Below are 55047 nucleotides of genomic sequence, written 5' to 3' on the forward strand. Positions count from 1 at the left end.
TGGATCGGCAGCAAGCAGCGTAGATCTGCCCGCAGATCACCCATGAAGAAGCTGTCCGGAAAACGCGTGGCCCCTCAGAGCCTCCTCCACCGCGGCCCGGGCCAGTTGCGGGTCGTCGCCGATGCGCCGCCACAGGTCGGGGCGGTCGAACAGGGCGAGCATCGCGTTGGAGATCAGGTTGGTGGTGGTCTCGTTGCCCGCGACGAGCAGCAGGACGCAAAAGTTGATCAGTTCGGGGAGGGTGAGGCCGTCGCCGTCCTCGTCTCGGGTGATCAGGAGACTGATCAGGTCGTCGCCCGGACGGTGCCGTCTGGCCCGCACGGTCCGCAGGAAGAACCAGGAGATCTCGGTCGCGCTCCGGGCCATCTTGATCCTGCTGCCGCCGGTGAGGAGCCCGTTGACCAGATCGTCCGACCAGCGCTTGAAGTCGTCGTGCCGGTCGGCGGGGACGGCCATCATCTCGGCGATGACGATGGTCGGCATCGGTGAGGCCAGATCGCGTACGAGGTCACCGCCGAGGTCGTCCACAAGCCGTTCGGTGATCGCCCTGACACGCGGTTCCAAAGCGGCGATCCGGCGCGGGGTGAATGCTTTTGCCACCTTGCGGCGTAGCCGCGTGTGCTGCGGCGGGTCGCTGGACAGCAGCGTCCGTCCCGGCGGAGCGACTTCAGCAGCCGCGTCAGCGGACCCGATGCCTTCATCGCCGGGTTGAACGGGTTGTTGTCGAAGCTCGCGGAGTCGCCGAGGTCGGAGGAGAAGCGTTCGGTGTCGCGCAGCACCGCCACGACGTCGTCGTGCCGGCTGACCAGCCACAGATCGGGAGCGGGCAGGTGGTGAACCGGCGCCACGTCGCGGAGCCAGGCGTAGGCGGGGTAGGGCTCGGTGATGAAGTCCCGGCCGTTCAGGTCCAGGGGCGTCATGGCGATGCTCCGATCGCGGTCATCGGCGTGGAAACCCATTGCCGTATGAAGCGGTCGTCGCCGCCTTGGCCGTGGTTCGGTGACGGCCAAATCGACCGGGCGGCGTGCTCAGCGGGCATGGGGCGGTCCTTTCTGGTCGAAGGCCCGCCTTGCGACAGGGAAGTAGCGCAGGCTCGCGGGGAGGGCCGGCCAGCTCAGTTGCACGGTGCGGGCGAAGCGGCGAAACCTGCGTTCGTCGGCGGATGAGACCGCCAGGCCCGCCAGGTGCCGGACGGGCTGTGGCAGCAGGACCGGGACCAGGCCCGCGGGCAGCAGGCGCGGCAGCCAGGCGTCCGGCCGCAGGATTTGCTCGAAGTAGTCGTCGAAGACGGAGTTCGATTCGAGGACCTGCTCGCAGACGGCGTCGAAGTAGTCGGCGAACGAGCCGTAGTCGGGTGGGACGACGCGGTCGCTGACCCCGTATCTCCGGTACCAGATACAGGTTTCTTGGTAGAGGCGTTCGCGCTCGTCGCCGGAGAGGGGCCTGTCGAAGAGGTCGATCGACGTCATCAGGGCGTCGACGAACGTGGCGTGCTCCCAGAAGAAGACGTCCGGGGTGAGCGAGTGGTAGCGCCTGCCTCGGCCGTCGTGCCCCTTGATGTCCGCGTGCAGCCGGCGGACTCGCGCCCCGGACGCGGCGTCCTGATAGACGACTGCGATCGCTCGCGGCACGGCGCGGGCCTGCTCTGCCCACAACGAGCCTGGAGAACGGGAGTGCTGCTCGGCGGCGGCCGCGATCGCGGGATGCAGCATCTGCAGCGCCGCCGCCCGCGGCATGACCAGTCCGTAACGCCTGTCCCCGGCGTAGCGCCAAAGGAGCGATTCCGGGCCGAGGCGGGACGACGCCCGCGCGAGCGATCCCGCGGTCACACGGCCCCCTCGACACGGCCGTGTCCCCGTTTGGCCGTCGGCGCGGAGTACTTCTTCCAGCGTGTACGGCGTGCCAAGGCCACCAGGCCCCTGGTGGGCAGTCGGCGGATCGGCGCGGGCGTCATGCGCAGCCCCAGGGACGTCGATGCGATGAGCGCACGGAAGAGACGCTCTCGGAACGGTGTCCATGGCAAGTCGTACTGGCGTCGGATCTGTTCGGGCAGGAGACCGGCGGTGACGAGCCGGTTGAGCGGGGCCGCGAGCCGTAGCACCAGGGGGCGTGGATAGAGGATCGCTTGAGCTTCCTGGCGGGCCACCGCGCTGACGCGCAGGGTGGTGATCTGCTCATGCCAGTACACGCGGAAGGCGGCCGGGTCTTCGGGGACCGCCTCCCGCGGCGCGCCGAGCAGCGTGGCCAGCGAGACGGTCTGCCGGTAGTACCGCTCGGCCAGGTCCGGGTCCAGGGGGCCGTGCAGCCGCTCCTGAAGGTCGCGGGCCCCTTCCGAAAGAGTGGCGAAGACCCAGGTCAGCAGGTCGGCGTCATGGGCCGAGTACCCCGGTCCCTTCACCCGATCGTGGGCGCGCATCGCGTGCCAGGCGATCCGGTGCGCCTCCTGCTCGGTGCCGAAGATGACCCTCCCTAGGTAGTCGAGCGTCGAGAAGAGCCGGCGCAGCGGGTCCTGCTTGAACTCGCTGTGCTCGGAGACCATCGACCAGGTGAACGTCGGCGCCGGGGATCCGCGCGAGCGGCTGCACGAGACCTTGACGACGGCGCTCGGCCTGCTGGAGACCGAGCCGCACCTGACCCGGATGCTCGCGATCGACGCGATGGGAGGCGGGCCGACGGTCCTCGCCCGCCGCAACCGGGCGCTCCGCGAACTCGCCGCGCTCGTGGCGGCGGTGCTTCGCCGTGCACCGGACGACATGCTCATCATCGCCTACCTCGGCGGCGTGGCGGAACTCGTCGTCCAGCACGTCACCGGCCGGCTCCCCGATCTGGCCGCCGAGGTCCACAGATTCACCGACGCGCTCTTCTTCCCTGCCTCCCGATGACCGAGCAAGCGCTTCCTTCTCGAGTCGGCTCTGCACCGTCCGCCCCCGCCAGTCGCGCGGGTGGGGCCGCCTGCTCGTGCACTACCGCCCAAGCCGGCGGTCTCGACCCAGGTCAACCGCCTCAAGAGCATCTCGGCGCACTACCTGCGCAAACAGTTCCCCGCTCATGTCCGCAAGTACCTGTGGGACAACCAGTTCTGGTGGCCGTCCTAGTTCGCGGCCTTATGCGGCGGGGCACCGCTGTCGGTCATCGCCGAATACATCGACCAGTAGAAATGTCCGACTGATGGCCGGGCGCGGGCAGGGAAGCGGTTCCTCGCCATAGCGCGTTGAACGGCAGTCGCGGAAGACCGGCCAGCTCAGGAGCGTTTGCCCTTGCCCGTGGGTTTTGGGCGGGAGGCGTAGGGGAGCAGAGCCATCTCACGGGCGTTCTTGATGGCCCGGGCGACTTGTTTCTGCTGTTGCACCGTGACGCCGGTGACGCGGCGGCTGCGGATCTTGCCGCGGTCGGAGATGAACTTGCGGAGCAGGTCGACGTCCTTGTAGTCGATGCGGGTCACGCCGTGCAGCGGGTTGCCTTTGCGGCGGGTCGAGCGGTTGTGGGGCGGGGCCATGCGGCTTCCTTTCCGTGTAGTGGGCGGGGCGTCAGTGGTTCGGGCCGGTGTCGGCGTGCCGGCCGTCCGGGAGGTCGAGGAAGGGAGCGAACGGGTCGTCGCCGTCGGCGGAGTCCTCGGGGGCCAGCAGGCACGAGTCGAGGAGCGCGTGGATCTCCCGCCGGTCCAGCCCGGGGCCGGTGAAGACCAGGTGCTGGACGCGGTCGCCGGTGCCCGGGGCCCAGTCGAGGGCCGCGGCCAGTCTGCGGGCGGGCGGAAGCATCTCCCAGGCGGCCTCGGGGAGGGCGGCCAGCCAGGGGCCGGCGTCCTCGATCGTGACGATGCCGGCGACCGCGTCCCAGGCGATCATCCGGTCGGGACGGTTGGCGAGCCAGAATCGGCCGCGGCTGCGGACCGACTCGGTGGCCAGGACGTCCAGGGTGTCGAAGAACCGTTCGGGGTGGAGCGGGCGGGTCCGCCGCCAGACGACGGTGTCGGCGGCGGGAGTGTGGGAGTCGCCGGGTAGTTGCGCGGTGGCCGGATCGACCCTGGCTGCGAGTTCCCCGGTGCACAGTGCGGGGCCGGTGAGCGCCGGGAGCGGTTCGCCGGGTGAGGTGAGCACGGTCATGGGGACCAGATGGCCGAGGACCTCCCGGCACATGTCGATCGTCTCGGTGTCGGCCTGCGGCAGCGGCGCGGGCATCACCTGCGGCATGACGAGGGCGGTGGCGTACTCCATCTGCCTGGCCAGGACCTCGGCGAAGTGGCGCTCGTCGCCGGCGGCCGCCGGTTTGCCCGCTTCGGCCAGCGTCTCCCCGCGGCAGATGTCGACGGGGGTCAGTTCGGGGTCGATGGCGGTCAGCACGGCGGTGAGGCGTAGCTCGTCGCACAGTTCGGGACGGTCGAGGGCCTCGGCCACCGTCCTCGGCTCGACGGAGTCCCACAGGTCCACGACCAGCAGGCCGGTGTCGGGGGCGTGCAGGAGGAGTTGGGGGATCAGGTCCTCGCGGACGGTGCACGTCGTGCATCCGTGTGCGAGGCGGAACCGTGCTCGTTGTCGAACTCCGGCGGCGTCCCGGACGATCCGCACGACTTCCCCGTCGGTGATGCGACGCAGTTCGTGGTGGATCGCCAGGGACCCGGGGTGCTCGCGCAGCAGCCGGTCGACGACGGCTGTGCGTGCGGGGCCGTGCAGCCCGGCCACCAGCGCCACGGGAACGGACATCGGACCTCCCTGGATAATAATGAAAACCGTTATCGCTATCATGGCACGGGTCGAGAGGAGAACCGATGGCTCGCAACGAACTGCGGCCGGTGATCAAGCTGTGGTCCACCGCCGGCACCGGCCACACCTACGTGACCCGCAAGAACCGCCGCAACGACCCCGACCGGCTGACGCTGCGCAAGTACGACCCGATCGTCCGCCGGCACGTGCTCTACAGAGAGGAACGCTGACCGTGAAGAAGGACGTCCATCCCGACTACCGTCCGGTGGTCTTTCGCGACCGCGGCGCCGACTTCGCCTTCCTGACCCGCTCCACGGCGAGCAGTGAGCAGACCGTCGAGTGGGAGGACGGCCGCGTCTATCCCGTGATCGACGTCGACGTGTCCTCGGCGAGCCACCCCTTCTACACAGGCCGTGCCCGCGCGCTGGACACCACCGGCCGCGTCGAACGTTTCAAGCAGCGCTACGGGGGCCGCTGACCGCCGCGTCGCCGGTACGTGACGCGGAGCCAACGGTGGCGCAGCGACCTGGTTGCTCCCCGGAAGGAGGGAATGCGCCCGGTCCCGTCATCGAGTCCGATTTCATCGGCTCGAGAGGCCTCCCGCCCGGGCGGGAGGCCTCAATCCCGCGTCTCTTTGAGGGCTGCCTCCACCGAGGTGTTAGGCCACCAGGGTGATCGGCTGCCGTCGGCCCGCTCCGCCGCAGGCCGGATGCCTGCCTGCCCTGATGGCCACGGCTTCCTTCGGAATTCCGGGGGACGGTCGACGGAGAACGCCGACGTCCGATCACCGGGGAGCGGCGCGCCTGGGCAGGCCGTCGCATGTCTGGAGAGCGACAGGTCGCCGGATCCGTTGACTTATGTTAGGCGCATAACTTAATCTCCCGGTGAAAATGGTTCTCATGTTCTCCCCTGGTTCGCCCTGGCCTGCCGTGCTCCGGTCGCGGGAGCCCTGCGGCTGTAGAGAGGAACCGTCGTATGCCTTCACCGAGCGAACGGCAGGGCGTCCCCGAACCGATGTCGACGTTGCTGCGCCCGGTGCGCGGCCGTCTGGTGACGGTGATGGCGGTGCAGGCGATCGCGTCCGCGCTCGTGCTGTCTCCGCTGATCACCGGCGGTCTCATCGCGGAGCGCCTGATCGCCGACGACCCGGACGTCTGGCCGATCCTTGCCATCGGGTCGGCGCTGCTGGGGCTGGGGTTGCTGCTGAAAGCGGCCGCGGATCTGATCGCGCATCTGGCCGACAACGATCTGACGCTGATCCTGCGGCGGCGGCTGGCGGCGAGGCTGCGGGAGGCGCCGTTGGGGTGGTTCACCGAGACGAGCGCAGGACAGGTCAAGCAGGGGATGCAGGACGACGTCACCGCCCTGCACCACCTGGTGGCGCATTCCTACGCCGAGCTGGCGGGCGCGATCGCGACTCCGATCGCCGCGTACGCCTACCTGTTCGTGATCGATTGGCGGTTGGCGCTGGTTCTGCTGGTGCCGGTGCCGTTGTTCGTGTCGATCTACGGGCGCATGCTGGTCACGTCGGGCAGGGAAACGGACCGGTACGGTGCGGTGCTCGCCGGGATCAACAGCGCGGTGGTGGAGTTCGTCGACGGGATCCCGGTCGTGAAGACCTACGGTCGGATCGGACGTGCGAGCGCCGCCTACCGGGCGGCGGTAGACCGGTTCACAACGTTCTTCACCGGTTGGGCGAGGCCGCTGATCGCGCCGGAGACGATCGCGAACCAGATCGTCGCCCCCACGGCGCTGCTGCTGCTGACCTTGGTGTTCGGCAGCCTGTTCGTCCACCAGGGATGGATGCGGGCGGCGCAGGTGATCCCGTTCGCTCTCGTGGGGCTGGGGGTTGGGGGTCCCATCTCCGTGCTGACATCGAACGTGATGGCGTTGCAGACGGCTCGGGGAGCGGCGACCCGGCTCCACGGGCTGCTCGAACTCGAACAGATGCCGGAGCCGTCCGCGCCGCGCCCGCCGGAGGGGACCCGGATCGAGTTCGACCGTGTCAGGTACGGCTATGACGCCGACCGTGAGGTGATCCGCGATGTCAGTGTCGCGTTCGAGCCCGGCGCCGTCACCGCGATCGTGGGAGCGTCCGGATCGGGCAAGACGACGCTCGCGCGGCTGATGCTCCGATACGCCGACCCGGGGTCGGGCCGGGTGCTGCTGGGCGGGGTCCCGCTGAACGAGCTCGCCTCCACGACGCTGTTCCGCACGGTCGGGGCGGTGTTCCAGGACGTGCGGCTGCTGCGGGCGACGATCGCGGAGAACATCGCCCTGGCCGAGCCCGACGCGCCACCGGAACGGATCGAGGCGGCGGCCCGGGCCGCGAACGTCCACGACCGCATCCTGGAGCTTCCGCGCGGCTACGACTCCATTGTCGGAGAGGACGCGCTGCTGTCCGGCGGTGAGGCGCAGCGAGTATCCATCGCCCGGGCGTTCCTCCTCGATCCCGACGTCCTCGTCCTCGACGAGGCCACCTCCGCGGCCGACGCCGAGAACGCGCAGGCGATCCAGGCCGGCCTGTCCGCTCTGGCCGCCCAGCGCTCCCGCACCCTCATCGTCATCGCCCACCGGCTCGACTCCGTCGTGGCCGCCGACCGCATCGTCGTCCTCGACGACGGACGAGTCATCGAGGACGGCACGCACCACGAGCTGCTCGGCCACCGCGGGACCTATCACCGGCTGTGGCGAGCGCAGCACCCGGCCGAGGACCCGAGCCCCACGACGACGACCCCGGACGCCACGGAAGGACGGTCGCGGTGATCCACCGACTCGCCCGCTACCTCGGTCCCGAGCACGCGCACCTCATCTACCGGCAACTGCGCTGGGTGATCGCGTCCTGCATCCTGCACGGCATCACACTGGCCTTCACCATCCCGATCCTGCGAACGCTGCTGAGCGGCGATCACGCCGCGCTGGGACGGTGGCTCGCGGGCTTCGCCGTCTCGGCGACGGCCTCCTGGCTCGTGGAGTACCGCGCCACGGTGAAGGGGTTCGACGTCGGCGGGGGCATCCTCGGCCTGCTGCGCTACCGGCTCGGCGACCACGTCGCCGCCCTTCCGCTGGGTTGGTTCACCCCGGAGCACACCAGCACCCTCGGGTCGACGCTGAGCAAGGGCGTCATGGACATCCTCGCGCTGCCGGTCCGGCAGCTCGCCGCGCTGATCCGATCCATCCTCGTCCCGCTCGTGCTCATCGTCGCGCTCACCGTCGCGGACCGGCGGATCGGGGCGGTGGCGCTGGCGGCGGTCCCCGCCGTGCTCCTGGTGTTCTGGTGGGCCGGACGGCTCGGCCGGCGCGCGGACGCCGCCGTCAACCGGGCCACGGCCGCGGCGAGCGAGCGGATGGTGGAGTTCGCCCAAGCCCAACCCGTACTGCGCAGTTTCGGGCAGGCCGGATCGGCCGCCGAGCAGTTCGACCGGTCGCTACGCGAGCAGGCCCGCGCCGAGCGGCGGCAGCTCTGGCTCGTCCTCCCGCCGCTCATCGTGAACGGCGTCATCGCCCGGCTCGTCCTCCTCGTACTGCTCGCTCTGGTCATCGCCATCGCCGCCGGGGTGACCGAACCGGTGGCACTGGCCACCCTGCTGGCGACCCTCCCGGTGATCAACCAGGTCGTCGCACCACTGGGGGACGTCGCGGCGAACGCCACCGTCGTCCGCATCGTCACGGCGCAGATGGACGCCGCCGACGCCGTCCTCGACGCCCCGCCGCTGCCCGAACCGGCCGTACCCGTCCCGCCCCGGGACGCGACGATCGAGTTCGACCACGTCACGTTCGCCTACGACACCGTCCCCGCGCTGCGCGATGTGTCCTTCACCGTGCCGCAGGGCACGAGGACCGCGATCGTCGGCCCCTCCGGATCAGGCAAGACCACCATCGCCAGACTGGCGACCCGGTTCTTCGATCCGCAGCACGGCGAGGTCCGCCTCGGCGGCGTCCCCCTCACCGAACTCGGCGCCGAGAACCTGCACCACGCGATCGCGCCGGTGTTCCAGGACAGCTACCTGTTCTCCGGCACCCTGGCCGACAACGTCCGCCTCGCCCGCCCCGACGCCACCGCCGCCGACCTCGACGACATCGCGGCCCTCTCCGGCCTCACCGATGTCATCGCGGCTCTGCCCGACGGATGGGAGGGCCAAGTCGGCGAAGGCGGAGCACGTCTGTCGGGCGGGGAAAGGCAGCGCGTCGCCATCGCCCGGGCGCTCCTCAAAGACGCCCCGGTCCTGTTGCTGGACGAGGCGACGGTCTCGCTCGACGCGGAAAACGAACAGGCCGTCACCGCGGCTCTGCGCGCCATCGCCCGAGACCGCACCGTCCTCGTCATCGCCCACCGGCTCACCACCATCACCCGGGCCGATCAGATCCTCTTCGTCGAAGAAGGGAGAATCGTCGAACATGGCACGCACGACGAACTGCTCGCTTTGGACCGACGCTACGCGGCGCACTGGCGGGCGCTGTCGGCCACGAAGACTTGGAGACTGATCGAGCGATGACCCCCGCACGTGCCGGTAGACCCCGCAAGCTCGGCGAGGCCGACATCGCCGCCGCCGTCCTCGCCGAGGGCTTCACCGGCCTCACCGTCCCGGCCGTCGCGCGACGGCTCGGGGTCTCCACCATGACCGTCTACCGGTACACCCCGACCCGCCCCGACCTGCTCGCCCTTGCCTGGGAGCACGTCCTGGCCGCCGCCACATGGCCGCCGAGCACCGGCGACTGGCGCGGCCTGCTGCACCGGCACGCCACCGCCCTGTGGGACCTTCTCGCCCGCCATCCCGGCGCGGTCACCGAACTGTCCGGCGCCGTCATGCCCACCCGGATGATCGGCATGTACGACGACCTCGCTCTCGCACTCGCCACGCAGGGCTTCACCCCGGACGAAGCGGTGCTCGCCGTCGATACCGTCATCGACCTCACCATCGATCACCGCCGCGGCGTCGAAGACCTCGGCCGCCGGATCGAGGGAACCACCACGATCGCGCACGACGAACTCGACGCTCTCTGGGCACCCGACCAAGCCGACCCACCAGGCCGCGCCGCGGTCCGCGCGGCCATGCGCAACGCCATCGCCACACCGCCGCGCGACTGGTTCATCCGCAAACTCGACCTCGTCCTCGACGGCCTCGTCGCCCACCGGCACCGGTCCTCCCCCCGACCGCACGGCGATGCCGAGCACGGGCGACACTGAACGCGCCACGACAGCCAGAGCCCGGCCGTATAAGTCGAGGACGGTCGTGCTGCGGTGGACACCCCGTCGTCAGAACGGCGGAGAACAGCGCCCGCCGCCGGTTCTCGAGCACACGGTGATCCCGGCGATCTGCCGGACCGCTTCGTGGCGGGGCCAGAACACCCAAGCTCCCCGCAGCCCTCCTAGCCGTGCCGGCGGCGGAGCACGATCAGGTTGTCGGTGACCGTGGGGTCGTGCCGTCCGGCCCGGTGGCCAGGCGTTCGCTGCGCTCACAGCGCTCGGTCCGCCAAGCGTCGCCGAGGGCCAAATGCATCGCGGCTCTCCTCCCCGGCCAGTTCGGTGAATCGGACTTTCGGCCGGGTCGCGGTGGGGGGCGAACCCGACTGGTACAGCGGCTCCCAGAACTCAGCGCTGGAAGCGATCGGATCCCGGGGTGAGGTGTCATTGGGTGGACAGATGAGTGGTCGTTTCTCGGGTGCGGCGAGGGCCGGGGAACGATCTTCCGGATCAGTGTGCGCGGCTGAGGAACTCGGCCGGTCTCGCCACGCTGCTCGTCGCGGCCCCGACGGCGCCTGGGACGGCGTAGAACCAGCGTTCGAGAGCCGTCCTGCCGGAGAACTAGCCGGGCCGATCGCCTTGCCGGCGGTTCTGCTGGCCGGGGTCGCGGACGTCGCGTTCACCGAGGCCATCACCCAGTACTTGGTGCTGACCTCGCCTGGTAGGAGGTCCGTTCCGCCATGTTCTGGATGCTCGGTGGCCGCGGTGGCGCTCCGCCACCGGCTGGACCTTCTCTGATCGGTCCCGATGTCCTGAATGAAAATGGTTATCGCTATCATCTTCTGGTGGCGGCCGGGATGCCGCCCCAGGAACGCGCGGACGCGCGCAGGACAGAGAGGAGCCGCATGCCCGCCCGTTGTCAGCTGACCGGAGCCGAGCCGTCGTTCGGCAAGAAGGTGTCGCACTCGCACCGGCGCACCTCACGGCGTTTCGACCCCAACATCCAGAACAAGCGGTACTGGCTGCCGAGCGAGGGACGGTACGTGCGGCTGCGGCTGTCCGCCCGCGCGATCAAGACGATCGACAAGATCGGGATCGAGGCGGCCGTCGCCCGCATCCGGGCCCGCGGAGAGAAGGTCTGATGGCCAAGAAGAGCAAGATCGCCGCCAACGAGCGCCGCAAGGAGGTCGTGGCGCGGCACGCCGCGCGCCGCGCCGAGCTCAAGCGGCTGATCCGCAGCCCGCACACCGCCGACGAGATCCGCGAGGCGGCCGTCCGGGAACTGCGCCGTCAGCCGCGGGACGCCAGTGCCACCCGGGTCCGCAACCGGGACGCCGTCGACGGCCGTCCCCGCGGGCACCTGCGCAAGTTCGGGCTGTCGCGGGTCCGCTTCCGCGAACTGGCGCACCGCGGCGAACTGCCGGGCATCACCAAGTCGAGTTGGTAGGAGCATCATGGCCGTCCCCAAGCGCAAGAAGTCCAGGAGCAACACCCGCAAGCGCCGTTCGCAGTGGAAGGCGACCGCTCCGGATCTGGTGCCCGTCACCATCGACGGGCGCAGGACGCGCGTCCCGCGCAACCTCGTCCGCGCCTACCAGAACGGCCTGCGCACCGACGCGCCGTAGCGATGTGGAGCGGGGGCCGTCGATCTGCGGTCCCCGCCATACCTCGGCTGCCCGGGAGAGGGGAGAGCCGCATGAACGCCGTCGGCCTCGCAGTGATCAGGTGGTGCCCCACGCGGGGCTCGTTCCAGGACGCCAGGTGGCCTCCAGCAAGCTCGGGGCGGTTCACGCCCCCTGTGGGGCTGCCGGACGGTATGGCTGACCACCTGTCTTAAGCGCGTGGTGCCGAGTCAGGCGTCACCCTGGAGGTCGCGGTAGTCGAAGGCGGAGTCGGCGCCGGTGTCCGGGGTGCGATCTGCGCCATGTCGTCATCGGTGGCGAATGCGAACTCGACCGGGCGGCCCCGGGCGCGGTCGTCAGGCGAGGCGGTCTAGGAGGGCGCCGTCCGGGCCGAAGAACTCTGTGCGCCAGCGGGCGAGGATCTCGGTGGCGTCGAAGTCGTCGGGATGGAAGCCGGGACGCTGGTAGGCGCGGATGCGGGCGCGGACCTTCTCGTCCAGGAACGGCGAGTGGCGCAGGGCGCGCAGGCTGGCGGCGAGGCGCCGCGGGTTGTAGGTGGCCGGGTCGGCGAGCATCGACAGGATCGTGAAGATGATCGTCACGCCGAGCAGGCCGGCGGACGCTTCGATCATGGTGCGGCGGCGCAGGCGCTCCGAGCCGCCGACGGCGCGGTAGACGTCGAAGGCGACCGACTTGTGCTCCGACTCCTCCAAGGCGTGCCACAGCAGGACGTTGCGGACCTCGGTGTCGCCCAGGAGCGCTTGGGCGCGCGGGTCGGTGAGCAGGCACTCGGCGAGCGTCGCGGTGTAGTGCTCCAGGGCGGCGGTGTGGCCGAGCGAGGCGCGCGGCGGCATCAATCGCAGGCCGAGCCGGGTGCTGCGCTTGACGAAGGCATCCACCCAGTGGGTGGGGTAGCCCATGCTGCGCAGCTGCGCATTGAGGGTGTCGTGCTCGCGGCCGTGCACCACCTCCTGGCCGATGAACGTCTTCACCTGCCGCTTCAGTTCGGGGTCGGTGATCTGTCCGGAGCAGACTCGGACGGAGCGGACGAAGAAGTCCTCGCCCTTCGGGAACGTCGCCGAGAGCACGGCCACGACGTGGCTCAGGATCAGATCGCCGTCGGCGTAGTGGCGGCGCAGTCCCCCTTTCGGGTAGGCGAACCGCATACGGCGGACCTTCATGGTCCGGGAGGGCACGGTTCGCGCGGGCACGGGATGGTCGGAAGCACTCATGCGGGCCTCGCCTCGGATCGGTGGCCGTCCACGGCCGTTCCTGGATGGCGAGTCCAATAATCAACGTATGTAACAAGTTCCGTCAAGATGTAAAGTTGGTTAAGATGCCACGCATGGACGTCGTGAAGGGACTGTTGCAGCGGGCGCTCGCCTCGCCGCAACCGGACGACGGCACCGCCGAGCGGGTGCTGGAAGCCGCCCGGGAGCAGGCCGAGGACTTCGGTTTCCGCCGCTTCACCGTGGACGACGTCGCCCGCCGTTGCGGACTGTCCCGCGTGACGATTTACCGCTACTTCCCGAAGAAGGACGCGCTGCTGGACGCGCTCCTGATGCACGAGATGCGGCGCTTCCTCACCAGGGCGGACGCGGTGATCGCCGCGCAGTCCACTCCCGAGGACCGGCTCGTCGAGGGCCTGCTGTTCTGTCTGGACTTCCTGCGCTCCCACCGCCTGCTGACCCGGTTGCTGCGCACCGAGCCCGAGTTCATCCTTCCTCACCTCACCACTCGCGCCGCCCCTGTCATCGCCGAGGCGCGAATCTGGATCACCGGGCACATCCGCGCCGAGATCACCGCCGGCCGCCTGACGGTCCCCGACCAGGACGTCGACTACTTCGCCGAACTCGTCATCCGTACCGTCATCTCCTTCACCCTCACTCCAGAGACCGCCGTTCCCCTGGACGACCCGGCCGCCCGCCGCCGCCTCGTCGACCTCTATCTGACCCCCTTCGTCCGTCACTTCGCTCACGCGGCCCAGCCGTCACCGCCCGGGACTCCGGTCACGACGGACGGCGCCACGGAGCAGGCGTGATTCCGCAGGCCGGCGGGGCATTCTCACTGCCGAGAGCTGAGTGGCCATTGACAGTGGCCGTCCTTCTTCCGTGACTTGCAGGCGGCCGGGCGCAGCCCGGCTACGGTGCGCTCCTATGGGTCGGACCTGCTGTGCTGGTTCCGGTTCCTGTGGTCGATCGGAGTGTCGTGGGAGCAGGCCACGCGGGTCGAGGCGCGGGCTTCAGCCGCCGGCTGCTCGTCGCGGGCAAGCCGATCCGGTCGGCACTGGCGGGTAGCGGCCACGGCCGTCGGCCACCGGGCCTTGCTGACAGGCCTCCTGACGGGACTCGCTCGGGCGAGGATGCAGATGGTCTCGGTAACCCGACGAGCGTGGGAATCCGGGCGCGCGGCAGGACGAAGACGCCCGGGTTTTGGGCGGATTCGGTATGCACATCCGTAGGACCACGGATGCACGGTGGGTGTCGTTGCCGCCACGATGGGTTTCGTGCCGAACGGACACTGCGGGCGTGGGGTGGCCGTGTGCTTTGCCGGGTCGAGCGGCCTGGTGTATCCCGACACCGTCAAGGCGCGCCGTGGCCGGGAGTGGGAGTTCTTCAGGATACGGCTGCCGTTGCCGGTCGCGTGCGGTCGTCGGGAGGGGATCGACGTGGCGATGGCATCCCGAGCGCGACGCATGGGCGATCGCTCTCCTGGAACCGGATGAAGAGGTTGTCGGCAGCGTCCTGGCCCGGCACCTCATCGACCTCGGCCGCGTCAAAGACGCCGTGGCGATCCTCCAACGCCCTTAGGGCTGAGGGCGGTAGACGTTGTTCCGTTCGCTCCGCGCGAATAGCGTGTCCGTGGTCTCGGTGCCCTGAGCCCGGAGCTCGCGCTTGAGAACCTTGTTCGTCGCCGTACTCGGCAGGTCGGTGGTGATCCGGACGAACTTCGGCCATGCCTTCGGCGACAGGTCCGGCTGGGCATCCAGGAACTCCTGGAGATCGACGGGCGTGAGGGTCGCGCCGTCGCGCAGCACCAGCGCGCACATGAGCTGGTCGCCGGGGGCGTCGGCGTCCGGTAGGCCGTACACCGCGGCCTGGCTGATCGCGTCGTTGCGCAGCAGCACCCGCTCGATCGGTCCCGCCGCGAGGTTCTCGCCGTCGACGCGCAGCCAGTCGTCGGTGCGACCCGCCAGGTAAATGAAGCCTGCTTCGTCCCGATAGGCGAGATCGCCGGACCAGTACATGCCCCCGTCGAGCCGTTCGGAGGTCGCCTGTTCGTCGTTGTAGTAGCCGGCGAAGAACCCGGCCCCGGTGGTGTTGACCAGCTCGCCGAGCGCCTCCTCCAGGTTGGTCACCCGGCCCAGGTCGTCGAAGACGGCGCGCGGGCACTCGGTGCGGGTGTCGCGGTCGTAGACGGCGACGCCGTCGAACGGCTGCCCGATGGAGCCGACCGGCGTGTCGTCGGTGCGGGTGATGATGACCGCGGTCTCGGTGGAGCCGAAGCCGTCCCAGACGGTGCAGTCGAAGCGGCGGGCGAACTCGTCGATGTCGCGGTCGCTCGCCTCGTTGCCGAACGCGACACGTAGTGGGTTGTCCCGGTCGTCGGGCTGTTCCGGCGTCGCGAGCAGGTAGGCGAGCGGCTTGCCGACGTAGTTGAAGTAGGTCGCACCATAGTGGCGCAGGTCGCCGAGGAACCGGCTTGCGCTGAACTTGGCCGGCGCCAGAGCGGCACCGGCGTGGGCGTGCACGGCGTATCCGGCGAGAACGGCGTTGCTGTGGAACATGGGCATCGCGGAATAGACGATGTCCTCGGGCGTCAGGTCGAACTTGTCGGCGAGCGTCGCCCCTGACATCACCGCCATGAAGTTGGCGACCCGCACGGCCTTCGGCTCCCCGCTGGTGCCGGAGGTGAAGATCAGCATGAAGGTGTCCATCGCGTCGACCGTCGGGAACCCGTCGGTTCCACGCGGTGCGTCGGCCACCCGTTCGGGCCAGTCGACGTCGTCGGTGTCGACCACCGTCGCGCCACCGAGGTCGAGCCCGGCGAGCAGGGCCAGGTGCCGATGATCGGTCAGCAGGATCTGGCAGTCGGCCCGGCGTACGTCGGCCGCGAGACTCTCGCCGCGCCGGGTGGTGTTGATGCCGACGGTCACGTGCCCGCCGAGCGCACCCGCCGCGATCGCCATCGCCATCTCGGGGCCGTTCTCCAGCAGCACGCCGACGTGGACCGGACGGCCCGGGACGGCCATCGCGTGCAGCACGTGCGCACGGGCGGCGCTCTCGCCGAGGTAGTCGCGCCAGCTCCATACCTGGTCGCCGTACTTCAGGCCGGGCGTGTCCCGCTCGGGATGCCGGAGGAGGAGGGCCTGGACGGTGTCAGGCACGGGACGGCTCCGATGCGGTCGCGGTGGGCGAGGCGGCGGAGGGAACGGCCAGGTGGCGGCGCAGGAACGCCACGACGTGGTGGGTGGCGGCCTCGTGGAAGGGCTTGCCGGCGAAGAGGTCGAAGTGGTCGCCGGGGTAGTGCCGCACCTCGGCGCGACCGGCGAAGGCCGCCTTCGCCGCGGCGTACGGCGGCGCGCTCCTGTCGAAGTCGCAGATCTGCACCAGCCACGGGACACGCAGCGACTTCGCATCCTTGGCGGGCGTCCGGCCGCCGAGCTCCATGACGACGTCGGCGGCGATCTCGTTGCGCCAGGTCGGGCCCGCGAGCGCGAGGTAGTCCTCGTAGGCGCCGGGCAGGGTCAGCGCGCCGAGCTCCCCGGGACGAGCCACGACCGGCATCATCGTCGGCGCGCGGCCGGCCTTGCGTCGTACGGCCGAAGCGATGCCGCGGCCGGTGGAGGCGAGCAGCCGGGACGGGCGGTGGTACTTCGCGGCGAGCCGCGCGGCCGCGAGCCCGTCGACGAGCGGCACCGCGGAGACGACCGCCGCGACGTCGTCACGCGCGGCGGCGACGGAGACGACGTGGCCGCCCGCGAGTGAGATGCCCCAGAGGACGACCCGTTCGGCGTCGACGCCCGGAAGGCGCTTCGCCGCCTCGACGGCGGCGTGCCAGTCGGCGACCTGGTCGGCGACGGACACGCACTGGCGCGGACCGCCGCCGCCGGCGTCGCTCGCGCCGAAGCCGCGGTAGTCGAAGGTGACGGCGTGGAAGCCCGCCGCCGCGAACGCCTCGGCGAACGGCCGGAGGCCGGAGTCCTGGGTGCCGGCGAGGCCGTGGCCGAGCACCACGACGGGCGCACCGTCCGCGCCGGCGTGATGCGTGGCGGCGCAGCGCACACCGGCCGAGGTGAAGTCGAAGGTGGTCATGCGGTGCCTCCGTAGATGCTGGTCACCCAGACGTGGGTGAGCGCGTCGACGTGCTGCTCGCGCGGCGGCTCACCGCCGAGCGCATGGCGCTCGAGGGCGTGGTCGTTCAGGTCGAGGAGTACGGCGGCCAGGCCCGCCGCGTTCGGGCCGTCGGTCGCGTGTCCGGCAGCCCGCTCCCGCTCGATCATCTCCGCGACCATGCCCGCGAACTCGGCGCGGCCCGCGTCCCAGCCCTCCCGGACCTGCGGGTTCGCGGCCCTCGCTTCGAGCAGGGCGCGGTAGGTGTGCGGCGAGGCGTCGACGGAGTCGAAGAGCGAGTCGAGGACCTGCCGGATCCGCTCGCCGGGATCGCCCTCCGCCTTGACCAGCAGGTCGGTCGCGTCCGACGCGGCGTCGTACAGGTCGGCCATCAGGGCGAGCACCGCGGTGGCCTTGCTCTCGAAGTAGAAGTAGAACGCCGAGCGGGTGACGCCGGCCCGCCGCGAGATCTCCGCGACGTTGACCTGGTCGAGGGTCTGCTCGCGCAGCAGGTCGTCGAGGGCCTGGAGCAGGGCCGAGCGGCGCCGGTCGCCGCGGTTGACGCTGCGGCGGTCGACCAGCCGCGCCCAGATGCGCTCCTCGCTCACCCGCGCGCCTCCACGGGCCGCCGCGCCTGCTGCCGCCGCGCCCGCTCCATGCCCGCGGGGATCTCGCGGACGCGCAGGTCGTGCTCGTAGAGGAAGTAGTCGAGCTGCTGGGTGTGCCGCGGCCGCTGCACCATGTGGGCGGTGTACTTCTGCTGGTCCTCGTCGATCACCCGCTCCATCTCGGCGACCGGCGGCGGCGCGTAGCGGCCGACGAGCCAGGCCGCGACCAGCCGGGTCTGGCACTCGACGAACGGGAACAGTGTCGGCGTCGCCTGGGCGAACCCGATGAACGCGACGTCGTCCATGCCCGGCTTGAATATCCGCTTGTAGAGGCGGATGTGGTTTTCGGGCGCGCTGAGGAAGTCGGGGTCGAAGAAGGGGAAGGTGATGTTGTAGCCGGTGGCGTGGACGACGACGTCGAAGTCCTCGGCGGTGCCGTCGGCGAAGTGCACGGTGGGACCGTCCCAGCGCTCGATGTCGCCCTTGGCCCGCAGGTCGCCGGAGCCGAGCCGCAGCGGCAGCTCGACGACTGCGTCGGGTGCGCCTCGAAGAACTTGTGGTTGGGTTCGGGCAGGCCGTAGTCGGTCGGGCGGCCGGCGGTCAGCGGCTGCATCATCTGCGCGAACTTGCGCTGCCACGCGAAAGGGATGTGCGGGGAGGTCCTGTAGTACTTGTCGGCCGGCGTTCCGGCGAAGTACTTCGGCACGATCCACGCACTGGACCGCGTCGAGATGACGACCTCGTTGTCGAGTGTCTTGCTGGAGAGTTCGACGGCGATGTCGGCGGCGCTGTTGCCCAGCCCGATGATCAGGATCCGCTTACCTGTCAGGTCGTGCGGCGTCCGCGGGTCGATGTAGGCGTGCGAGTGCATCGTCAGGCCGGTGAACTCTCCCGGCTTGTCGGCGAAGCGCGGGTCCCAGTGGTGGCCGTTGGCCACCAGGAGCACGTCGAAGCGACGTTCGCCGGTGCGCTCGGTCTCCAGCAGCCAGCCGCCGTCGGGGTGCCGCTCGGCGTGCACGACGCCGTTCTGGAATTCGATCCGGCGCCGGATGTCGAACGCGTCGGCGTAGCTGTCGAGGTAGTCCTTGATCTGGGTGTGGTGGGGGAAGTCGGGATACTCCTCGGGCATCGGGAAGTCTTTGAAGGACAGCTGGTGCTTCGAGGTGTCGATGTGCAGCGAGCGGTAGGCGCTGCTGTGCCCGTTGGGGTTGCCGAAGGCCCAGTTGCCGCCGACGCGGTCCGAGGACTCGAACGTGGCGTACTCCAGCCCGTAGTCCTCCAGCATCTTGCTCATCGTCAGGCCGCTGATGCCGGCACCGATCACGGCGACCGTCGGACCACTCATCGGCTACTCCTCGGCATCCGCTTGACAGGCTGGCGTGACGCCCGTCACGTTAGGACTGCGATTGACATGTGTCAACAGATACCGACGAGCGTCAGGATGGTGGCGGATGAGCGAGCAGCGCACGGTCGTGGTGGTCGGGGGCGGGTCCGGCCTCGGAGCGGCGACGGCCGCGCTGCTGCGGTCGCGGGGCGACCTCGTGGTGGTCGCCGACCTCCCCGGCACGGCCGCCGACGTCGAGGTCGACGTGACCGACGAGGGCGGAGTGGAGGCGCTCTTCGAGGGCGTCGTCGCCGAGCACGGGCGCTTCCACGGCGTGGTCAACTGTGCGGGCACGAGCACGCTCTCGCGAGTCGTCGACCACGACGCCGCAGAGTGGCGCCGAATCGTGGACGTCTGCCTCACCGGCGCGTTCCTCGTGCTCAAGCACGCCGGGCTCCGGATCGCCGACGGAGGCGCATTGGTCTCGCTGACCTCCCTCAACGCGCGCCAGCCCGGCACCGGCCTGGCCGCCTACTGCGCCGCGAAGGGCGGCCTCGTGGCGCTCACGGAGGTCGCCGCGCTCGAACTCGCGCCGCGCCGCGTGCGCGTCAACGCGGTGGCGCCCGGACTGGTCGTCACGCCGCTGACGGCGCCGGCGATGGACATACCCGGCGTCAAGGACGAGTATGTCGCCAACACGCCGCTCGGCCGACCGGGAAGCCCGGAGGAGATCGCCGCATCCGTGCGCTACCTGCTGTCGGACGACGCGGCGTGGATCACCGGCGAGACCCTTGACATCAACGGCGGTGCCCACCTGATGCGCTACCCGGATCTCGCCGGACTCGTGGAGAAGGCGTTCGCATGAGCCTCGCGAGCAGATCCGCGATCGTCACGGGCGGCGGCTCGGGCATCGGAGCCTCGCTCACCGCGGCACTCGTCGGTGCGGGCGCGACGTAGTGTGCACGGACCTCGACCTGAGCGCCGCAGAGAAGACCGTCGCCCGCCTCGCCGGACCGGGATCGGCACGTGCGGCGGCCGTCGACGTGACGCAGGCGGCCCAGGTGCAGCAGGTCGTCGACGAGGTCGTGGAGGCGCACGGACGGATCGACCTGATGTTCAACAACGCGGGCATCACCTATTTCGGCGACACGGAGAACCTGACGCTGGACCAATGGAACTCGGTCATCGACGTCAACATCCGTGGCGTCGTGCATGGTGTGCACGCGGCGTATCCGCAGATGGTGCGCCAGCGCGGCGGGCACATCGTCAACACGGCCTCGATGGGCGGTCTCATGGCCGCAGGCCTGATGACGTCGTACGTCGCCACCAAGCATGCCGTCGTCGGACTGTCCCTCGCGCTGCGGACCGAGGCCGCCGCGCACGGCGTCGGCGTCACCGTTGTCTGCCCTGCGGCCGTGGACACCCCGATCCTCGACAAGGGCGAGATCGGCCCCTATAGGGGCCGCGACTTCTACCTCGACGGGCAGGGGATCAAGCGCCCGCTCGATGCGGGCGCCCTCGCTCGGCGGGTCCTGGCGGCCGTCGAGGCGAACGAGGCAATGGTCGTGGAGCCGCGCCGTGCGCGGCTCGCGTGGCGCGTCGGCCGGCTCTCGCCGACCTTCGTCAACAGGACGACCACGCGGTTCATCGCCAGACAGCGCGCCCGGGCGCGGAAGGGATCGGCATGACGGCGGCGCCGCCCGAGATCGGATGCTAAGGGCCGGTGGGCCAGTGGGGTCGGGGTTCTGGGAGAGGTCGTGCACGACCCGAACTCTGATATTTCGAAAGTCGAGTGGACCGAAGTATGGCGCCAATGGCCGGGCGTCGGCGTGGCTCGTCGAAGACCTCCCGGTCGTTGGCGAAGCTCGCCGACTCCACTACGCCGGGAGGTCTTCTTGCTGAGCAAAGACCTATCGGTCAGGTGGCACCGGGATCATGGCCGAGTCCATCCAGGACGCGGCGGGTCGGCGTGAAGCGGACGGGCATCGTCTCGTAGCCGGAGACGAAGTTCGCCGGCCGGTGGAGCGGCTCGTCCGATCCGACCGGTTCCAGGTCGGGCAGGCGTGCCAGGAGCTTGCCGAACATCACCTCCAGTTCCAGCCGGGCCAGGCTGTTGCCCAGGCAGAAGTGCGGTCCGTTGCCGAAGGCCAGATGCTCGTTCGGGTGCCGGGTGGTGTCGAAAGTGTCGGGGTCGGTGAACACCGCGCGGTCCCGGTTGGCGGACGGGTACAGCAGCAGGAGCGTGTCGCCCGCGGAGACGTCCCGTCCGTCGAGCACGGTGTCGCGGGTGGCGGTGCGGGCCATGTTCTTGATCGGGGACACCCAGCGCAGCATCTCCTCGACCGCGACGGGGATGCCGGACGGGTCCGCGGTGAGGGCCGCGCGCTGCTCCGGGTGCCGGAACAGCTGCCACATCCCACCGGAGATGACGTGCCGGGTCGTCTCGTCGCCGCCGATGAGGATGAGCAGGGACTCCTGCAGCAGCGAATCGCGGTCCAGCCCCCGGCCATCGACGGTCGCGTGGGTGAGCGCGCTGATGAGGTCGTCGCGGGGGCGGTTCCGGCGGTCGGCCACCACGGCGGACGTGTAGTCGTTGAAGCCCGCGAACGCCTCGCCCGCGCGCACCATCAGGTCGGGGTCGTCGCCGCCGGTCAGCGCCCGGAGCATGTCATCGGACCAGGCGAGCAGCGTATGGCGGTCCGCGGGCGCGAACCCGAGGGCGTCGCCGATCACGATCAGCGGCAACTGCGCGGCCAGGTCGGCGACGAAGTCGCATTCGCCGCGCTCGCAGACCCGGTCGATGATCTCGTCGCAGACCCGTTCGAGGTACGCCCGGCGGTCGGCGACCCGCCGCGGGGTGAACCCCGCGCTGACGAGCTTGCGGCGCAGCTTGTGCTCGGGGTCGTCCATGTCGATCATCATCGGCATGGGGTCGGCGTCGGGCCGGATGCCTTGCCCGTTGCAGAACAGGTCGGGGCGGCGGGAGACGTATTTGACCGCCGCGTAGGTCGACACGCCCCAGACCTCGCCGTTGGGGTCCCAGTAGATCGGGGCGTTGTCCCGCATCCAGCGGAGCTCGGCATGGGGGTCGCGTCCCCAGAAATCACCGCTGACCAGGTTGATCGTGTCGTTGACCGGCTGGTCGTCCTTGGTCGGTGCGGGCACGTCCGTTCCCTCTCCGTCGGCCATGCGGTTCACCATCCTGGGGGCAGGTTCGTGAAGTCGGGGTCGCGGCCCTCCGCGAACGCCGCCAGGGCCTCGGCGTTGGCGGGGCCGCCCATGAGCCGGGCGAAGCCGTCGTTCTCGCGTTCCCGGGCCCGCCGGATCTCGTCCCGCAGCGGGGCCCGCATGTCGCGTTTGACCTCCCGCAGGCTCGAGACGGGACGGCTCGCGAGCACGGCCGCGGCCCGGTGCGCGTCCGGCATGAGGGCGGCGGGCTCGCAGACCCGCCAGACCAGTCCCATCTCCTTCGCCTCGGCCGCCGAGATCCACTCCGAGGAGAGCAGCACCCAGGCGGCGTTCTGCCGGCCGATCAAGCGGGGCAGCAGGTAGCTGGACGCGGCCTCCGGTGCGACGCCCAGGCTGGTGAAGGGGGTCTTGAGGCGTGCGTCGTCGGCCATGAAGACCAGGTCGGCGAATCCGATGACGGTCAGCCCGATGCCCAGCCCGAGCCCGTTGATCGCGAGGACCAGGGGCTTGTCGAACGCCTCCAGCGCGTCGATGAGGCCGATGAAGCCGTGCCGTCCGGGCTCGAAGTCCGGGTCGGCGATGCGCTCGCCCATCTCCACCAGGTCGGTCCCGGCGCTGAACGCGCGGCCGCTGCCGGTCAGCAGCAGCACCGCGACCGCGGGGTCCTCGGCGGCTTCGAGGAGCGCGTCGGTGAGCGCGTCGTACAGGGCCTCGTTGAACGCGTTGAGCGCCTTCGGGCGGTCGAGCGTGACCGTCCGGACGCGGTCGGCGTCCTCGATCCGCAGCAGCGGCTCGCTCATCGCCCGGCCTCTGCCCGCAGCGCGGCGGCGCGGCCGGCCCGGCGGCCGAAGAACGAGCCCTCGCCGAGCTGGGTCCCCGAGCAGTAGCCGGCGCCGTCCTGGGCGATGTTGGACGCGCAGGCCCCGGCGGCGTAGAGCCCGCCGATGACCGTCCCGTCCGCTCGCCGTGCCTCGCCGTCCACCGTGGTGGCCATGCCGCCGAGCGTGAAGCCGGCGTAGAGGGCGGTGCCGAGGGTGAGGTCGTAGACGCCCCAGGGACCGCTGGTCTGCGGTGCCAGCCAGTCGGGATGCTTGTGGAAGTCGGGATCCTCGCCGCGTGCCGCGTGCTCGTTGTACCGCGCCATGGTCAGGACGAGCGAGCCCTCGGGCAGTCCCAAGCCGGCCTCCATCTCCTCGATCGTTTCGTAGCCGTCCTTCAGCGGGACCAGCGGCATCCGCTGTTCCTGCATGTGGTCGCTGTCGGCGATCAGGTACGCCGTCGCGTCCGGCTGCCGGAGCACGAAGCTGGACGTGCGCGCGTGGTAGCTGTCCTCGGCCACGAACCGCTGCCCGAGGTTGTTGACGATCAGTCCCTTCACCAGGGACGACGGCGGGTAGAACGGAGCGGTGATGAACGGCTCGTCCATGTGCTGGAGCGCCGCGCCGGCCGACTGGCCGAGCCGGATCCCGAGCCCGTCGTCGTAGGTGCTGCCGAGGGTGAACAGCTTCCCGCCGAGGGCCGGTGTGTAGGTCTCGACCATGTCGGCGTTCATGACGAACCCGCCGGCCGCGATCACCACCCCGGCGGCGCGGACGACGCCGGTCCGTTCGAAGCTCCGCCACGCGACGCCGGTGACCGTGCCGTCCTCGGCGGCCACCAGGTTCGTCGCGCCGGTCTCGTACCGGACCTCGACTCCGGCTTCTTCGGCCCGGTCCCGCAGCAGGTCCATCACCATCTTGGTGCCGTCGGTGTCGCCCGGGACCGGCACCTTGTGCCCGCGCGGTGCCGGGGCGATCCGGTCGCGGAACGGCCACACCTTCTCGTTCCCGGTGAACATCAGCCCCTCGGTGCCGGGCTGGATCACGGCCTTCCCGGGGAAGTAGGACCGCTCGAACTCGAACCCGAGCGCCTCGAGCCAGTCGAAGTGGGCGACCGACCCCTCGCAGTAGGCCCGGATCTTCTCCTCGTCGGGCTCCTTCGTGCTGGCCATCAGGTAGCGCACCATCGCCTCGACGGTGTCCTCCTGGCCGGTTGCCTTCTGGACGGAGGTGCCGCCGCCGAGGTAGAAGTGGCCGCCCGACATGCTGGACGTGCCGCCGTGCACGGCGGCGCGCTCCAGCAGCAGCACCCGGGCTGCCGCGAGCGCGCCGCCTCCAGCGCGGCGCAGCCGCCCGCGATGCCGAAGCCCACCACGACCACGTCGAACGACTCGGCGTCGGCGGGCAGGTCCGCGTCCGGCAGCACCTGGGGGACGGTCAGCCCGGGGGAGGGTTGTGAGTTCATCGGTCCTTGCCTCTGGTCGATCGCGGTCAGGCCTTGTGCGGGATCTGGTTGACGGTTCCGCCGTCGATGACGAACTCGGTCCCGGTCGCGTAGGACGACTCGTCGCTCGCGAGGAAGACGACGAACGAGGCGACGTCCTCGGGCCGCCCGGGGCGCCCGAGGGGGACCGGGATCTGGTCGTCGGGGATGCCCTCGGTGATCGGCGTCCGGATGAGGCCCGGGTGCAGAGAATTGACCCGGACGCCGTGCGGGGCGAGTTCGACGGCGACCGACTTGGTCAAGCCGCGCAGCCCCCACTTCGAGGCCACGTAGCCGTGCACCATGGACGTGCCGCGCAACCCCTCGATGGACGAGTTGTTGATGATCGAGCCGCCGCCGACCGCGATCAGCGCGTCCGTGGCCGCGCGGATGCCGAGGAACGGGCCGGTGAGGTTGACGTCGAGGATCCGCCGCCACTTCTCCGCCTTGAAGCGGTTGATGGGCCCGCCGTTGACGATCCCCGCGTTGTTGAAGAGCACGTTGAGGCGGCCGAACTCGGCGGTCGCGGTCTCGACGGCGGCCGTCCAGTCTTCGGCGTCCGTGACATCGAGGTGCACGTAGCGGGCCGCGTCTCCCAGTTCCTTCGCGACGGCCGCGCCCTCGTCGTCGAGGACGTCGCCGATCACGACCTCGGCGCCCTCGGCGGCCAGCGCCCGCGCGGCGGCCGCTCCGATGCCGCGCGCGCCGCCGCTGATCAGGGCGACCTTCCCGTCCACTCGTCCCATCGTCGGTGTCCTCCTCGGGGTCAGCGGGTCAGCGTCGTGGCGAAGACACCGCGGGCGGTGCCGAAGGGCAGGTCGAGCGGTGTCCGCAGGCCCGGCGGCGCCGCGACGACGTCGGGAATCGCGTTGACGACGCGGCCGGCGCCGGCGGCGATCGCGGCGTGGTTGTGGTCGCCGCGGACGCTCGTCGGACAGACGTCGACGCGGTAGGACGGTTCCCCGACGATCTCGAGCCGGTAGGAGCCGCCGTCCTGCGCCGGCTGGGGCCAGTCAGGACGCAGGTCGCCGCGGAGCCTGGTCGTGTGGTCGATGACCAGGGCCTCCGTGCCGCCGACGACGCCCGCGATCTGGAACCGCATCGCCGCCACCCCGCCCGCGGGGATGTGCCCGGCGGCGACGTCGAACGCTTCCGGCGCCGGCTCCTGCTCGAACCGCTCGGTGATGTCGTCGAGCTCGAACCCGAACCCGCGGGCCATCATCCGGAGGCTGACGCCCCAGGACGCCGCCAGCATGCCCGGCCGGAACATCTTCGGCAGGTCGCCCACCGGACGGCCGAAGCCCATGAAATCGAAGATGACGGGGCCGCCGTCGTAGGTCGCGTAGTCGGCGATCTCCGAGCAGCGCACCTGCTCGACCCGCCGGCAGGTGCTCGCGATCGCGAAGGGCAGCAGGTCGTTGACCCACCCGGGATCCACGCCGGTGACGAAGACGCTCGTGCCGCCCGTCCGGCATGCCTCCTCGACGGGCTCGATCATGCGGTCGGGAAGCACGCCCCAGGGGTAGATCAGCGGCACCGGCGAGGTCGCGACGACGTTGCTGCCCGACGCGAGGATCTTGCGGACGTCGCCGAGCGCGTCGGACAACCGGGTCTCCGAGAGCGCGCAGTAGACGGTGCACTCCGGGCGCACGGCGGCCAGCGCCGCGCCCAGGTCGCCGGTGGCCGCCACGCCCGCGACCACGTCGACGCCGGCGAGTTCGCCGGCGTCCCGCCCGACCTTCGCGGGGTCCGACACGACGAGCCCGGCCAGGTCGAAGCGGGGATCCTCGATCAGCTGTGACAGGGCGATCCGGCCGACGTTGCCGGTCGCCACGTGCAGAACGCGAATGGCCATGATGCTCCCGGTCAGTTCTGCTTCTCGGCGGCGGCCGCGCGGGCGGCCCGCCGGGCCGCCTTGCCGATCGTCTCCTCGACGATCGAGTTGAGCCGCGCGCCGTTCGGCCAGCCCGCGTAGTGGGTGAGGAACACCACGATCTCGCGCAGTTCCGTGTCGCCGAGTTCGCCGGCCGCGTGCGTGGCCGGTATCTGGATGCCGAGGACGTCGTCGCGCCCAGCCCGGTGAGCATGCCGATGAGAAGCAGGCGCCGGTCCCGGTCGGAGAGGCCGGGCCGGTGCCAGATGTCGGCGAACAGGTGGTCGGCGGTGTAGCGGAAGAAGTCGCCGTCGCCGTCGGCCATGTCGAAGCCGTAGACCTTCTCCATCTTGTGCAGCCCGCGGGCCCGCACCTCGGGGAGGTCGCCGAACTTGTCGGTCTCGGTGTCGCCCATCACTTCTCCTCGGGGAATCCGAGCCCGGGCGCGAGCCGCTCCCGCGCGAGCCGGGCCAGCGGTACGTCGACGTTCAGCTCGTCGGCCAGCGCGATCGCGAGGTCGAGGTCCTTCTCCGCCAGCTGCCTGAGGTGGCCGAAGGTGGTGTGCCAGAACGAGCCGGGCTCCATCTCGGCGGTGCTGTCGCGGTGCATGATCGCTCCCGGGCCGCCGGTGAGCGCGTCGGTGTGCCGGACGACCTTGCCGAGCGCGACGATGTCGAGCCCGGCCGCCTCGGCGAGCCGCTGCGCCTCGGTCGCCGCGGTGTAGGCGGCGTAGTGCATCATGTTCCGGGCCAGTTTGAACTTGGTGCCAGCGCCGATCGGCCCGGCGTGCACGACCCTCGTGGCCAGGACGTCCAAAACCGGACGGACCGCGGCGAACGCCTCCTCGGACCCGCCGACCAGCGCGGCCAGCTCCCCGGTGCCCGCGCCCATCGCGCCGCCCGACACCGGCGCGTCCACCAGCCGGACGCCCCGCCGCGCGGCCAGTTCCTCCAGTTCGGCGGGCGTCTCGGGAGCGACGGTCGCGTGGACGGCCACGGTGAGCCCGGCGCCCGCCCCGGGGCCGGCGAGCACCTCGTCGAGGACCGCGCGGACCTGCCGGTCGTTGTTGACCATCACGCACAGCACGTCGCTGCCGGCCGCGAGGGCGCCGACGCCCTCGGCCGCCCGCGCACCGGCCGTGACCAGCTCCTCGACGGGCGCCGCGGCCAGGTCGAACACGCCGAGGTCCAGTCCCGCCTCGCTCTGCCGCCCGGCCAGCCGGGTCGCCATCGGCTTGCCGATGTCGCCGAGCCCGACGAAGCCGACGCGAATGACGCCGTTTCTCCGGTCGCTCATCTCGTCCGTCCTCCTACAGGCGGAAGGTCTGGCCGCCGTCGACGGCGAGGATCTGCCCGGTCACCCACGCGGCGTCGTCGGAGAGCAGGAACTTCGCCGCACCGAGCATGTCCTCCGGCCGGCCGAGCCGCTTGAGCGCCATTTCCTTGACGAGCTCCTTGGCCGCGTCGCCCGCCTGCGTCTTGGTGGCCTCGGTGTCGGTCGGACCGGGCGCGATCGCGTTCACCCGGATGCCCATCCCGCCGAGTTCGTGCGCGAGCTGCTGCGTCAGCCCGTTCACGCCGACCTTCGCCAGCCCGTAGAAGCCGGAGTAGAGGTACGCGGCGGTGCTGGACTGGTTGACGATCGAGCCGCCCCCGCGCTTGCGCATCTCCCGGTACACCGCGCGGGTCATGACGAGCGCGCCGTTGAGGTTCACGTCGAGGAACCTCCGGTAGTAGTCCCAGTCGACGCTGATCAGCAGGTCGAACTTCATGTCGCCGTAGATCGCGGCGTTGTTGACCAAACCGTCGATGCCGCCGTACTCGGCGGTGGCCGCGTCCACGAGGGCCTTGGCCGACTCCGGCGACGCCACGTCGACCGGAGCGAAGATCGCCTTGCCGCCATCGGCCCGGATCTGCTTGGCGACCTGGTCACCGGCGTCCGCGTTGAGGTCGGCGACGACGACCGAGGCGCCCTCCGCGGCGAGCCCCTTGGCGTAGACCTCACCGATCCCCTGGGCCGCACCGGTGACGATGACGACCTTGTCCTGGAACCTGCTCACTTCTGTTCTCCGTCTCTGCGCGGGGGGTGTGCGCGGGGTCAGGCCGGCTCGGCCGCGGTTTTGGTCTCGAGGTACTCCTCGAACCCGGCCACGCCCATCTCACGGCCGATCCCGGACTGCTTGTAGCCGCCGAACGGCGCGTCCGCGCCGAACCACTGCCCGCCGTTGACGCCGATCGTGCCGGTGCGGATGCGGGCGGCGACGGCCTTGGCGCGTCCGAGGTCGCCGGAGTCGACGGAGCCGGAAAGGCCGTAGGGGGAATCGTTGGCGATCCGGACGGCGTCGTCGTCGCCGTCGTGCGCGATGACGGTCAGCACCGGACCGAAGATCTCCTCCTGGGCGACCCGGGCGGTGTTGCCGAGACCGGCGATCACGGTCGGCTCGATCCAGAACCCGTCGGCCAGCTCGCCCTCCTGTGCGGCGAACCCGCCTCCGGTGGCGAACCGCCCGCCCTCCTCGACGGCGAGGTCGAGGTAACCCTTCACCCGGTCCCGCTGCGCGGCCGAGATCACCGGGCCGCAGATCGTGCCGGGGTCGAGCGGGTCCTTCGCGCCGAGCGAGCCCATCGTCGCGGCGGCGATCTCCACCGCCTCGTCGTAGCGGTCCCGCGGCACCAGCAGCCGGGTGGTGATGGCGCAGCCCTGACCGGCGTGCACGGACGCCGCGAAGGCGGTGGTGCCGACGGCGGACGCCAGATCGGCGTCGTCGAGCACGATCGCCGCGGACTTCCCGCCGAGTTCGAGGAAGACCTTCTTCAGGGTGGGCGCCGCGGCCGCCGCGATCGCCCGTCCCGTGGCGGTGGAGCCGGTGAACGACACCAGGTCCACCCGCGGGTCGGTGGTGAGCAGCGCCGCCACCGCGTTGTCGCGGGGCGTCACGACGTTGAACACGCCGGGCGGGACGTCGGTGTGCTCGGCGAACAGGCGGCCCAGCTCGCTCGCCAGCCACGGGGTATCGGGAGCCGGCTTGAGCACCACGGTGTTCCCGGCGGCGAGCGCCGGCCCGATCTTGGCGAGGTTGATCTGGTTGGGGAAGTTCCACGGGGTGATCGCGGCGACCACGCCCACCGGCTCGCGGTGCACGCTGCGTCGGGACCGGATGCCCATCGTGACGCCGACGCCGAGGTCGGTCTCCCATTCGTAGCCCTCGGCGAGGTCGATCGTCCACTTCAGGCTCTCGACCGGGGAGTCGAACTGCGGTCCGGTGACGAAGAACGCGGGGGCGCCGACCTCGGCGGTGGTGAGCGCCCGGAGCGCGTCCGCGTCGTCGAGCAGCGCCCGGTGGAACTGCCGCAGCACGCGGATCCGCAGGGCGCGGTCGGACGACCAGGACGTCTCGTCGAACGCGCGGCGGGCGGCGGCGATCGCGGCGTCGACGTCCGCGGCGGTGCCGTCGGGCGCGCGGCCGATCTCCTGCCCGGTGGCCGGGTTGAGGACGGGGTAGGACGCCCCGTCGCTCGCGCCGCCGAGCTTCCCGTCGATGTACTGCCGGGCGGGCGGGCTGTCCGGGACGCGGCCGGTCACTGCGCCCCCTCCGGGGTGCCGCCGGGGGCCTGCGTGATGTAGTCGCCGCGTTCGACGGGCGGCGGCCAGAGCGTCGAGGTCAGCTCGGTGTAGTGGTAGTGGCCGGGGACGTCGTGGCCGGCGACCTTCATCCGCTTCTGCAGGGTGTCGGGCGCCTTGCCGGAGTTGAGGATCTCCATGAACGTGTGGATGGTCGACGGCATGTCGAACCAGTCCCGCTGCCAGGCGATCTTGATCTGGCCGGCGTCGGCGCCCGCGGTCTGCCGTTCGACGCCGAACCAGGAGCCGCCGATCCCGCGGATCTCGTACTCCTCGCCGGTCTCGTCGTCGGTGATCCCGGACCGCTGCTTCCAGAAGCCGACGATCATCGACTTCTGCTCGTCGATGACGGTGACCTGGTAGTCGTAGTGCCAGCCGTCGAGGCCGTCCATCTCGATGCCGATGGCCCAGTCACGGATCTGGTCGCGTCCGACGGCCATGAAGTGCTCGTCGTGGCTGTACATCCAGCCGTAGGACGCGTCCTCGGCGAACGAGTCGGCCAGCACCCGCCAGTCGCCGGTCCGCTCGGCCTCGCGGTTGGCGGCCAGCCAGGAGGCCCAGAACTGCTCGATCTCGGCACGGGTCAGTGCGCTGTCGTCGCTCACGTTTGCTCCTTCAGTCCTCTTCGATCGAAAGCGCGAAGGCCGGGCAGTACTTCACGGCCGTGGTCACGTCCTTGCGGAGCGATTCGTCCGGATGCTCGTCGAGGACCACGACGACGTCCTTGTCCTCGTCGAACCCGAACACGTCGGGCGCGTCCCCCTGGCAGAACCGGTGTCCCTGGCAGATGCCGGTGTCGGCGACGACTCGCATGGCGATCACCTGCCCGCCCTGCGGCGGTACTTCACGCGGCACGGCTGCTTGAGCTGGATCACCATCTTCGAGAAGTCGTCGCGGTAGGAGTCCAACGGCTGGACGGCCTCGAACTCGAAGTCGCGCAGGACGACGGAGAAGATCGCCTTCAGCTGCATCATCGCGAACGCGTTGCCGACGCAGCGGTGCTTGCCGGCGCCGAACGGAATCCACGTCCAGCGGTTCTGCAGGTCCTCCTGCCGGGGGTCGATGTAGCGGCCGGGGTCGAAGTCCTCGGCCTTCGGGAAGTCCTCTTCGATCCGGTTGGAGACCCGCGGCGACGCCGCGATCACCGTGCCGGCGGGGACGGTGGTGCCGAGCAGCTCGAAGTCCTCTCGGACCAGCCGCATCAGGATGACCAGCGGCGGGTGCAGCCGCAGCGTCTCCTTCATCACCGATTCCAGCAGCGGGATCGACCGCAGCGCCTGGAACGACACCTCGGACCCGTCCGCGTAGAGGTCGTCGAGTTCGGCGACGACGTCGGCGAGGACGTCCGGGTTCCGCAGCAGCTCGATCATGGCCCACGACGCGGTGCCGCTGGAGGTGTGGTGCCCGGCGAACATCATCGAGATGAAGATGCCGGTGACGTAGTCGGCGCTCATGTCCAGGGAGATGAGGACGTCGAGCAGGTCGCGCTCCTCGCGCGGGACCTTCCCCCGCTCCTTGCGGCGGTCGATGATGCCCTGCACCAGCCCGACCAGCCGCTCCCGGGCCGCGTCCCGCAGCCGGAAGCCGTCGATGTCGGCGTGCGCGTCGACGTAGGCGATGGCGTCGGTGCCGCGCTCGAGGTCGTGGTAGTGGCGCGCGAAGGACGCGTCGAGTTCCTCGCGGAACGGCTTGCCGATCAGGCAGGACGATGTCGTGTAGATGGTCAGCTCGGCGAAGAAGTCGAGCAGGTCGATCTCGCCCTCGTCGCCCCAGTCGGCGACATCCGGCGGATCTCCGCCTCGATCGTCTGCGCGTGCCCCCGCATAATGTCGCCGCGCACGCCTGGTTCTTCAGCATCTGCTGGCGCTCCTCCGGGGAGGCGTCGAAGACGACGCCCGGCCCGAAGATCGGCGTCATGAACGGGTACGCGGCGGCCTGGTCGAGCACCTCCTCGGGCGCCCGGAAGAACGCCTCGTTCGCCTCGCGCCGGTGACCAGGACGACGTCCTTGTCGGCGAGCCGGAACCGTCCGACGTCGCCGCACTCCTCGCGGACGCGGTGGAACAGGCCGATCGGATCGACCCGCATCTCCGGCAGATGCCCGGTCCCGCGGATGATCTCGGGCACCTCGGGGCTCCGGTCGTCCAGGACGGTGCTGACTTCGGGGATCGCGTCGAGCCGGTGGATATCGGAAGTTGTCATGACTTCTCCTCCACGGGTGCTTCGGGGTTGACGTCGAGGAGGCTCAGGTGCACGCCGCGGGGCGCGCCGACGACCGTGGCGATCGCGTCGGCCTGCGCCTTCGCCTTGAGGAAGTGGGGGTGCCGGGCGAGCCCGAACCGCACCCACTGGTTGAGCACGAACGCGGCCTCGTCGTCGTCCCAGTCGGTGCCCATGCCGCTCCACGTCGGCCCCGGCCGGACGATCGAGGCGCGCACGCCGGTGCCTTCGAGCTCCATCTGCAGCGCGTTGATCATCCCCTCCAGCCCCCACTTGCCGGCGGAGTACGCCGCCATGAACGGGCGGGGCCGTACGACGACGTCGGACGAGACGAAGACGATGTCGCCCCGGCGGCGCTCGACCATCGCGGGCGCGAACGTCCGGACGATCCGGTGGGCGCCGACGAGGTTGACGTCGATCTCCCGCCCGAACCGCTCCGAGGTGACCTCGATGGTCGCGCCGGGCGCGACCAGGCCGGCGTTGCTGACCAGGACCTCGATCTCACCGAGGTCTGCGGTCGCCTTGGCGGCGAAGTCGGCGACCGACTCGTCGTCGACGACGTCGAGCCGGTGCGCGACCGCCTCGCCGCCCTCGGCACGGATCGCCGCGGCGATCTCCTCGACGGCGTCGACCCGGCGGGCGCCGAGCGCGACCGGGTGTCCGGCCGCGGCGAGGACCTTCGCCGTCTCGGCGCCGATCCCCGACGACGCGCCGGTGATCACCGCGGGCCGGCGTTCGGGGTGCGCGTACTTCTTCCCCACCGTCAGCCCTTCCGCCGCGTGAACGTGGTCGCAGCCCGGCGAAGCCCCGGACACTGGTCGAGTGGACGCGCGTGGCGCGGTCGGCGTGCACGCGGAAGTCCTCCACCTGCCGGACGAGTTCGTTGAGGACGACCCGGGCCTCCAGGCGGGCCAGGTTCGCGCCCAGGCAGAAGTGCTTCCCGGACCCGAAGCTGAGGATCTGGCCCAGCTCGCTCTTCGGCCGGTGGATGTCGTACACGGTCGGGTCGGTGAAGATCCGCTCGTCCCGGTTGGCCGAGCCGAGCAGCACGAGCGCCTTCGCGCCGGCGGGGATCGTCCGGCCGTGCAGTTCCACGTCCTCGACGACGTAACGCGCGATCATCTGGCTGGACGTGTCGTGCCGCAGCGTCTCCTCGATCCACTGCGTCACCAGCGGCTCCGGGTCGTCCGGCGCGGCGAGCACCTCGGCCTTCTGCACGGGGTGCGCGGACAGGTGGAAGAGCGCGTTGCCGAGCAGCTTGGTCGTGGTCTCGTTGCCCGCGACCACCATCAGGAACAGGAACGCGATGATCTCACCGTCGGTGAGCCGGTCGCCGTCGACCTCGGCGGCGGTGAGCGCGGCGGTGAGGTCCCCGGGCGGTTCCGCCGCGGTCCGGCGCTCCCGGACCATCGCGCTGTAGTAGGCGACCAGTTCCATGGACGCCTCCATGCCGGCCTGCGGCACGTCGCGGACGCCGTCCTCGCGGTGCACGACGAGGTCGGCGAGCCGCCGGACCTCGTCGCGGTCCGCCACCGGCACGCCCATCATCTCCGAGATGACGTCCATGGGGAGCTTCCCGGCGAAGTCGGCGATCCAGTCCGCCTCGCCGTGCTCGTCGTTCGCGGCGAGGGTCTCCTCCAGGTAACGCTCGGTGAGCCGCTGGATCTGCGGCTGGAGCTCCTTGACCCGGCGGGGGGTGAACGCGGCGGAGACGAGCCTGCGCAGCCGGGTCTGCTCCCGCCCGTCGAGGGCCAGGAAGCTCATCACCCGGTGCGCGTGCGGGGTCCACGCGCTGGCGTCGAGGGAGACGCCCATCCGGTTGGAGAACGTCGCGTCGTCGCGGAGGACGTCGAACACGTCGGCGTGCCGGGAGACGACCCACAGGTCGTCCCGTCCGGCGTGGAAGACCGGCGCCTCCTCGCGCAGCCGCCGGTACAGCGGATAGGGATCCTCGTGAAAGCCGTAGTCATAGGGATCGAAAGCCAGGGGATCGGCGGCTGCGTCGCTCGGGGCGCTCATTCGTTGCCTCTCATGATCACTCGTACGACGCCGACGAGTCGGTCGGCCATCTCGTCGTAGGTCAGCAGGCCCATACCGGCGTGCAGCAGCGCGCCGGTGAAGGCGAGGACCAGCGCCTCCAGGACGGCGGCGTCCGCCGGTTCGTCCGGACGGCGCGGCCCGGCGAGGGCGGCCTCGAACCGCGTGTAGAACTCCGCGCCGATCCGCCGCCGCAGCCGTTCGACGTCCGGGTCGCTGCCGAGCAGAGCCGGGGTCACGGCGGCCGCCAGTTCGGGTTCCGCGACGATCCGGTCCGTCAGCGTCCGGACGGCCGACTGCAGCCGCTCGGTAGGACCGGCCTCCGTCGCCGCGTCGGCGCCGGAGTCGCCTCCGGCATCGGTGAGATGGCGCCAGAACAGTTCGGCGAAGAGGTGGTTCTTGGACGAGAGATAGGTGTAGGCGGTCGCCGGGGAGACGCCCGCGCGCTGGGCCACGGTCCGGACCGTCAGCACTTCGTACCCGACGGTCCGCAACTCCTCGAGGCCGGCGGTCAGCAGATTCGCCACCGTTTCGGCTTGTCGGGCGTTGAGTCCCTGCCGCGGCGCGGGACTGGTCAGTTGCCTGGACACGTGTCCACATTAGGCACGACCCGGACGCCGCCGCAAGAGCCGCGCCGGGACCAATCCAAGCAATCGCTTGCCCGATCGTCGCGTCCGGGCGAGGTGGACGCAGAGCCGTCGCGGTCGGGGGCGGGCGTGGTCCCGGGTCAGTGCACGCCGCCGTCGAGGCGCCTCGCCGCAGCCGAACAAGACAAGTGTCCAGACACTATTCCATGATGGGTAGAACACGTTCTAACATGTCGCCATGCGCAATGGAGTAGTGCTCTTCACCTCGGACCGCGGCATCACCCCGGCGGCTCTCGCGAAGGCCGCGGAAGAGCGCGGCTTCGACACCCTCTACGTGCCCGAGCACACCCACATCCCGGTGCGCCGCGAAGCGCCGCATCCCACCGGCGGCGAGGACCTGCCGGACGACCGGTACACGCGCACCCTCGACCCGTGGGTGTCGCTGGCGACCGCCGCCGCGGTGACCGAGCGGATCGGCCTGGCCACCGCGGTCGCGCTGCCGGTGGAGTCCGACCCGATCACCCTCGCCAAGACGCTCGCGACGCTCGACCACCTGTCCGGCGGCCGGGTGACGATCGGAGCGGGCTTCGGCTGGAACACCGACGAACTGGCCGACCACCACGTCCCCGCCGCGAAGCGGCGCACCGTACTCCGGGAGTACCTCGAGGCGATGCGCGCGCTGTGGACGCAAGAGGAGGCGTCCTACGACGGCGAGTTCGTCTCGTTCGGCCCGAGCTGGGCCTACCCCAAGCCCCGGCAGGACCGGATTCCCGTGATCATCGGCGCGGGCGGCGGCCCCAAGACCATGAAGTGGATCGCCCGTAACGCGGACGGCTGGATGACCACCCCGATCGAGACCGGCATCGCCGAGAAGGGCGATGTGCTGCGGCGGGAGTGGGCCGAGGCCGGTCGCGCGGGGGAACCCGACGTGCGGATCCTGGTCGCCAAGAAGCCGACCGCAGAGGACTTCGCAGACTGGACGGCCGCCGGTGCGTCCGAGCTGATCTGGGGCGTACCGGACGCCGACGAGACCACGGTGCTCACGTACCTCGACAAGACGGCCGCACGGCTCGGCCTGGTCTGAACCGACGGCCACCGACCCGACGGCACACCCAAGGAGGCGGGCAGATGCCCCACCCGACAGCGACACCTCCGAGCCGCTACGCCGACCTGTCCCGGGCCGAGCTCGCGGTCGTCGTCCCCGAACTGCTCCTGATCGGGCAGCTCATCGACCGTTCCGGGATGGCCTGGTGCATCTCCGCGTTCGGCCGGGAGGAGATGGCGCGGATCGCCATCGAGGAGTGGGCGGCCTCGAGCCCGATCTACACCAGGCGTATGCAGCGGGCGCTCGGCTACGCGCCGGAGGTCCCCGGGAAGGGCGACGTACCCACGATCTTCAAGGGGCTGCAGCTCGACATCGGTGCCCCGCCCCAGTTCATGGACTTCCGCTACACCGTCCACGACCGCTGGCACGGCGAGTTCCACCTCGACCACTGCGGCGCCCTGATGGACGTCGAGCCGATGGGCGAGGACTACGTCCGGTCCATGTGCCACGACATCGAGGACCCCACCTTCGACGCGACCGCGGTCGCGACCAACCCGAAGGCGCAGGTGCGGCCCGTCCACCGGCCACCCCGCCGGCCCGCGGACCGGCACCCGCACTGCGCCTGGACCGTGATCATCGACGAGTCGTACCCGGCCGCGCAGGGCATCCCGCTGCTCGCCGACAACCAGCGGTCCCGCGCCGCGAACCTTGAGCTCGCGCCGATCGACCCCACCGACGACGGCCGCGCCGACTACTCCGGCCCGCTGCTCGGCGACCTCGACTTCGCCGCCTTCTCGTGTTCCGCCCTGGTCCGGATCGCCGACGAGGTGTGCCTGCAGATGCACCTGCTGAACAGGGCCTTCACCCTCTCCGTGGCCGCGCGGGCCGCGGACGCCGCCGAACTGCTCCGGATCCGCCGCAAGCAGCTCGTGGGCATCGCCGGCATCGCCGCGGAACGGCTCGCCGGCGCCCTCGACCTGCCGGACGGTCCGGCGGGGGCGGCCCGCCTCCTAGCGGTCCACCCGCTCCTCAACCCCGCGGCCTACGTCGACGCGGACGTCCACGCGGACCCCGACGGCGCGGGTGTCACCGTCCGTCCGTCCCCCGCACACGCGGACGGCGCGTGGATCGAGCTGTGCGGCCCCGACTGGACGGTTCCGCTGCAGGCGATCGTCCGCACCGTGGACCCCCACCTCGACGTGGAGGCCGCCGGCACCGCCGACGAGTGGCGGCTGACCGTCGTCCGGCGCGACCGGCCGACGTCCGAGGCCGACGAGGTCGCCGTCGTCCGGTTCAGCACCGGCAGCCGCTTCGCCTTCGAGCCGCGCCGCTCCCTGCCGATCACCCCCGTCTGACCTGCCGGAGCGGGGAGCCGTGCGGCTCGCCGAGCCGGGAAGACCTCAACGTGCGGATGTCCAAGGCTGCTCGTTCGGTATCGATCGTGAGCCCTGGACCGATTCGGCGCGCTCATGGACTTTTGCGAGGCTCTGATCCCGGCCCCTCCCGCCCGGCGTGCCTACCTCGAACCGGATGCGGGACAGAGCGAGGTGCTGCTGGCGTCCATCGATGCCGGGATTCGCGGTCTCCCCGGAACCCTTTACCGGCTTCGCTACCAGACGGCGAGGGAAACGCCCTGGGTGCAGCACATCGGCGACGCCGAGTTCCTCGCCGCCTGGCTGGAGCATCCCCGCTTCCGCATGATCAAGTAGCTGCCGGAGGAGCGATGCTCGACCAGCCCGTCCGAGCTCGGCGCCGAAAGCTGCCTTGGCCGCCTTGAGAACTTTGGAGTGGGGTGATGTACGGGAAAAGCAGGGCCCTTCAGTTCGGGAGCACCTCTAGGCCCAGGACTATGCGACCATCGGGAGAGGTGTACAGAGAACGGTCGTCGGCATGGTCGGGGGCGTAGGGACCGATGGCCGCGCCGGGGAAGGAGTAGAGCGTTCCGACGAGGCGCGCTGAGCGATCCGTGCCGTTGGCGGTATAGCCGACGTAGAGCGCATACTGATCTCGTTGGCGTGATGTGTTGATGCGCGTCGCCCTCAACGTGTGGACCGATGAGACCTCTGAGCCGGCCAGTTGCCGCAATGCCCGCGTCACCCGGCCGAGTGTGAAGCCGCGAGCTTCACACTCCTCCTCCTTGCCGCGACGTCCCGCCGTATGCGCTGTTCCAGGAAAGCCGCCGCCTGCTCGGCGGCCCGAAAAGGCCCGGAATGTACTTTGGCGACCTCGTCCGGCGGGAGCGCCAGAAGGCGCTCGACCTCCGAGAGGACTTCGCTCAGGTCGCTCCCTGAGGTGACGGCAGCGAACTGATGGAAGAATTCCGGAGTGTACTCCATCCATTCGGGGCCGTTGTGGCGGATCGAAAGCACTGGTGTGCCGAGCGAGACGGCCTCTGTGATCTGCATGAAGCCGTGTTTCACGATCGCCAGCTTCGACCGCCGCAGCAAGTCGAACAGGACCGGATCTGCGGGGGGTGCGATGACCCGGGTTCGTACGCGCGGCCGGAGCTCGCCGAGCCGTGCTCGCAGCGTCTCTGGGTTGCGTGACAGGAACAGCAGTGTCGGGCCGTCGGCGTCCAGAGACGCCGCCACGTCCAGGGCGACGCGTTCGACCTTGACGTCGTAGGCGAAGATCGTTACCAGGGGTTCGTCACTGATTTCCAAGTCGTCCAGGAGGTCGTTGGCGGCGTTGGGCACGTCGTCGACGAACGGCGGTACCTGGCGTACGCATTTCGGTGCGTCACTCCAGTGGAACGACGTCGGCCCGGTCAGGACCATCGCGTCGGCGAGGCCGTTCTGCCCGTACCACATCTGCTCGGCGAGGAAGTCGCCGTAGGCGTTGTCGAAGATGACGGTGGGCAGGTCGAGTTCTGCCGTGCACATGGCGGTTTCCAGAAACATTCCGCTCAGTGGAGCTTCGCCTATCACCAGCAGGTCGGGGGCGAGTTCGGTGAGTCGGTCCAGCATTTGCGACCTGTTCTGGTCGTTTTCGGAAAGGCCGAAGGCTGCGTTATCGTGCTGCATCGGGGTGAACGGCAGTTCTACGAACTTGATGCCCGGTGGCTCCGGTGCGGGCAAGTTCATGCCGTGGGGTGCGAGCAGAACTTCGTGTCCGCGTTCGGCCAGCGCGGTCCCCACTCGTACGCAGCGTTTGTAGACGCCTATCATCGATTCTTTACCGTCATTTATCCAGTAGTAGGCGACCATGAGTACGCGCATCGATTCATCCTTTCACCGGAATGTCGTGCGTTTCGGGGGAACGCTGTGCCGCTTGCAGGGCGTATCCCGAGAGGTCCGTCAGTCGGACGTCGCCGTATGGGCGTGCCATGTCGGGCAGTGCGGTGTAGGCCGCTTCCAGTTCATCGAGGTGAAGGCCGAAGGCTGTCGCGGCTTCACGCGCGCTCGGATACAGCAGCCAGAAGTTGGGCTGGCCCCGTGCTCGATCGTCTTCGAGGTCGTGCAAATCATTGATGACCTGCGAAACAAAAAATGTCCGGGCCAGGAATTTTGTGACCGCCTGTGCCTCGGCGACGTCGGCCAGAACCGGGCCGTAGATGATCGAACTGTAGGCCCCCATCTTTCCTGCGACCATGTGCAGGTAGTCCAGATGTTCGTTCGGGCCGATCCCGTGGAGTTCCCGAGTTGCGGAGGCCAGCGTCTCGTGCAATTGCCGCACCTGCGGATCGTCCAGGTGACGGGTTCCTTCGGCTAGCAGGGCCGCCGCAGTGCATATGGTGAGCCCCCGGGCGGTATCGCTGCCTCTGGCACGGAGCATCACCCCGTAGAAGGTTTCGTATCCGCCCTTGTAATCCAGGTGCCCGTCGATGACGTCGTCGAGCATTCGCAGTGCCTGGTAGGCCAGCAGCGGGGAGGCGAGCCGACGGCCTAGTTCCGCCGGACCGACCCGCAGAGCCGCGGCCAGAGCGACCAGATCGATCAGCGTCCAGTCGCAGCGGCGCGCGTACTCGAGGGTCTCCCGCGACAGCGTTTCCAGGTCGGGCCACCGCCGTTGGGCCGGAGCCATGAAAGTGGCCAGTAGTTGATCACGTGCCCGTCGTACCTCCTTCAGGAGAGTGCCGCGCTGTCCCTCGGTGTCGGCGTAGAAGCTGTCCTTCGCGGGTTTGTGGGCTTCGTTCAGCCCGGCCAGGCGCTCGTACAGATCAGGAGGCAGCATCGGCGGCCGCCTTCCGCGCCAGAAGCAGGCCTGACAGGTTGCTCGTTGCGATGTCCCGGTACCAGCGGACCAGCGCGTTGGCCAGGTCTGTCGGTCGGTGGTACTGCGCGGACTCGGCTGCGGGCGGCGGTGTGACGGGTAGGCCGTCGGTCAGCCACGCGACGTCGGGTGGTGTCGCACGGGTCAGGACGGTCACCAAGTCGTGCGCCAGCTTGGTCTCCTCCGCCAGCGGCAGCAGGGCGCCGGGCTCCTCGTCGTGCAGGTAGTGGCGCACGGCCTCGTCGATTCGGGCGATCCGTTCTGCCCAGGTCGCCGCCTGCCGGTCCAGCGGTTCGGTGCGGGCGTGGGAGAGCATGGCGGACGCGGCCTGCACCACGCGCTCCGCGAACGGCCTCTGGTCTCCCATGAACGGGACGGTGACGGCCGGCGCCGCCACGCTGAACCATGCCGAATGCTCCGGCAGTGCCATCGACACCTGCGGGACGCCCGCCATAGCCGCCACATGGGTGGTGAAGGTGTCGGGCCCCAGGAACAACTCGGCGTCGCGAACGCTCGCGAAGGTATGCGCGAGGTCGGTGTCGGCCTCCACCGTGACGGCTTGGACCGGTGAGCCGTCCCGGATCGCGTCGGCCGTCCGGGCGACCAGTTCCCGACCGGCCGGGTCGGGAGCGCTCAGCAGCCGTACCTCGGTGACGGCGTCGGTGGTCGCGGCCAGCCGCGCCACGATCTCCGCGTAGAACCGCGGCGGCAGCATCAGGCTCGGCTTGGAGGTCAGGACCTGCAGCACCACCCGGCCGCGTCGTGGCATGCGGGCGGCCCGCCATGGCCCGTCCGGCGCGTCCACGGCCCGGTCGCCCGCTCCGCCCGGCAACACACGGCCCGCCATCCACCGGCTCTCCGACCAGCGGCTCTCAGGCAGACCGTCCGGATAGCGCAGCCCGTAGGTGACCTGGTCGGACGGGTCCAGCAAGCGTCCCCCGGCACACTGCATCGACCAATGTCCGGCGAACGCGAGTCCGGGCGGGCCGATGTAGACGGCCTCTCCGGGAGTGGTGTCGAAGTCGATGTGCAGATACGCCGTCCGGGCCCGCTCCGCGCCCGGCAGTTCGGTGACGCGGTGCAGCGCTGCCAGGCAGCCCGTACCGTCAACGGGACGGGCCCCCTCGTACCAGGTCCACAACCCTGGACGCTCGGACGCCACCTCCAGTTCGACGCCCGTCGCCATCGCGCGCTCGGCGAGTGCCCGCGCCAACAGCAGTTCGTCACCGAGCCCGATCGTCGGCCCTACCTGCACGACTAGCCGCCGCACGGACGACGGGTCGAGGCGGGCGACATGGCAGATCGGCTCGGGCGGCACAGGGAAGGAGCCGCGCAGAGCCGCTCCGATCGAGCTCACCAAAGAACGGGCCGCCGCCGCCGGAGCGTCGGCACCGGCGGCGCCGAAGACGGGCATGAGGACCGAGAGCACCTCGGGTCGCACGAGGGAATCCTCGGAACCTTCGTCGGCGAGGTCGGCGAGCAGTGCGCCGATCTTCTTCTGCGCGCTGCGCACGGTGCTTTGGTTGCCCACGGACAGTGGACGATTGGCGAGCGTGTGAAGGATCCCGTACAACTCACGGACCCGGGCGTACTCTGTCCAGCGCACGAGTGACACGTCTTCGGCGGTGGTCATCGGCGGCTCTCGGCGTCTCTCGCGGCGACCGGCACGTCCGGGCGCTCGAGCGGCCGCACAGAAGACGCGAGGGAGGACAACAGCGACGACATCTGCTCACCTGCCCAGTCGACTTCGCCGCCGGTGGGCAGGAGCGCCAGCTGGTCGAGCAGGCTTCGGGGGACCGGAACCAGCTCGAAATTCTCTTCTTGTGAGCCGAGCTCGCCGACCAGTGTGTCGTTGTTGCGCATCGAACGCGCGTAGTGCAGCAGCCATTCCCTGCTGAGTTGCAGGAAGAACGAGTCGGAGAAGGCGGTCATCACGACCTCCCGGTGATATTCGCTACCGGAAGTGTTCGACGCCGCCTTGCGGTGGCGGTCGAGCGGTCGCTCCTGCGTCGTGGTGCCGCCGCGTCCGCTGTGCCTGGACGGAGGCGCTCGAACAAAGGGCGGGGCACGGGAACGAGCACGAACTCCTCTTCCGGACGGGTTCGCAGTCGCTCCGCGAGCTGCGGTGCATGTTCGAGCAGTTCCCGATACTGGGCCAGCCATTCGCCGGCCAGGTCGTCGATTGAATCCATGCCTTCTCCTTGTAGATCCGCCGATATTGGTGGAAGCGCATTCGTGGCCTCGATGGTCCGGCTCCGGGCGCGTCCTACAGGTAGTAGTCCCCAATCCGAGCACCGGCCGGTGCGGCCTCGCCGGTCTCCCGCAGAGAGTCGACCCATCGGTTGGCGGAGTTGTAGATGCAGGTGATGTTGCGGCACTCATGGGCGGCGTCGAATGCCTCGACGTGCGCGTGCGTGCGGGCCCCGGTCGCGAGGAGCGGGCGCACGCCGGCGTAGGCATCGGCGTCGCCCAGCCGGTCCTTCGGGTCTCCCCGGTAGGCGGCGCACCCGTACACGCCCGTAGGCGTCAGCACCTGACGGAAGAAGTGCATGGCGCAGCGGGAGGGCTGGTCGCGCAGATGGCTGTCGGCGCCTTTCCCCGCCGCGTCGAGGTTGAGACTCTCCAGAACCTGGAAGGCCGGTGCTCGAAGCGTGCGGGCCTTTTCGAGTTGACCGGCCAGTTCGGCGTGCAGCCGCTCCCCTTCGGCACCGGATGGCCAGGCGATGGTCTCGGCACCTTCCGCATCTCGCTGGAGCATGGGCTTGAAGGAGATGTAGTCGAATCCGCTGTCCTTGGCCAGGGCGGCCGCAGCGGCGATCTCGTGGACGTTGGTCTTCAGCGGACGCCCGTTCGGTGCGCTCAGCCCCGGCCAGGAAACGATGAACGAGAATCCCCACTTGGCCGCGGGATTGACCTTCTTGGCGTCGCGGACGGACTGGCAGATCTCTTCCAGCCGCACCGGGCGCACCGGCTGGTGCATGGCCTGGAAGGTCTCATCGCTGCCGGCGTCCAGGGAGAGCCTTACCCAGTCGCCCTCGGTGAGGTAGGGGGCGACCCGGCGCAGTTTCTCCGGGCGGCCGCCGTTGCTGACGATCGCGCACTGGAGGCCCAGCATCTTGATCACTTCGACGACGTTCGCGAAGTGAGGGTGCGCGGTGGGCTCCCCACCGCCGATGAGGATCACCGAACGCAGCCCGGCCAGCGTCATCGACGCCAGGGAACTGACCACCACTCCCAGGTCGTAGCCAGGTCCGGAGTTGAGGATTTCGTAGTCGATACAGTGGTCGCACCTGTAGTTGCAGGCGGTGGTCAGATCGAGGTTGATGGAGATCGGCGCACCGGCGGGAAAGTCGGCGTCCTTGTTCGCCAGTGCGGTGACTACATCATCTACGTGGTCCGTGATGTGGGGCTGCTGGAGTTTTGTGACAAAGTCATGTTCGCTCCTGGGCACTCTTTTGCTCCTGGTCGCTGTGATCGGATCCGGTCAACTCTTGCGGCAGGGAGCGTATTAGCTGCGCTCCGAGGTTCTCGTTGAGGATTATTGTTTGATATTCAACGGGGCTCTTGCCTGCGATTTTGGCGAGAAAGTCGTCGACTGACGTGCCCAGCGGATCCGCTATCCGGCGGTGGCTCCCATGGGAACGGAAGAACATCCGGTATCCATTGGTCATGTCGATCACACGCTCGGCGCGCATCCCATTGATCTCGTATGCCGCCGGGCGCGGCTGGCGCGGGGACGGCCGTAGCACGCACGTCACGTCGACGGCCCGGCATCGGTTGAAGCGCCGGTCCCCGAAGCGACGAAGCCAATGGTGAGCGCATCACCGAACTGTTCGCAGGCGACCTGAGACACCTTGGTCACGGCGGGAGACACTGCCGTGAGCAGGCTGAGCACATGGGGAAGCGCCTCGGGCAGCATCCCGACTCCGGGCCGCGCCGGGGCGAGCTCCATCCGCAGTTCGCGTACCTTGGGCAGACGGTCCAGCCCGTGTAAATGCCGGAAATCCTCCAGAGTGTATGGCCATTGGGTATTGACATGAACGGTCAGTTCCCGTTTGGCGTAAGCAGCGATGAGGCCTACCACCTGTTCGTGATCCTCTGGGTTATGCCAGGAGGACAAAGGCTTCTCGCAAAGAACGTGCAGCCCGCGGTCCAGGGCGAGCCGCAGATATCGAAGATGCGTCTCCAGCGGGGAGCAGATGGCCACGGCGTCGATGGCGGCCTCGGCCAGCAGCCGCTCCGCGGACGGCCACGGCTCGCACACCACTCCCTGGCCCGCCAGTTCGGTGGCGGCGGCGTGCGCGCTGCGGGGACCGCTGGTGGCGAGCGCGGGGATTCGGGCTTTTGCGCGGGCAAGGTGTGCTGCTACGAAGGGGCCGGTGCCGTCACGTGTGCGGCAGGCGCCGATGAGACCCACGCGAACGGTCACCGAGGGTCCCTGTCCGGCTGGGCGGGAAGCACGATGTGGATGACGTCCCGCCTGTCCGCGACAACTCGCACGTCGCATCCCGGCGGAATCAGGCCGAGTTCTTCCCGGCATGCGTCGACCGCGGAGGCGAGAAGCAATTCCCGGAAATCACGGTCGCGCATCGCGCGCGAGATCAGGCGGTCGCGAATCTCCGTCTCGTAGGGCAACATTCCTCCTCGGTATGTCGGCGAGGTCATTCCCGGTCAGTCGCCGGGGCGAAACCAGTCGGCAGGCAATTCTTTCGCCGAGTCCGAGTTCGCTCTCCTTGAAATTTTGTGGCGAGGTTCTGTGGTCTGGTCCGGTTGTTCCAAAGATCATTGGTTTATCTGCTTCGCCGGAAAATCGGACAAGGGGCTGTTTCCATGGGCGAGAGGACGGGCGCCGCGATGATCTGCGAACTGTGCGTGGCAGAGTCGGGCGTAGCTGCCACCGCGAGCGAGCAGGGCGGCGTGTGTTCCCTGCTCGACGAGCCGCCCTTGCTCGAGCACCAGGATCCGGTCGGCCGCCAGGACCGTCGACAGCCGGTGCGCGATCACCAGGCTCGTCCGACCCCGCATCAGCAGCCGTAGGGCCGCCTGGACGCGTTGCTCGGCCAGGGAGTCGAGATGGGACGTCGCCTCGTCCAGGAGCAGGATCCGCGGATCTTTGAGGATCACTCGCGCGATCGTGACGCGCTGTCTCTCGCCGCCCGACAGCCGGTGCCCGCGTTCTCCCACGACGGTGTCCAGGCCGTCCGAGAGCGTGGCCAGTACGTCCTCCAGGCAGGCGGCGCGCACCGCGGCGGCGAGCGCGTCGTCGGGTGCGTCCGGGCGGGCGTAGAGCAGGTTGTCCCGGAGTGACGCATGGAAGAGGAAGGTTTCCTGGAACACGGCGCCGATGTGCCGATTGAGCGAATCCATCGTGATCTCGCGCAGATCGTGCCCGTCGATCAGCACCCGGCCCGCCTGCGGGTCGGTGAACCGCAACAACAGGTTGGCCAGGGTCGTCTTTCCCGCTCCGGAGTGCCCCACCAGTGCGACCATCGCCCCGGCGGGAATGTCGGCGGTGAAGTCGACGATCGCGGGACGCGCCGCCCGCTCGTACGAGAAGGTGATCTCTTCGAACCGGATGGCGCCCTTCACCGCCGACAGCTCCCGGGCGCCGGGCGCGTCGACGACTTCCGGACGACGATCGAGAAGCTCGAAGATCCGCTCGAACGGGGCCATGGCGCCGGCAACGTCGACGTACATGGCCGCGACCTTGCTCACCGCGCCGGTGAACTGGCCGCCGAGCACGGTCGCGAACACGAAGACGGTACCGACCGTGGACTGGCCGGTGAGCACCAGATAGCTCCCGCACAAGACGAGCAGCGTCGGGCCGATCTGGTGGAGGTTGTCGTTCCACATCGCGAACCAGCGGTCATTGAGCGTCGCGCGGATCTGCAAGGTACGCAGTTCGTCGACCATGGCGCCGAACCGCCGCCGCTCGTCCCGGCCGCGCACGAACGTTTTCACCAGCACGATTCCCGAGACGCTCAGCACCTCCTGCAGGTAGGAGGTCATGCGGGCGGCACTGCGCTGGACGTCGCGACGGATGCCGTAGGCCAGGTGCCCGAACCTGCGCGCCGGCAGCCCGACGAGCGGGACGAGCAGGACCGTCAGCATGGTGAGCTTCCAACTGAAGGTGAACATCAGGGCCAGCGTGGTGACCGAGATCAGCGTGTTGCGGACCAGCCCGATCACCGTCGAGGTGATGACGTTCTGCACCGCCCCGACGTCGTTGCTGAACCGCGACATCACCTCCCCCGATGGACGGTTGGCGAAGAAGGCGACCGGCTGGGCGAGCACCCGGCCGAAGAGGCTGTGGCGCAGCGTTCGTACGATGCCCTGGCTGATCTGCTCGGTGAGCAGCAACTCCGCCACTCCGATCAGACCCTTGCCGAACGATGCCGCCAATGCCGCGCCGACGAGGATCACGATCTGCGTGAACGAGCCGTTGCCATGGCCGAGGTAGTCCACCAGCCGCTTGTAAGCGATGGCGGGGATCAGGATGAGGACGGACTGGGCGGCGATGCACACCAAGACCACCAGTCCTCTGCGCCAGTACGGCTGGAAATAGCCGAGAGCGCGCCACAGGAGACCGGGTGAGATGCTCGTGCCGGCGGCCTTGTGCGGCCCATGGCCCTCTGCCCCACCGGTCAAGAGTCGACACCGACGGAAGCGTCGTCCTCGGGACCCGGGGCGGCTTCGGATGAGGGGACTGCCCTCGTCCGCGCGTCTTCTGCCGCCTGACCGGCGAACCAGGCGATCGTCCGCGCCAGCCCTTCGCTGGCCGGGACCTGTGGTCTCCAGTCCAGCACGTCGCGACCGAGAGAAGTGTCGGGACAGCGTACCTTCGGGTCATCGACGGCGCTTTCGACGAACACGATCGAGGAATTCGACCGCGTGAGGCGCCGCACGTGACGCGCGAGATCCAAGACGGTCATTTCTTCCGGATTGCCGATGTTGAGGGGGCCCGGGTGACCGGACGCCGCCGCGGCCAAAATCCCGTTGACCGTGTCGTCCACGTAGCACAGCGATCTGGTCTGGAGGCCGTCGCCCGCCACGGTGAGCGGTTCGCCGGCCAGCGCCTGCCGGATGAAGGTGGGAACCGCCCGGCCGTCGTGCGAGCGCATGCGCGGACCGTACGTATTGAAAATGCGCACGATGACCGAGTCGACGCTTCCGCCCCTCCGGTACGTCGCGGTCAGCGCCTCGGCGAAGCGCTTCGCCTCGTCGTACACCGAGCGCGGGCCGACAGGGTTCACATTCCCCCAGTAATCCTCCGGCTGCGGATGCAGGAGCGGGTCGCCGTACACCTCCGACGTCGAGGCCAGCAGGAAGCGTGCGCCCTTGCGGGCGGCGAGGTCCAAGGCGTGCAGCGTTCCCAGGCTGCCCGCCTTGAGGGTCTGGACCGGCAGCCGCAGATAGTCGACCGGGGACGCGGGCGACGCCAGGTGCAGAACGAGGTCGACGGGCCCGGGGACATCGATTCCGGCCGTGACATCACAGTAAGTTAAATGGAAATCGAGATTACTTGCCAGATGTGCCACGTTATCGGCCGCGCCGGTGAGCATATTGTCCAGGCACCAGACTTTCGCCCCGGACTCGCACAGGCGCTCGCAAAGGTGCGAGCCGATAAACCCTGCACCACCTGTCACTACGACACAGTCGAGATCCTGCTGAACAACCATATCAACCTCGAAACGGCAGGCCATCGTGAAGCATCAGCGGGCCTACCCAGTGTGCACGTGCTTTCGCTCGCATAATCATTTTGTGGTTCACTGTTGACCAACGTGCGGAGGAGGTCGTCCGGGATAGGTCTTTTCCCCTCTTTGGATTATCCGATTGTTTGCCGCGGTAACAGCTTGGGCTGGGCGTTCGTCGGGCACGCCTTCGGTCGAATGGTCGGGAGGGGCGCAGATCGGCCCCAGCTCACGGGGGGCCGAAATGACACCCGTAGGACGCGCGCACGTGGCGGCACTGGTCACCGTGCTCGAACAGCTCGGTCCCCAGGTGGATGCCGCCGAGCGGTGGGGCACCGAGTTGGCCGGAGTGCTCGCCGGAGGCGCCCGGTTGTTGGCGGCGGGCAACGGTGGAAGCGCCGCGCATGCCCAGCATTTGACGGCCGAACTGGTCGGGCGGTACCGCGACGACCGCGTCCCGCTCTCGGCCGCCACCTTGCACGCCGACATGTCGACCGTCACCGCCGTCGGCAACGACTACGGTTATGACGAGGTCTTCGCCCGGCAGGTCCGCGCCCACGGCAGGGCAGGGGACGTTCTTGTGCTGCTGTCCACCAGCGGCGCCAGCCGTAACCTCCTGCGGGCCGCCGACCAGGGGCGGCGGAGCGGCCTTCACGTCTGGGCGCTGACGGGGCCGGAGCCGAACCCGTTGGCCGGCGTGGTCGACGAGGCGATCGCCGTTGACGCCCCCTCGGCCGCCTGCACCCAAGAAGTGCACCAGGTCATCGTGCATCTTCTCTGCGCCGCTGTGGACGCCGAACTCCACCGGAACGGCTCGGAGCGGCTACGCCATGCCACACCCCCGGCCGTGCCCTTTACCCCATGGGCCAGGACGGATGAGCGGTCGGCTGCTGGTGGTCGGCGACGCGCTGCTGGACCGGGACCTCATCGGGACCGTCGAACGGCTGTCGCCGGAAGCGCCGGTCCCCGTCGTCGACTCTCCACGCGAGCACCTCCGTCCGGGCGGTGCCGCGTTGGCCGCCTACCTCGCGGCTCGGCGGGGAGCCGAGGTCACGCTCGTCACGCCGATCGGCTCGGACCCGGCGAGCAGATATCTGCGCGCGCTCCTGGAGGCGCATCTCAACCTGGTCGCCCTGCCCCTGGACGGGCCGATGCCCGAGAAGATCCGTGTACGGACCGAGCAGCACGCCCTGCTTCGCCTGGACCTGGGCGGACGGAGCACCGCGGCTGACACGCCCCCGGAACTGGACGCTCTCTACGGCATCCAGGCCGACGCCGTCCTGGTCTCCGACTATGGCCGTGGCACGGTCGCCCGGCCGTGGATCCGTTCCTTCCTTGCTCAGCGCGCCGAGAACGTGCCGCTCGTGTGGGACCCGCATCCGAAGGGCCCGGCGCCTGTGGCAGGGACCCGCATCGCGACGCCGAACCTCGCCGAAGCCCTGCACGCCGCGCGTCCGGCGATGTCGGCCGGAGAGGACCCAAACCATGGCGACGTCCTCTCGCTCGCCGCGCGCTGTGCGTCGGCACTCACCCGGCGCTGGTCCTCTTCGGCGATCGCGGTGACGATGGGACGTCTCGGTGCTCTCCTCTCCCTCGGGGAGGACATACCGCTCATAGTTCCCGCAACCACGCACCCGGAGACCGACGCCTGCGGCGCGGGAGACGCCTTCGCCGTGTCGGTGGCACTGGAACTCTGCGTCGGAGCGCTCCTGTCCGAGGCGGTGACGGCCGCCGTCGGCCACGCCGGTGCCCATGTCGCGGCAGGCGGCGCCGCAGCGTTGGCTACGGCCGTCGACGCCGCGCCGATCGGTGAAGCAGCGACGGGCGGCCCGAAGGGCGAGCGGCGGAAGCACATGACTCAAGTGGCGGACCGATTCCCCTTCACGACGCTGTCCGGCAAGGCGGCCGGAACCTCGGAACACCAGGAGCCGTGGTCGCCCGCCCCGCCCCGCCGCGCCGAGGACGTCGTGGCGGCCACCCGCGCCACCGGCGGGACCGTGGTGGCGACGGGCGGCTGTTTCGACATCCTTCACCTCGGCCATATCGCGATGCTGCGCGCCGCCCGCGCTCTGGGCGACTGCCTGGTCGTCTGCCTGAACTCCGACGCCTCGATCCGCCGGCTCAAGGGCCGCGACCGTCCGGTCAACGGCTGCGCCGACCGCCGCGCCCTGCTGGAGGCACTGGAGTCCGTCGACGCGGTGGCGGTGTTCGATGAGGACACCCCGGAGACACCGCTGACAGCACTGCGGCCGGACATCTGGGTCAAGGGAGGGGACTACACGGTGTCCGAGCTTCCCGAAGCTCGCCTAATGGCCTCCTGGGGAGGGCGGACGCTCATGGTCCCCTACATTCCGGAACGCTCGACGACCCGACTGATCGAGCTGGCGCGCGAGTCGAGCTTTACCGGTTCCTCGGCCTGAGACGCTTACCCGCCCCTCACGAAAAGGAGACGGATGCGAACGCGCATCCAGGACAAGGACCTCGACCAAGCCAGTACACCAGGAAACGGTATGAAAACGCCTCTCGTTACGCCTACGTTCATTATGTCCGCACCCCGGTCGGGGTCAACGCTGCTGCGGTCCATCATGAACGCTCATGCCGATATACGTGCACCGCACGAGTTGCACCTCCGCCAAATTCAGGTCGAGTACCAGGATGACTTCGTGCGAAGCTCCATCGAGGCGCTCGGCCTGACCGCCGACGATATACAGCATCTGTTGTGGGATCGGCTACTGCATTGGGAGCTGGTCCGCAGCGGCAAGCGCGTCATCGTCGAGAAGACACCGGCGAACTTGAGCCATTGGGAACGCCTGCGAGAGTGCTGGCCGGACGCGCGGTACATTTTCCTGCTGCGCCACCCCGTGCACATCTACGAGTCATTGGTCAATAACCACCCCGAATTCAGTCCCGCCGTACTGCTCCAACGATTGCTCTACGAGGTCGGACCGATGCGAGAGGCGCGCGCGAATCTCAGCGGTATCACCGTGCGGTACGAGGAGCTCACCGCCGACCCGCGACAGGTCATCGAAGGCATTTGCCGCCATCTCGAAGTCTCTTGGGATCCTGGCATGCTGGATTACACGAAGAACGAACGGGTGTTCCCTCCCGGAGTGGGAGATTGGGGCGAAAAGATCAATTCTGGCCGTATACACCGGGCTCGCCCGGTCCCGCGACCGGAGGAGATCCCCGACGGCCTGCGGCCATGGTGCCAGGAATGGGGATATCTCGATCGGCACCCGGCGGATCGGGCTCAGGCGGGCATGTAGCCCCAGGCCCGACACCAGTCGTGCAACTGGGTTGGAACCTCGTCCAGGAGAGGCAGGGGCCGCATCGGCTGAACCCGGCCAGATCTGATCCGTTCCCCCCAGTCGCCGATCCCATAACGGAACCGGCGTGAAACCCGCCCATACTCCAGCATGGCAGGCTCCCACGGCAGTCCCAGGTACGCACAGATCCGCTTTGCCTGGGAAGCTGGATCGGCGGTGAAATCCTCATAGCGCACGGTGATCCCGCCGAGACTCTCCCGCGCCCGCCGCATCGGCTCTACAAACCTTGACAGATGTTCCTCATAGAGCCGCTCCCGCCCGAGTTCTGGATGGGCGGCGTACAAGGAATCGACGATATGGGAGGGGTGACGCAGCAGGAAGATGTACCGGGCGTCCGGCCAGCAGTCTTGCAACCGCTCCCATCGGCACAGGTTGTCCGGTGACTTCTCCACAATGACTTGCTTGCCGCTGCGCACCAGTTGCCGATGCAGCAATCTATCCCACAGCAGGTGCTCCAAATCCTGCCGCGTCACTCCAAGAATCTTCATTGCCCCCTCGCCGAATTCATTCGCCAACACCACTCGGAGCTTTGTGAAATGCAGTTCGTGCGGCGAATGAACCATTGAATGACTGTCCAGGACGCAACGTAGCAGTCGATCCTGAGCGAACCGACGACAGTAGGAACACCGGGTCAGGCACAAGTCTGTCCACCACCGATTCGTTCCCGCTACCGCGACACGGCACCCTCTCTGAATCCTAATATTAAGAAAAGCAAGAAATATTTTCCCCCGGTCACGCTACGTCGACTCCCGGCCAAGCGGCATCGCCGTACCTCGGAGGCTCGCCATTACGACTGTTCTTCTGCCTCGTCCCGAAATGCCTGTCGACGTCCGGTCCGGGCGGACACCCCCTCACGGATTGAGTTGCCCGACCCGGAGACCGCGCCCGTGCCCCGGAAGCTTCGTTCGGCGTACGCCCATGCCATGCCCCAATGTGACCCGCTAACCCAGCGACCTGTCGACGGTTACTGGTTGCGTCCACGGAGGTGGTGTACGAGTTTGACCAGGTCAAGTGGCATGACGTTGTGACGTGAGGCGGCCACCGCGTGATCCTTCGAGACGGATGATCAAGAAGAAGGAGACAACGCGATGGCCGCGGGCAACAGTGTGGACCCTGCCGAGTGGATTGCCGAGCAGATCGGGGCGTGTGACCCCGGGCTGTTTTGGACCCACGTACGTCCGTATGGCGAGGTCCGCCCGGACTTGGGGCGCGCCTGGCGATCGGTACGACCGCCAACCCGCCAGGGAGCCAGGTGTGACTCGTGGGGGCTCGCACTGGCGTCGCAACTTGACTGACTGCGTTCTGGAGTTATCATCGCGATATGGCGATTGATTCTGATTGTGGAATGACTTCGTTGGACGGGCTGGCGCCGGCCGCGGCACTGTTCCACTCGCTGGCCGATCCGGTGCGGCTGTCGATCGTGCAGCGGCTGGCGCGCGGGGAGACGCGGGTGGTGGATCTGACCCGCGAGCTGGGGCTGGCGCAGTCGACGGTGTCCAAGCACCTGGCGTGCCTGCGAGGCTGCAAGCTGGTGGATTACCGTGCCGAGGGCCGCCAGTCGTTCTACTTCATCGCCGCTCCCGAGTTGCTGGACCTGCTGCGCTCGGCCGAGCATCTGCTGTCGGCGACCGACCGTGCCGTCGCGCTGTGCCCGACCTACGGCACCGCCGGCCAGGGCGCGCGGGTGGGCGCCTGCACTTCCGATGCGCAGGTGCGGGCGTGACCACCATCTCGTTGGGGCCCTCGCCGCGGCGGTTGGCGGTGCTGGCTCGGCGGGTGCGCCTTCTGGCGGCCGTCACCATCACCTACAACGTGATCGAGGCCGTCGTCGCGATCGGCGCCGGGTCGATCGCCTCCAGCGGGGCGCTGGTGGCGTTCGGCCTGGACTCGGTCATCGAGGTGACTTCTGCGGCCGCGGTCGCCTGGCAGTTCTCCGCCCGAACCCCCGACCTGGTGGAACAGCGCGAGCAGCGGGCGCTGCGGATCATCGCGATCTCGTTCTTCGCGCTGGCCGCCTACGTGACAGTCGACTCGGTCCGCACCCTGCTTGGGTCGGGCGAGGCCGAGCATTCCTCGACCGGGCTGGTGCTGGCCGCGCTGAGCTTGGCGGTCATGCCGTTCCTGTCGGCCGCGCAGCGGCGCGCCGGTCGCGAGCTGGGGTCGGCCAGCGCGGTCGCCGACTCCGAACAGACCCTGCTGTGCACCTACCTGTCCGGCGTGCTGCTGGCCGGGCTGGCGGTCAACAGCTTGTTCGGCTGGGCATGGGCCGACCCGATCGCCGCGCTGGTCATCGCCGCCGTCGCGGTCAAGGAGGGCCGTGAAGCATGGCGCGGCGACGCCTGCTGTGCCGTCCCCGCCCCGGCCAGCGCCCCCGCAGCAGCGGCCACCGACACCGGCGACGGCTGTGCGTCCTGCCCGCCTGGATGCGCCTGCTGCACCTGACCCGCCCGCTCTTCTTCGCCTTCTTCCCCCTCAACGACGAAACCCGGAGGACACCGTGGTGATCGCCGCGCTGGTCATCTACCTGCTTTGGGCCGCTCTGGCCTTTGGGCTGCGCAGCATCGTGCAGTGGCGCCGCACCGGCGACACCGGATTCCGCGGCGGCGGCCTGGCCGAGGGAAGCGTGCAGTGGTGGGCGCGGGTCCTGTTCGTCGGTGCGCTGCTCATCGGCGCCGCCGGCCCGATCGCCGCGCTGGCCGGACTGCCCGCCATCGCCGTGCTGGACCACACCGCGGTTCACACGGCCGGCGTGGTGCTGGCCGCGGCCGGGGTGGTGGCCACGCTGGCCGCGCAGGCCTCGATGGGCGCCTCCTGGCGGATCGGCGTGGCCGAGGACGAGCGCACCGCACTGGTCACCGGCGGGGCATTCGCGCTGGCCCGCAATCCCATCTTCACCGCGATGATCGCCACCGCCGCCGGGCTCGCCGCGATGGTCCCCAACGCCATTGCGTTGGTGGGCCTGGTGGTCACCATCGTGGCGATCGAGATGCAGGTACGCGCCGTCGAAGAGCCCTACCTGCTGCGCACGCACGGCGACGCCTACACCGACTACGCCGGGCGGGTCGGCCGGTTCCTGCCCCGCCTCGGCCGCCTCACCGCCACCGGCCCGGGCGTGAAGCCGTGACGCCTGCGCTGCGGGCCCTCACTCGCGGCAGGCCGACGACGGAGAAGGCATGACCGGCACATGGTGGTGGGACCTCCTGCTGGGGATCACCCTGACGCTGGCCCTGGTCTGGATCATCCTGATCGCCGCGCTCGCTGTCGTCCGTCCCCGGGGAAGGCTGCTCGCCGAGGCGATGCGGTTGCTTCCCGACGTGCTGCGCCTGATCCGCCGCCTGGCCGCCGACCAGACCCTGCCCCGCGGGGTCCGGATCCGGCTCGCGCTGCTACTGGCCTACCTGGCCCTTCCCATCGACCTGATCCCCGACTTCATCCCCGTTCTGGGCTACGCCGACGACGCCATCCTCGTCACCGCCGTCCTGCGCTCGGTCGTCCGCCACGCCGGCATCACCGCCGTCCGCCGCCACTGGCCCGGAACCGACGCCGGATTCACCGCACTCTGCCGCCTCACCGGCGTGAACACACCACCCAGCCCCTGATCAACCCCGAGTGACGTCACGCCCGACGACGTCGTAACGGCCCCGCTCGCGTGCAAGCTCCCGCAGGTCGGGGATGTGGTTGTACAACGTGCCCGGCGACACCCCAGCAGCTTGGCTATCGAAGTGATCGAATGCTGCGGGTCGGGCAGCATGTCACGGGCCGCCCGCAGCAGGTCCTCGTTCACCATCGCGGGCCGGCCGCCGACGCGGCTGTGGGCGCGGGCGGCGGCCAGGCCCTCGCGGGTACCGGCGACGATGAGCTCGCGGATGAACTCGGCCAGCGCGGTGAAGACGCGGAAGATGAGCCGCCCGCCCGGGGGATCGGCGGGGGGCGCCAGAAGGGAGGCCGGATCGCCGCTGCTCGCGCCGCCGGTCACCAAAGGGTGCCGCCGGGCCGCAACATGACGACGCTGACCGGCCAGGGTATGCCGGGCGGGACGTCCAGGACGGCGGGTCAAAGGCTTCTTCCACGATCTCGAAGTCGGCGTCCATCTCACGACACAGGCCGCAGTCGTTGCGGGCGTACGGATAGGGCAGCACGGTCACAGGCTCGGGAGCGTCGCTCACACCCGCCA

62 protein-coding genes and 4 pseudogenes (1 of these 66 only partly in view) are annotated in these 55047 nt (G+C 69.6%); 25 read left to right on the forward strand and 41 right to left on the reverse strand.

What is annotated here, in order from left to right; all coding sequences use genetic code 11:
* Positions 1-36: 36 nt before the first annotated feature.
* The 4 genes from BJF79_RS07855 to BJF79_RS07870 form a co-directional block, all read right to left on the reverse strand.
* A complete protein-coding gene (locus BJF79_RS07855; RefSeq protein WP_075895866.1) occupies positions 37-483 on the reverse strand; it encodes a cytochrome P450 in 447 nt (148 codons plus the stop codon).
* On the reverse strand, positions 456-920 hold the full coding sequence (locus tag BJF79_RS07860) for a hypothetical protein (RefSeq protein WP_143219774.1): 465 nt from the start codon (positions 918-920) through the stop codon (positions 456-458). Before BJF79_RS07860 ends, BJF79_RS07855 begins: the two co-directional genes overlap by 28 nt.
* Before the next feature lie 108 nt (positions 921-1028).
* The gene (locus tag BJF79_RS07865; RefSeq protein ID WP_075895870.1) at positions 1029-1829 is read right to left on the reverse strand and encodes an oxygenase MpaB family protein; all 801 of its coding nucleotides are present in this window, start codon (positions 1827-1829) and stop codon (positions 1029-1031) included.
* Positions 1826-2539: an oxygenase MpaB family protein gene (locus tag BJF79_RS07870; RefSeq protein ID WP_158079118.1), complete on the reverse strand. Its 714-nt coding sequence runs from the start codon at positions 2537-2539 to the stop codon at positions 1826-1828. The genes BJF79_RS07865 and BJF79_RS07870 overlap by 4 nt, the downstream gene beginning before the upstream one ends.
* On the opposite strand from BJF79_RS07870, the gene BJF79_RS55205 reads away from it, so the two are divergent.
* Both BJF79_RS55205 and BJF79_RS66625 read left to right on the forward strand, forming a co-directional pair.
* The gene (locus BJF79_RS55205; RefSeq protein ID WP_262401681.1) at positions 2514-2882 is read left to right on the forward strand and encodes a hypothetical protein; all 369 of its coding nucleotides are present in this window, start codon (positions 2514-2516) and stop codon (positions 2880-2882) included. The genes BJF79_RS07870 and BJF79_RS55205 overlap by 26 nt on opposite strands.
* Before the next feature lie 60 nt (positions 2883-2942).
* A complete protein-coding gene (locus BJF79_RS66625) occupies positions 2943-3095 on the forward strand; it encodes a transposase (protein ID WP_158079120.1) in 153 nt (50 codons plus the stop codon).
* 146 nt (positions 3096-3241) lie between these two features.
* On the opposite strand, the gene rpsR is transcribed toward BJF79_RS66625, so the two are convergent.
* Together rpsR and BJF79_RS07885 are read right to left on the reverse strand one after the other, a co-directional pair.
* Complete coding sequence (gene rpsR, locus BJF79_RS07880; protein ID WP_075895874.1) at positions 3242-3496, reverse strand: 30S ribosomal protein S18; 255 nt, start codon at positions 3494-3496, stop codon at positions 3242-3244.
* 31 nt (positions 3497-3527) lie between these two features.
* Positions 3528-4700: a CobW family GTP-binding protein gene (locus tag BJF79_RS07885; protein WP_075895876.1), complete on the reverse strand. Its 1173-nt coding sequence runs from the start codon at positions 4698-4700 to the stop codon at positions 3528-3530.
* A 65-nt stretch (positions 4701-4765) separates the two neighbouring features.
* Here BJF79_RS07885 and rpmG point away from each other — a divergent pair, with 65 nt between their 5' ends.
* The 9 genes from rpmG to rpmF all read left to right on the forward strand — a co-directional run bounded on the left by rpmG (position 4766) and on the right by rpmF (position 11510).
* Positions 4766-4930 (forward strand): 50S ribosomal protein L33, encoded by a 165-nt coding sequence (rpmG, locus tag BJF79_RS07890; RefSeq protein ID WP_075895878.1) that lies wholly within the window; start codon positions 4766-4768, stop codon positions 4928-4930.
* A 2-nt stretch (positions 4931-4932) separates the two neighbouring features.
* Entirely contained in the window at positions 4933-5178 is a 246-nt protein-coding gene (locus tag BJF79_RS07895; protein WP_075895880.1) for a type B 50S ribosomal protein L31, read from the forward strand.
* 497 nt (positions 5179-5675) lie between these two features.
* On the forward strand, positions 5676-7466 hold the full coding sequence (locus BJF79_RS07900; protein WP_075895882.1) for an ABC transporter ATP-binding protein: 1791 nt from the start codon (positions 5676-5678) through the stop codon (positions 7464-7466).
* Complete coding sequence (locus BJF79_RS07905; RefSeq protein WP_075895884.1) at positions 7463-9196, forward strand: ABC transporter ATP-binding protein; 1734 nt, start codon at positions 7463-7465, stop codon at positions 9194-9196. Before BJF79_RS07900 ends, BJF79_RS07905 begins: the two co-directional genes overlap by 4 nt.
* Positions 9193-9888 (forward strand): helix-turn-helix domain-containing protein, encoded by a 696-nt coding sequence (locus BJF79_RS52965; protein ID WP_075895886.1) that lies wholly within the window; start codon positions 9193-9195, stop codon positions 9886-9888. Before BJF79_RS07905 ends, BJF79_RS52965 begins: the two co-directional genes overlap by 4 nt.
* A gap of 636 nt (positions 9889-10524) precedes the next feature.
* Positions 10525-10683, forward strand: coding sequence for a hypothetical protein (locus BJF79_RS55210; protein WP_158079121.1), 159 nt, complete (start codon positions 10525-10527; stop codon positions 10681-10683).
* Between the two features lie 107 nt (positions 10684-10790).
* Entirely contained in the window at positions 10791-11027 is a 237-nt protein-coding gene (rpmB, locus tag BJF79_RS07915) for a 50S ribosomal protein L28 (protein WP_075895888.1), read from the forward strand.
* Positions 11027-11332, forward strand: a complete 306-nt coding sequence (gene rpsN / locus BJF79_RS07920; RefSeq protein ID WP_075895890.1) for a 30S ribosomal protein S14 — start codon at positions 11027-11029, stop codon at positions 11330-11332. Before rpmB ends, rpsN begins: the two co-directional genes overlap by 1 nt.
* Before the next feature lie 7 nt (positions 11333-11339).
* Positions 11340-11510 carry a 50S ribosomal protein L32 gene (gene rpmF / locus BJF79_RS07925; protein WP_075895892.1) on the forward strand — a complete coding sequence of 57 codons (171 nt, stop codon included), beginning with the start codon at positions 11340-11342 and terminating at the stop codon, positions 11508-11510.
* Between the two features lie 353 nt (positions 11511-11863).
* On the opposite strand, the gene BJF79_RS07930 is transcribed toward rpmF, so the two are convergent.
* Entirely contained in the window at positions 11864-12673 is an 810-nt protein-coding gene (locus tag BJF79_RS07930; protein ID WP_262401682.1) for a metal-dependent hydrolase, read from the reverse strand.
* A gap of 179 nt (positions 12674-12852) precedes the next feature.
* Here BJF79_RS07930 and BJF79_RS07935 point away from each other — a divergent pair, with 179 nt between their 5' ends.
* Both BJF79_RS07935 and BJF79_RS66630 read left to right on the forward strand, forming a co-directional pair.
* Positions 12853-13548: a TetR/AcrR family transcriptional regulator gene (locus BJF79_RS07935; RefSeq protein ID WP_075895896.1), complete on the forward strand. Its 696-nt coding sequence runs from the start codon at positions 12853-12855 to the stop codon at positions 13546-13548.
* A 72-nt stretch (positions 13549-13620) separates the two neighbouring features.
* A pseudogene (locus BJF79_RS66630) lies at positions 13621-13968 on the forward strand (hypothetical protein); the annotation flags it as partial.
* A gap of 345 nt (positions 13969-14313) precedes the next feature.
* On the opposite strand, the gene fadD1 reads toward BJF79_RS66630, so the two are convergent.
* The 5 genes and pseudogenes from fadD1 to BJF79_RS58880 all read right to left on the reverse strand — a co-directional run.
* Positions 14314-15894 (reverse strand): fatty-acid--CoA ligase FadD1, encoded by a 1581-nt coding sequence (gene fadD1 / locus BJF79_RS07945; protein ID WP_083733253.1) that lies wholly within the window; start codon positions 15892-15894, stop codon positions 14314-14316.
* The gene (locus BJF79_RS07950; protein ID WP_075895898.1) at positions 15887-16822 is read right to left on the reverse strand and encodes an alpha/beta fold hydrolase; all 936 of its coding nucleotides are present in this window, start codon (positions 16820-16822) and stop codon (positions 15887-15889) included. The genes fadD1 and BJF79_RS07950 overlap by 8 nt, the downstream gene beginning before the upstream one ends.
* Positions 16819-17448, reverse strand: coding sequence for a TetR/AcrR family transcriptional regulator (locus BJF79_RS07955; protein ID WP_262401683.1), 630 nt, complete (start codon positions 17446-17448; stop codon positions 16819-16821). Before BJF79_RS07955 ends, BJF79_RS07950 begins: the two co-directional genes overlap by 4 nt.
* The gene (locus BJF79_RS58875; RefSeq protein WP_316043301.1) at positions 17445-18161 is read right to left on the reverse strand and encodes a hypothetical protein; all 717 of its coding nucleotides are present in this window, start codon (positions 18159-18161) and stop codon (positions 17445-17447) included. The genes BJF79_RS07955 and BJF79_RS58875 overlap by 4 nt, the downstream gene beginning before the upstream one ends.
* Positions 18137-18793, reverse strand: a pseudogene (locus BJF79_RS58880) (flavin-containing monooxygenase); the annotation flags it as partial. The pseudogene BJF79_RS58880 and the gene BJF79_RS58875, both read right to left, overlap by 25 nt.
* Positions 18794-18899: 106 nt before the next feature.
* Between BJF79_RS58880 and BJF79_RS07965 the strand changes: the two are divergent.
* The gene (locus tag BJF79_RS07965; protein WP_075895900.1) at positions 18900-19637 is read left to right on the forward strand and encodes an SDR family NAD(P)-dependent oxidoreductase; all 738 of its coding nucleotides are present in this window, start codon (positions 18900-18902) and stop codon (positions 19635-19637) included.
* 91 nt (positions 19638-19728) lie between these two features.
* Positions 19729-20460, forward strand: coding sequence for an SDR family NAD(P)-dependent oxidoreductase (locus BJF79_RS07970; protein WP_262401684.1), 732 nt, complete (start codon positions 19729-19731; stop codon positions 20458-20460).
* Between the two features lie 229 nt (positions 20461-20689).
* On the opposite strand, the gene BJF79_RS07975 is transcribed toward BJF79_RS07970, so the two are convergent.
* The 16 genes and pseudogenes from BJF79_RS07975 to BJF79_RS08045 form a co-directional block, all read right to left on the reverse strand.
* On the reverse strand, positions 20690-21961 hold the full coding sequence (locus BJF79_RS07975) for a cytochrome P450 (protein ID WP_075895978.1): 1272 nt from the start codon (positions 21959-21961) through the stop codon (positions 20690-20692).
* Positions 21962-21966: 5 nt separating this feature from the next.
* Complete coding sequence (locus BJF79_RS07980; RefSeq protein WP_075895902.1) at positions 21967-22761, reverse strand: enoyl-CoA hydratase/isomerase family protein; 795 nt, start codon at positions 22759-22761, stop codon at positions 21967-21969.
* Positions 22758-24128: an FAD-binding protein gene (locus BJF79_RS07985; RefSeq protein ID WP_262401694.1), complete on the reverse strand. Its 1371-nt coding sequence runs from the start codon at positions 24126-24128 to the stop codon at positions 22758-22760. The genes BJF79_RS07980 and BJF79_RS07985 overlap by 4 nt, the downstream gene beginning before the upstream one ends.
* 142 nt (positions 24129-24270) lie before the next feature.
* Complete coding sequence (locus tag BJF79_RS07990) at positions 24271-25008, reverse strand: glucose 1-dehydrogenase (protein WP_075895904.1); 738 nt, start codon at positions 25006-25008, stop codon at positions 24271-24273.
* A 20-nt stretch (positions 25009-25028) separates the two neighbouring features.
* Positions 25029-26117, reverse strand: a complete 1089-nt coding sequence (locus tag BJF79_RS07995; protein ID WP_075895906.1) for a diacylglycerol kinase — start codon at positions 26115-26117, stop codon at positions 25029-25031.
* 11 nt (positions 26118-26128) lie between these two features.
* Positions 26129-26254, reverse strand: a complete 126-nt coding sequence (locus BJF79_RS58885) for a hypothetical protein (protein WP_262401685.1) — start codon at positions 26252-26254, stop codon at positions 26129-26131.
* A gap of 295 nt (positions 26255-26549) precedes the next feature.
* The gene (locus BJF79_RS08005; protein WP_075895908.1) at positions 26550-27431 is read right to left on the reverse strand and encodes an NAD(P)-dependent oxidoreductase; all 882 of its coding nucleotides are present in this window, start codon (positions 27429-27431) and stop codon (positions 26550-26552) included.
* Between the two features lie 13 nt (positions 27432-27444).
* Positions 27445-28194, reverse strand: a complete 750-nt coding sequence (locus BJF79_RS08010) for an SDR family oxidoreductase (RefSeq protein ID WP_075895910.1) — start codon at positions 28192-28194, stop codon at positions 27445-27447.
* Between the two features lie 38 nt (positions 28195-28232).
* Positions 28233-29717, reverse strand: a complete 1485-nt coding sequence (locus tag BJF79_RS08015; protein WP_075895912.1) for an aldehyde dehydrogenase — start codon at positions 29715-29717, stop codon at positions 28233-28235.
* The gene (locus tag BJF79_RS08020) at positions 29714-30361 is read right to left on the reverse strand and encodes a hypothetical protein (RefSeq protein WP_075895914.1); all 648 of its coding nucleotides are present in this window, start codon (positions 30359-30361) and stop codon (positions 29714-29716) included. The genes BJF79_RS08015 and BJF79_RS08020 overlap by 4 nt, the downstream gene beginning before the upstream one ends.
* 10 nt (positions 30362-30371) lie before the next feature.
* Positions 30372-30569: a ferredoxin gene (locus BJF79_RS08025; RefSeq protein WP_083733260.1), complete on the reverse strand. Its 198-nt coding sequence runs from the start codon at positions 30567-30569 to the stop codon at positions 30372-30374.
* 5 nt (positions 30570-30574) lie between these two features.
* Positions 30575-31510 carry a cytochrome P450 gene (locus BJF79_RS08030; protein ID WP_316043302.1) on the reverse strand — a complete coding sequence of 312 codons (936 nt, stop codon included), beginning with the start codon at positions 31508-31510 and terminating at the stop codon, positions 30575-30577.
* A gap of 159 nt (positions 31511-31669) precedes the next feature.
* Positions 31670-31957, reverse strand: a complete 288-nt coding sequence (locus BJF79_RS65345; protein WP_316043299.1) for a hypothetical protein — start codon at positions 31955-31957, stop codon at positions 31670-31672.
* Positions 31954-32697 carry an SDR family oxidoreductase gene (locus tag BJF79_RS08035; protein ID WP_262401686.1) on the reverse strand — a complete coding sequence of 248 codons (744 nt, stop codon included), beginning with the start codon at positions 32695-32697 and terminating at the stop codon, positions 31954-31956. Before BJF79_RS08035 ends, BJF79_RS65345 begins: the two co-directional genes overlap by 4 nt.
* 115 nt (positions 32698-32812) lie before the next feature.
* Positions 32813-33994, reverse strand: a pseudogene (locus BJF79_RS65350) (cytochrome P450); the annotation flags it as partial.
* On the reverse strand, positions 33991-34539 hold the full coding sequence (locus BJF79_RS08045) for a TetR/AcrR family transcriptional regulator (RefSeq protein WP_262401687.1): 549 nt from the start codon (positions 34537-34539) through the stop codon (positions 33991-33993). The gene BJF79_RS08045 and the pseudogene BJF79_RS65350, both read right to left, overlap by 4 nt.
* A gap of 298 nt (positions 34540-34837) precedes the next feature.
* Between BJF79_RS08045 and BJF79_RS08050 the strand changes: the two genes are divergently transcribed.
* The 3 genes from BJF79_RS08050 to BJF79_RS55215 all read left to right on the forward strand — a co-directional run bounded on the left by BJF79_RS08050 (position 34838) and on the right by BJF79_RS55215 (position 37353).
* On the forward strand, positions 34838-35683 hold the full coding sequence (locus tag BJF79_RS08050; protein ID WP_075895922.1) for an LLM class F420-dependent oxidoreductase: 846 nt from the start codon (positions 34838-34840) through the stop codon (positions 35681-35683).
* A gap of 44 nt (positions 35684-35727) precedes the next feature.
* Positions 35728-36999, forward strand: coding sequence for a hypothetical protein (locus BJF79_RS08055; RefSeq protein WP_075895924.1), 1272 nt, complete (start codon positions 35728-35730; stop codon positions 36997-36999).
* A gap of 93 nt (positions 37000-37092) precedes the next feature.
* Positions 37093-37353, forward strand: a complete 261-nt coding sequence (locus BJF79_RS55215; RefSeq protein WP_262401695.1) for a DUF6368 family protein — start codon at positions 37093-37095, stop codon at positions 37351-37353.
* A 384-nt stretch (positions 37354-37737) separates the two neighbouring features.
* Here the strand turns inward: BJF79_RS55215 and BJF79_RS08065 are convergent, their stop codons facing one another.
* The 11 genes from BJF79_RS08065 to BJF79_RS08105 all read right to left on the reverse strand — a co-directional run bounded on the left by BJF79_RS08065 (position 37738) and on the right by BJF79_RS08105 (position 47559).
* Positions 37738-38862 carry a hypothetical protein gene (locus BJF79_RS08065; RefSeq protein WP_075895928.1) on the reverse strand — a complete coding sequence of 375 codons (1125 nt, stop codon included), beginning with the start codon at positions 38860-38862 and terminating at the stop codon, positions 37738-37740.
* A gap of 4 nt (positions 38863-38866) precedes the next feature.
* Positions 38867-39817 (reverse strand): class 1 isoprenoid biosynthesis enzyme, encoded by a 951-nt coding sequence (locus BJF79_RS08070; protein WP_075895930.1) that lies wholly within the window; start codon positions 39815-39817, stop codon positions 38867-38869.
* A complete protein-coding gene (locus BJF79_RS08075) occupies positions 39804-41369 on the reverse strand; it encodes a glycosyltransferase family 9 protein (RefSeq protein WP_262401688.1) in 1566 nt (521 codons plus the stop codon). Before BJF79_RS08075 ends, BJF79_RS08070 begins: the two co-directional genes overlap by 14 nt.
* A gap of 116 nt (positions 41370-41485) precedes the next feature.
* On the reverse strand, positions 41486-41788 hold the full coding sequence (locus BJF79_RS08080) for a hypothetical protein (protein ID WP_075895934.1): 303 nt from the start codon (positions 41786-41788) through the stop codon (positions 41486-41488).
* A complete protein-coding gene (locus BJF79_RS52980; RefSeq protein WP_143219776.1) occupies positions 41788-42048 on the reverse strand; it encodes a hypothetical protein in 261 nt (86 codons plus the stop codon). The genes BJF79_RS08080 and BJF79_RS52980 overlap by 1 nt, the downstream gene beginning before the upstream one ends.
* A 74-nt stretch (positions 42049-42122) precedes the next feature.
* Complete coding sequence (locus BJF79_RS08085) at positions 42123-43307, reverse strand: radical SAM protein (protein ID WP_075895936.1); 1185 nt, start codon at positions 43305-43307, stop codon at positions 42123-42125.
* Positions 43288-43551 (reverse strand): hypothetical protein, encoded by a 264-nt coding sequence (locus BJF79_RS52985; protein ID WP_143219777.1) that lies wholly within the window; start codon positions 43549-43551, stop codon positions 43288-43290. Before BJF79_RS52985 ends, BJF79_RS08085 begins: the two co-directional genes overlap by 20 nt.
* A gap of 59 nt (positions 43552-43610) precedes the next feature.
* A complete protein-coding gene (locus BJF79_RS08090; RefSeq protein WP_075895938.1) occupies positions 43611-44285 on the reverse strand; it encodes a Gfo/Idh/MocA family protein in 675 nt (224 codons plus the stop codon).
* A complete protein-coding gene (locus BJF79_RS55220) occupies positions 44282-44494 on the reverse strand; it encodes a hypothetical protein (protein WP_075895940.1) in 213 nt (70 codons plus the stop codon). The genes BJF79_RS08090 and BJF79_RS55220 overlap by 4 nt, the downstream gene beginning before the upstream one ends.
* Positions 44495-44638: 144 nt before the next feature.
* On the reverse strand, positions 44639-46381 hold the full coding sequence (locus tag BJF79_RS08100) for an ABC transporter ATP-binding protein (RefSeq protein WP_262401696.1): 1743 nt from the start codon (positions 46379-46381) through the stop codon (positions 44639-44641).
* Between the two features lie 119 nt (positions 46382-46500).
* Positions 46501-47559 carry a UDP-glucuronic acid decarboxylase family protein gene (locus BJF79_RS08105; protein ID WP_262401689.1) on the reverse strand — a complete coding sequence of 353 codons (1059 nt, stop codon included), beginning with the start codon at positions 47557-47559 and terminating at the stop codon, positions 46501-46503.
* A 232-nt stretch (positions 47560-47791) separates the two neighbouring features.
* Between BJF79_RS08105 and BJF79_RS58895 the strand changes: the two are divergent.
* From BJF79_RS58895 to BJF79_RS08120, 3 genes and pseudogenes are all read left to right on the forward strand, one after another.
* A pseudogene (locus tag BJF79_RS58895) lies at positions 47792-48160 on the forward strand (SIS domain-containing protein); the annotation flags it as partial.
* Between the two features lie 262 nt (positions 48161-48422).
* Positions 48423-49967, forward strand: a complete 1545-nt coding sequence (locus tag BJF79_RS08115) for a PfkB family carbohydrate kinase (protein WP_075895946.1) — start codon at positions 48423-48425, stop codon at positions 49965-49967.
* A gap of 33 nt (positions 49968-50000) precedes the next feature.
* Entirely contained in the window at positions 50001-50813 is an 813-nt protein-coding gene (locus BJF79_RS08120; protein ID WP_075895948.1) for a sulfotransferase family protein, read from the forward strand.
* Here BJF79_RS08120 and BJF79_RS08125 read toward each other — a convergent pair.
* Positions 50798-51514 carry a sulfotransferase family protein gene (locus tag BJF79_RS08125; protein WP_410050060.1) on the reverse strand — a complete coding sequence of 239 codons (717 nt, stop codon included), beginning with the start codon at positions 51512-51514 and terminating at the stop codon, positions 50798-50800. The genes BJF79_RS08120 and BJF79_RS08125 overlap by 16 nt on opposite strands.
* A gap of 704 nt (positions 51515-52218) precedes the next feature.
* On the opposite strand from BJF79_RS08125, the gene BJF79_RS08130 reads away from it, so the two are divergent.
* Genes BJF79_RS08130 through BJF79_RS08145 form a run of 4 tightly spaced genes read left to right on the forward strand, consistent with a single transcriptional unit; the run spans position 52219 to position 54472 of the window.
* Entirely contained in the window at positions 52219-52596 is a 378-nt protein-coding gene (locus tag BJF79_RS08130) for an ArsR/SmtB family transcription factor (RefSeq protein WP_143219780.1), read from the forward strand.
* Positions 52593-53315: a cation transporter gene (locus tag BJF79_RS08135; RefSeq protein ID WP_075895952.1), complete on the forward strand. Its 723-nt coding sequence runs from the start codon at positions 52593-52595 to the stop codon at positions 53313-53315. Before BJF79_RS08130 ends, BJF79_RS08135 begins: the two co-directional genes overlap by 4 nt.
* Positions 53316-53373: 58 nt before the next feature.
* A complete protein-coding gene (locus BJF79_RS08140; protein ID WP_316043300.1) occupies positions 53374-53997 on the forward strand; it encodes an isoprenylcysteine carboxylmethyltransferase family protein in 624 nt (207 codons plus the stop codon).
* Between the two features lie 49 nt (positions 53998-54046).
* Positions 54047-54472 (forward strand): YkvA family protein, encoded by a 426-nt coding sequence (locus BJF79_RS08145; protein WP_075895956.1) that lies wholly within the window; start codon positions 54047-54049, stop codon positions 54470-54472.
* Between the two features lie 563 nt (positions 54473-55035).
* On the opposite strand, the gene BJF79_RS55225 is transcribed toward BJF79_RS08145, so the two are convergent.
* On the reverse strand, positions 55036-55047 hold the 3' end of the coding sequence (locus BJF79_RS55225; protein ID WP_158079123.1) for a hypothetical protein. 144 nt of this gene lie beyond the right edge of the window; only the last 12 of its 156 coding nucleotides appear in the window; the start codon falls outside the window, past its right edge; it ends in the stop codon at positions 55036-55038.

It is taken from the genome of Actinomadura sp. CNU-125, from assembly GCF_001942465.1.
GTDB lineage: Bacteria > Actinomycetota > Actinomycetes > Streptosporangiales > Streptosporangiaceae > Spirillospora.

Bases quoted from the DNA above. Each gene is read 5' to 3' on its own strand.
- BJF79_RS07965 (WP_075895900.1), top strand. From the start codon at position 18,900: ATGAGCGAGCAGCGCACGGTCGTGGTGGTCGGGGGCGGGTCCGGCCTC.
- BJF79_RS08115 (WP_075895946.1), top strand. From the start codon at position 48,423: ATGAGCGGTCGGCTGCTGGTGGTCGGCGACGCGCTGCTGGACCGGGAC.
- BJF79_RS65345 (WP_316043299.1), bottom strand. From the start codon at position 31,957: ATGACAACTTCCGATATCCACCGGCTCGACGCGATCCCCGAAGTCAGC.
- BJF79_RS07935 (WP_075895896.1), top strand. From the start codon at position 12,853: ATGGACGTCGTGAAGGGACTGTTGCAGCGGGCGCTCGCCTCGCCGCAA.
- BJF79_RS07990 (WP_075895904.1), bottom strand. From the start codon at position 25,008: ATGGGACGAGTGGACGGGAAGGTCGCCCTGATCAGCGGCGGCGCGCGC.
- BJF79_RS08005 (WP_075895908.1), bottom strand. From the start codon at position 27,431: ATGAGCGACCGGAGAAACGGCGTCATTCGCGTCGGCTTCGTCGGGCTC.
- BJF79_RS07855 (WP_075895866.1), bottom strand. From the start codon at position 483: ATGCCGACCATCGTCATCGCCGAGATGATGGCCGTCCCCGCCGACCGG.
- BJF79_RS08065 (WP_075895928.1), bottom strand. From the start codon at position 38,862: ATGCGCGTACTCATGGTCGCCTACTACTGGATAAATGACGGTAAAGAA.
- BJF79_RS55220 (WP_075895940.1), bottom strand. From the start codon at position 44,494: ATGTTGCCCTACGAGACGGAGATTCGCGACCGCCTGATCTCGCGCGCG.
- BJF79_RS07950 (WP_075895898.1), bottom strand. From the start codon at position 16,822: ATGACCACCTTCGACTTCACCTCGGCCGGTGTGCGCTGCGCCGCCACG.
- BJF79_RS08050 (WP_075895922.1), top strand. From the start codon at position 34,838: ATGCGCAATGGAGTAGTGCTCTTCACCTCGGACCGCGGCATCACCCCG.
- BJF79_RS08145 (WP_075895956.1), top strand. From the start codon at position 54,047: ATGACCGGCACATGGTGGTGGGACCTCCTGCTGGGGATCACCCTGACG.
- BJF79_RS07980 (WP_075895902.1), bottom strand. From the start codon at position 22,761: ATGAGCGAGCCGCTGCTGCGGATCGAGGACGCCGACCGCGTCCGGACG.
- BJF79_RS08120 (WP_075895948.1), top strand. From the start codon at position 50,001: ATGCGAACGCGCATCCAGGACAAGGACCTCGACCAAGCCAGTACACCA.
- BJF79_RS07870 (WP_158079118.1), bottom strand. From the start codon at position 2,539: ATGGTCTCCGAGCACAGCGAGTTCAAGCAGGACCCGCTGCGCCGGCTC.
- rpmF (WP_075895892.1), top strand. From the start codon at position 11,340: ATGGCCGTCCCCAAGCGCAAGAAGTCCAGGAGCAACACCCGCAAGCGC.
- BJF79_RS52980 (WP_143219776.1), bottom strand. From the start codon at position 42,048: ATGGATTCAATCGACGACCTGGCCGGCGAATGGCTGGCCCAGTATCGG.
- BJF79_RS08070 (WP_075895930.1), bottom strand. From the start codon at position 39,817: ATGCTGCCTCCTGATCTGTACGAGCGCCTGGCCGGGCTGAACGAAGCC.
- rpsR (WP_075895874.1), bottom strand. From the start codon at position 3,496: ATGGCCCCGCCCCACAACCGCTCGACCCGCCGCAAAGGCAACCCGCTG.
- BJF79_RS08105 (WP_262401689.1), bottom strand. From the start codon at position 47,559: ATGGCCTGCCGTTTCGAGGTTGATATGGTTGTTCAGCAGGATCTCGAC.
- BJF79_RS07860 (WP_143219774.1), bottom strand. From the start codon at position 920: ATGACGCCCCTGGACCTGAACGGCCGGGACTTCATCACCGAGCCCTAC.
- rpmG (WP_075895878.1), top strand. From the start codon at position 4,766: ATGGCTCGCAACGAACTGCGGCCGGTGATCAAGCTGTGGTCCACCGCC.
- BJF79_RS07885 (WP_075895876.1), bottom strand. From the start codon at position 4,700: ATGTCCGTTCCCGTGGCGCTGGTGGCCGGGCTGCACGGCCCCGCACGC.
- BJF79_RS52985 (WP_143219777.1), bottom strand. From the start codon at position 43,551: ATGCGCGCCGAGCGTGTGATCGACATGACCAATGGATACCGGATGTTC.
- BJF79_RS07995 (WP_075895906.1), bottom strand. From the start codon at position 26,117: ATGGCCATTCGCGTTCTGCACGTGGCGACCGGCAACGTCGGCCGGATC.
- rpmB (WP_075895888.1), top strand. From the start codon at position 10,791: ATGCCCGCCCGTTGTCAGCTGACCGGAGCCGAGCCGTCGTTCGGCAAG.
- BJF79_RS07900 (WP_075895882.1), top strand. From the start codon at position 5,676: ATGCCTTCACCGAGCGAACGGCAGGGCGTCCCCGAACCGATGTCGACG.
- BJF79_RS08130 (WP_143219780.1), top strand. From the start codon at position 52,219: ATGACTTCGTTGGACGGGCTGGCGCCGGCCGCGGCACTGTTCCACTCG.
- BJF79_RS08025 (WP_083733260.1), bottom strand. From the start codon at position 30,569: ATGCGAGTCGTCGCCGACACCGGCATCTGCCAGGGACACCGGTTCTGC.
- BJF79_RS52965 (WP_075895886.1), top strand. From the start codon at position 9,193: ATGACCCCCGCACGTGCCGGTAGACCCCGCAAGCTCGGCGAGGCCGAC.
- BJF79_RS08080 (WP_075895934.1), bottom strand. From the start codon at position 41,788: ATGACCGCCTTCTCCGACTCGTTCTTCCTGCAACTCAGCAGGGAATGG.
- BJF79_RS08055 (WP_075895924.1), top strand. From the start codon at position 35,728: ATGCCCCACCCGACAGCGACACCTCCGAGCCGCTACGCCGACCTGTCC.
- BJF79_RS07975 (WP_075895978.1), bottom strand. From the start codon at position 21,961: ATGGCCGACGGAGAGGGAACGGACGTGCCCGCACCGACCAAGGACGAC.
- BJF79_RS07930 (WP_262401682.1), bottom strand. From the start codon at position 12,673: ATGCGGTTCGCCTACCCGAAAGGGGGACTGCGCCGCCACTACGCCGAC.
- rpsN (WP_075895890.1), top strand. From the start codon at position 11,027: ATGGCCAAGAAGAGCAAGATCGCCGCCAACGAGCGCCGCAAGGAGGTC.